Source organism: Lactobacillus kullabergensis (assembly GCF_003151025.1).
Classification (GTDB): domain Bacteria; phylum Bacillota; class Bacilli; order Lactobacillales; family Lactobacillaceae; genus Lactobacillus; species Lactobacillus kullabergensis.
Genome location: NZ_CP029477.1, coordinates 1,365,001 through 1,422,671, shown reverse-complemented (window position 1 = coordinate 1,422,671; position 57,671 = coordinate 1,365,001). Strand labels below are relative to the sequence as shown.

65 protein-coding genes, 1 other RNA gene and 1 other annotated feature (1 of these 67 running past the window's edge) are annotated in these 57,671 nt (G+C 35.8%); of the genes, 63 read left to right on the top strand and 3 right to left on the bottom strand.

What is annotated here, in order from left to right:
* The 19 genes from gltX to rplL form a co-directional block, all read left to right on the top strand.
* Positions 1–362, top strand: partial view of a glutamate--tRNA ligase gene (gene gltX, locus DKL58_RS06780; RefSeq protein ID WP_109586564.1) — the 3' end only. The gene continues 1,138 nt to the left of window position 1, outside the view; 362 of the gene's 1,500 nt are visible here — the last part of the coding sequence; its start codon lies off the left edge, out of view; its stop codon occupies positions 360–362.
* 175 nt (positions 363–537) lie between these two features.
* Positions 538–1,962, top strand: coding sequence for a cysteine--tRNA ligase (gene cysS, locus DKL58_RS06775; RefSeq protein WP_109586563.1), 1,425 nt, complete (start codon positions 538–540; stop codon positions 1,960–1,962).
* A 10-nt stretch (positions 1,963–1,972) separates the two neighbouring features.
* A complete protein-coding gene (locus DKL58_RS06770) occupies positions 1,973–2,398 on the top strand; it encodes a Mini-ribonuclease 3 (RefSeq protein WP_222711221.1) in 426 nt (141 codons plus the stop codon).
* Positions 2,385–3,140, top strand: a complete 756-nt coding sequence (rlmB, locus tag DKL58_RS06765; RefSeq protein WP_109586562.1) for a 23S rRNA (guanosine(2251)-2'-O)-methyltransferase RlmB — start codon at positions 2,385–2,387, stop codon at positions 3,138–3,140. Before DKL58_RS06770 ends, rlmB begins: the two co-directional genes overlap by 14 nt.
* A gap of 210 nt (positions 3,141–3,350) precedes the next feature.
* Positions 3,351–3,926 (top strand): sigma-70 RNA polymerase sigma factor region 4 domain-containing protein, encoded by a 576-nt coding sequence (locus DKL58_RS06760; RefSeq protein ID WP_045928408.1) that lies wholly within the window; start codon positions 3,351–3,353, stop codon positions 3,924–3,926.
* A gap of 72 nt (positions 3,927–3,998) precedes the next feature.
* Entirely contained in the window at positions 3,999–4,217 is a 219-nt protein-coding gene (locus DKL58_RS06755) for a P8 family protein (protein ID WP_034980340.1), read from the top strand.
* Positions 4,218–4,395: 178 nt separating this feature from the next.
* Positions 4,396–4,545, top strand: coding sequence for a 50S ribosomal protein L33 (rpmG, locus tag DKL58_RS06750; RefSeq protein WP_081945356.1), 150 nt, complete (start codon positions 4,396–4,398; stop codon positions 4,543–4,545).
* Positions 4,546–4,548: 3 nt separating this feature from the next.
* Positions 4,549–4,719 (top strand): preprotein translocase subunit SecE, encoded by a 171-nt coding sequence (secE, locus tag DKL58_RS06745; protein ID WP_045928406.1) that lies wholly within the window; start codon positions 4,549–4,551, stop codon positions 4,717–4,719.
* Between the two features lie 100 nt (positions 4,720–4,819).
* The gene (nusG, locus tag DKL58_RS06740; protein ID WP_109586561.1) at positions 4,820–5,368 is read left to right on the top strand and encodes a transcription termination/antitermination protein NusG; all 549 of its coding nucleotides are present in this window, start codon (positions 4,820–4,822) and stop codon (positions 5,366–5,368) included.
* A 126-nt stretch (positions 5,369–5,494) separates the two neighbouring features.
* Positions 5,495–5,920, top strand: a complete 426-nt coding sequence (gene rplK / locus DKL58_RS06735; RefSeq protein ID WP_034980336.1) for a 50S ribosomal protein L11 — start codon at positions 5,495–5,497, stop codon at positions 5,918–5,920.
* 70 nt (positions 5,921–5,990) lie between these two features.
* On the top strand, positions 5,991–6,683 hold the full coding sequence (gene rplA, locus DKL58_RS06730) for a 50S ribosomal protein L1 (RefSeq protein ID WP_045928405.1): 693 nt from the start codon (positions 5,991–5,993) through the stop codon (positions 6,681–6,683).
* Between the two features lie 140 nt (positions 6,684–6,823).
* Positions 6,824–7,690: a phosphate ABC transporter substrate-binding protein PstS family protein gene (locus DKL58_RS06725; RefSeq protein WP_109586560.1), complete on the top strand. Its 867-nt coding sequence runs from the start codon at positions 6,824–6,826 to the stop codon at positions 7,688–7,690.
* Between the two features lies 1 nt (position 7,691).
* On the top strand, positions 7,692–8,684 hold the full coding sequence (gene pstC, locus DKL58_RS06720) for a phosphate ABC transporter permease subunit PstC (RefSeq protein ID WP_034980330.1): 993 nt from the start codon (positions 7,692–7,694) through the stop codon (positions 8,682–8,684).
* A 7-nt stretch (positions 8,685–8,691) separates the two neighbouring features.
* Positions 8,692–9,585 (top strand): phosphate ABC transporter permease PstA, encoded by an 894-nt coding sequence (gene pstA, locus DKL58_RS06715; protein WP_109586559.1) that lies wholly within the window; start codon positions 8,692–8,694, stop codon positions 9,583–9,585.
* Between the two features lie 10 nt (positions 9,586–9,595).
* Positions 9,596–10,396, top strand: coding sequence for a phosphate ABC transporter ATP-binding protein PstB (gene pstB, locus DKL58_RS06710; RefSeq protein WP_109586558.1), 801 nt, complete (start codon positions 9,596–9,598; stop codon positions 10,394–10,396).
* A gap of 14 nt (positions 10,397–10,410) precedes the next feature.
* Positions 10,411–11,166, top strand: a complete 756-nt coding sequence (gene pstB / locus DKL58_RS06705; protein ID WP_045928401.1) for a phosphate ABC transporter ATP-binding protein PstB — start codon at positions 10,411–10,413, stop codon at positions 11,164–11,166.
* A gap of 15 nt (positions 11,167–11,181) precedes the next feature.
* Positions 11,182–11,850, top strand: a complete 669-nt coding sequence (gene phoU, locus DKL58_RS06700; protein ID WP_109586557.1) for a phosphate signaling complex protein PhoU — start codon at positions 11,182–11,184, stop codon at positions 11,848–11,850.
* Between the two features lie 33 nt (positions 11,851–11,883).
* Positions 11,884–12,007: a sequence feature (ribosomal protein L10 leader region), on the top strand.
* A 39-nt stretch (positions 12,008–12,046) separates the two neighbouring features.
* Positions 12,047–12,556, top strand: a complete 510-nt coding sequence (gene rplJ, locus DKL58_RS06695) for a 50S ribosomal protein L10 (protein ID WP_045928399.1) — start codon at positions 12,047–12,049, stop codon at positions 12,554–12,556.
* Positions 12,557–12,597: 41 nt separating this feature from the next.
* Positions 12,598–12,963: a 50S ribosomal protein L7/L12 gene (gene rplL, locus DKL58_RS06690; RefSeq protein ID WP_045928398.1), complete on the top strand. Its 366-nt coding sequence runs from the start codon at positions 12,598–12,600 to the stop codon at positions 12,961–12,963.
* A gap of 116 nt (positions 12,964–13,079) precedes the next feature.
* On the opposite strand, the gene DKL58_RS06685 is transcribed toward rplL, so the two are convergent.
* Positions 13,080–14,219, bottom strand: a complete 1,140-nt coding sequence (locus DKL58_RS06685; protein WP_109586556.1) for a C40 family peptidase — start codon at positions 14,217–14,219, stop codon at positions 13,080–13,082.
* A 128-nt stretch (positions 14,220–14,347) separates the two neighbouring features.
* On the opposite strand from DKL58_RS06685, the gene DKL58_RS06680 reads away from it, so the two are divergent.
* The 28 genes from DKL58_RS06680 to DKL58_RS06545 all read left to right on the top strand — a co-directional run bounded on the left by DKL58_RS06680 (position 14,348) and on the right by DKL58_RS06545 (position 36,717).
* Positions 14,348–15,370 carry a D-alanyl-D-alanine carboxypeptidase family protein gene (locus DKL58_RS06680; protein ID WP_109586555.1) on the top strand — a complete coding sequence of 341 codons (1,023 nt, stop codon included), beginning with the start codon at positions 14,348–14,350 and terminating at the stop codon, positions 15,368–15,370.
* 31 nt (positions 15,371–15,401) lie between these two features.
* On the top strand, positions 15,402–15,971 hold the full coding sequence (locus DKL58_RS06675; RefSeq protein WP_109586554.1) for a L,D-transpeptidase: 570 nt from the start codon (positions 15,402–15,404) through the stop codon (positions 15,969–15,971).
* An 11-nt stretch (positions 15,972–15,982) separates the two neighbouring features.
* The gene (locus tag DKL58_RS06670) at positions 15,983–16,930 is read left to right on the top strand and encodes an SLAP domain-containing protein (protein ID WP_109586553.1); all 948 of its coding nucleotides are present in this window, start codon (positions 15,983–15,985) and stop codon (positions 16,928–16,930) included.
* 133 nt (positions 16,931–17,063) lie between these two features.
* Complete coding sequence (locus tag DKL58_RS09615; protein WP_239386361.1) at positions 17,064–18,092, top strand: C39 family peptidase; 1,029 nt, start codon at positions 17,064–17,066, stop codon at positions 18,090–18,092.
* Between the two features lie 76 nt (positions 18,093–18,168).
* Complete coding sequence (locus tag DKL58_RS06660) at positions 18,169–19,266, top strand: C40 family peptidase (RefSeq protein ID WP_162542341.1); 1,098 nt, start codon at positions 18,169–18,171, stop codon at positions 19,264–19,266.
* A gap of 282 nt (positions 19,267–19,548) precedes the next feature.
* Positions 19,549–20,511: an SLAP domain-containing protein gene (locus DKL58_RS06655; protein WP_109586551.1), complete on the top strand. Its 963-nt coding sequence runs from the start codon at positions 19,549–19,551 to the stop codon at positions 20,509–20,511.
* A gap of 30 nt (positions 20,512–20,541) precedes the next feature.
* Positions 20,542–21,180 carry a hypothetical protein gene (locus tag DKL58_RS06650; protein WP_109586550.1) on the top strand — a complete coding sequence of 213 codons (639 nt, stop codon included), beginning with the start codon at positions 20,542–20,544 and terminating at the stop codon, positions 21,178–21,180.
* Positions 21,181–21,182: 2 nt separating this feature from the next.
* Entirely contained in the window at positions 21,183–21,953 is a 771-nt protein-coding gene (locus DKL58_RS06645) for a hypothetical protein (RefSeq protein ID WP_109586549.1), read from the top strand.
* 118 nt (positions 21,954–22,071) lie between these two features.
* Positions 22,072–22,692: a class I SAM-dependent methyltransferase gene (locus DKL58_RS06640; protein ID WP_045928394.1), complete on the top strand. Its 621-nt coding sequence runs from the start codon at positions 22,072–22,074 to the stop codon at positions 22,690–22,692.
* Entirely contained in the window at positions 22,692–23,201 is a 510-nt protein-coding gene (tadA, locus tag DKL58_RS06635; protein ID WP_109586548.1) for a tRNA adenosine(34) deaminase TadA, read from the top strand. The genes DKL58_RS06640 and tadA overlap by 1 nt, the downstream gene beginning before the upstream one ends.
* A 28-nt stretch (positions 23,202–23,229) precedes the next feature.
* An RNA gene (gene ffs / locus DKL58_RS06630) (signal recognition particle sRNA small type) lies at positions 23,230–23,323 on the top strand.
* Between the two features lie 57 nt (positions 23,324–23,380).
* The gene (gene dnaX / locus DKL58_RS06625) at positions 23,381–25,186 is read left to right on the top strand and encodes a DNA polymerase III subunit gamma/tau (RefSeq protein WP_109586547.1); all 1,806 of its coding nucleotides are present in this window, start codon (positions 23,381–23,383) and stop codon (positions 25,184–25,186) included.
* A gap of 20 nt (positions 25,187–25,206) precedes the next feature.
* Positions 25,207–25,536, top strand: a complete 330-nt coding sequence (locus tag DKL58_RS06620) for a YbaB/EbfC family nucleoid-associated protein (protein WP_045928391.1) — start codon at positions 25,207–25,209, stop codon at positions 25,534–25,536.
* The gene (gene recR, locus DKL58_RS06615; RefSeq protein ID WP_109586546.1) at positions 25,537–26,136 is read left to right on the top strand and encodes a recombination mediator RecR; all 600 of its coding nucleotides are present in this window, start codon (positions 25,537–25,539) and stop codon (positions 26,134–26,136) included. It abuts the gene before it with no gap.
* Positions 26,136–26,366, top strand: a complete 231-nt coding sequence (locus tag DKL58_RS06610; RefSeq protein WP_045928390.1) for a YaaL family protein — start codon at positions 26,136–26,138, stop codon at positions 26,364–26,366. Before recR ends, DKL58_RS06610 begins: the two co-directional genes overlap by 1 nt.
* A 102-nt stretch (positions 26,367–26,468) precedes the next feature.
* Positions 26,469–27,116, top strand: a complete 648-nt coding sequence (tmk, locus tag DKL58_RS06605) for a dTMP kinase (RefSeq protein WP_109586545.1) — start codon at positions 26,469–26,471, stop codon at positions 27,114–27,116.
* A gap of 5 nt (positions 27,117–27,121) precedes the next feature.
* Positions 27,122–27,445, top strand: a complete 324-nt coding sequence (locus DKL58_RS06600) for a cyclic-di-AMP receptor (protein WP_046332402.1) — start codon at positions 27,122–27,124, stop codon at positions 27,443–27,445.
* The gene (locus DKL58_RS06595) at positions 27,445–28,305 is read left to right on the top strand and encodes a DNA polymerase III subunit delta (protein WP_109586544.1); all 861 of its coding nucleotides are present in this window, start codon (positions 27,445–27,447) and stop codon (positions 28,303–28,305) included. The genes DKL58_RS06600 and DKL58_RS06595 overlap by 1 nt, the downstream gene beginning before the upstream one ends.
* A gap of 9 nt (positions 28,306–28,314) precedes the next feature.
* Positions 28,315–28,650 (top strand): DNA replication initiation control protein YabA, encoded by a 336-nt coding sequence (yabA, locus tag DKL58_RS06590; RefSeq protein WP_109587019.1) that lies wholly within the window; start codon positions 28,315–28,317, stop codon positions 28,648–28,650.
* A gap of 12 nt (positions 28,651–28,662) precedes the next feature.
* The gene (gene rsmI / locus DKL58_RS06585; protein ID WP_109586543.1) at positions 28,663–29,517 is read left to right on the top strand and encodes a 16S rRNA (cytidine(1402)-2'-O)-methyltransferase; all 855 of its coding nucleotides are present in this window, start codon (positions 28,663–28,665) and stop codon (positions 29,515–29,517) included.
* A gap of 8 nt (positions 29,518–29,525) precedes the next feature.
* Positions 29,526–30,263, top strand: a complete 738-nt coding sequence (locus DKL58_RS06580) for an acyl-[acyl-carrier-protein] thioesterase (RefSeq protein WP_109586542.1) — start codon at positions 29,526–29,528, stop codon at positions 30,261–30,263.
* A 55-nt stretch (positions 30,264–30,318) separates the two neighbouring features.
* Entirely contained in the window at positions 30,319–30,837 is a 519-nt protein-coding gene (locus DKL58_RS06575) for a folate family ECF transporter S component (RefSeq protein WP_109586541.1), read from the top strand.
* Positions 30,838–30,865: 28 nt separating this feature from the next.
* Entirely contained in the window at positions 30,866–31,612 is a 747-nt protein-coding gene (gene tsaB / locus DKL58_RS06570; protein WP_109586540.1) for a tRNA (adenosine(37)-N6)-threonylcarbamoyltransferase complex dimerization subunit type 1 TsaB, read from the top strand.
* Positions 31,596–32,147, top strand: coding sequence for a ribosomal protein S18-alanine N-acetyltransferase (rimI, locus tag DKL58_RS06565; protein WP_162542340.1), 552 nt, complete (start codon positions 31,596–31,598; stop codon positions 32,145–32,147). Before tsaB ends, rimI begins: the two co-directional genes overlap by 17 nt.
* 16 nt (positions 32,148–32,163) lie before the next feature.
* Complete coding sequence (tsaD, locus tag DKL58_RS06560; RefSeq protein ID WP_109587018.1) at positions 32,164–33,213, top strand: tRNA (adenosine(37)-N6)-threonylcarbamoyltransferase complex transferase subunit TsaD; 1,050 nt, start codon at positions 32,164–32,166, stop codon at positions 33,211–33,213.
* A 545-nt stretch (positions 33,214–33,758) separates the two neighbouring features.
* Positions 33,759–34,379, top strand: a complete 621-nt coding sequence (locus tag DKL58_RS06555; protein WP_239386360.1) for an ABC transporter ATP-binding protein — start codon at positions 33,759–33,761, stop codon at positions 34,377–34,379.
* Positions 34,379–35,548 (top strand): hypothetical protein, encoded by a 1,170-nt coding sequence (locus DKL58_RS06550; protein ID WP_109586538.1) that lies wholly within the window; start codon positions 34,379–34,381, stop codon positions 35,546–35,548. Before DKL58_RS06555 ends, DKL58_RS06550 begins: the two co-directional genes overlap by 1 nt.
* Positions 35,548–36,717, top strand: coding sequence for a hypothetical protein (locus tag DKL58_RS06545; protein ID WP_109586537.1), 1,170 nt, complete (start codon positions 35,548–35,550; stop codon positions 36,715–36,717). The genes DKL58_RS06550 and DKL58_RS06545 overlap by 1 nt, the downstream gene beginning before the upstream one ends.
* Positions 36,718–36,857: 140 nt before the next feature.
* On the opposite strand, the gene DKL58_RS06540 is transcribed toward DKL58_RS06545, so the two are convergent.
* Both DKL58_RS06540 and DKL58_RS06535 read right to left on the bottom strand, forming a co-directional pair.
* The gene (locus tag DKL58_RS06540) at positions 36,858–37,262 is read right to left on the bottom strand and encodes a GNAT family N-acetyltransferase (protein WP_109586536.1); all 405 of its coding nucleotides are present in this window, start codon (positions 37,260–37,262) and stop codon (positions 36,858–36,860) included.
* Between the two features lie 298 nt (positions 37,263–37,560).
* Positions 37,561–39,483 (bottom strand): ABC-F family ATP-binding cassette domain-containing protein, encoded by a 1,923-nt coding sequence (locus DKL58_RS06535; RefSeq protein WP_109586535.1) that lies wholly within the window; start codon positions 39,481–39,483, stop codon positions 37,561–37,563.
* A gap of 277 nt (positions 39,484–39,760) precedes the next feature.
* Here DKL58_RS06535 and DKL58_RS06530 point away from each other — a divergent pair, with 277 nt between their 5' ends.
* From DKL58_RS06530 to DKL58_RS06455, 16 genes are all read left to right on the top strand, one after another.
* Positions 39,761–40,396 (top strand): redox-sensing transcriptional repressor Rex, encoded by a 636-nt coding sequence (locus tag DKL58_RS06530; RefSeq protein ID WP_045928377.1) that lies wholly within the window; start codon positions 39,761–39,763, stop codon positions 40,394–40,396.
* A gap of 161 nt (positions 40,397–40,557) precedes the next feature.
* The gene (groES, locus tag DKL58_RS06525; RefSeq protein WP_034980276.1) at positions 40,558–40,842 is read left to right on the top strand and encodes a co-chaperone GroES; all 285 of its coding nucleotides are present in this window, start codon (positions 40,558–40,560) and stop codon (positions 40,840–40,842) included.
* Between the two features lie 19 nt (positions 40,843–40,861).
* Entirely contained in the window at positions 40,862–42,490 is a 1,629-nt protein-coding gene (gene groL, locus DKL58_RS06520; protein WP_109586534.1) for a chaperonin GroEL, read from the top strand.
* Positions 42,491–42,616: 126 nt separating this feature from the next.
* Positions 42,617–43,285 (top strand): DUF969 domain-containing protein, encoded by a 669-nt coding sequence (locus tag DKL58_RS06515; protein ID WP_045928375.1) that lies wholly within the window; start codon positions 42,617–42,619, stop codon positions 43,283–43,285.
* A gap of 8 nt (positions 43,286–43,293) precedes the next feature.
* Positions 43,294–44,217, top strand: coding sequence for a DUF979 domain-containing protein (locus tag DKL58_RS06510; RefSeq protein WP_109586533.1), 924 nt, complete (start codon positions 43,294–43,296; stop codon positions 44,215–44,217).
* A 19-nt stretch (positions 44,218–44,236) separates the two neighbouring features.
* Positions 44,237–44,884, top strand: a complete 648-nt coding sequence (gene pcp / locus DKL58_RS06505; protein ID WP_109586532.1) for a pyroglutamyl-peptidase I — start codon at positions 44,237–44,239, stop codon at positions 44,882–44,884.
* A gap of 159 nt (positions 44,885–45,043) precedes the next feature.
* Positions 45,044–47,626: a DNA mismatch repair protein MutS gene (gene mutS / locus DKL58_RS06500; RefSeq protein ID WP_109587016.1), complete on the top strand. Its 2,583-nt coding sequence runs from the start codon at positions 45,044–45,046 to the stop codon at positions 47,624–47,626.
* A gap of 2 nt (positions 47,627–47,628) precedes the next feature.
* A complete protein-coding gene (mutL, locus tag DKL58_RS06495) occupies positions 47,629–49,509 on the top strand; it encodes a DNA mismatch repair endonuclease MutL (RefSeq protein ID WP_109586531.1) in 1,881 nt (626 codons plus the stop codon).
* A 5-nt stretch (positions 49,510–49,514) separates the two neighbouring features.
* Positions 49,515–50,099: a Holliday junction branch migration protein RuvA gene (gene ruvA / locus DKL58_RS06490; RefSeq protein WP_109586530.1), complete on the top strand. Its 585-nt coding sequence runs from the start codon at positions 49,515–49,517 to the stop codon at positions 50,097–50,099.
* A gap of 45 nt (positions 50,100–50,144) precedes the next feature.
* Complete coding sequence (gene ruvB, locus DKL58_RS06485; RefSeq protein WP_045928369.1) at positions 50,145–51,158, top strand: Holliday junction branch migration DNA helicase RuvB; 1,014 nt, start codon at positions 50,145–50,147, stop codon at positions 51,156–51,158.
* 71 nt (positions 51,159–51,229) lie between these two features.
* On the top strand, positions 51,230–51,694 hold the full coding sequence (gene yajC, locus DKL58_RS06480) for a preprotein translocase subunit YajC (protein WP_239386359.1): 465 nt from the start codon (positions 51,230–51,232) through the stop codon (positions 51,692–51,694).
* 144 nt (positions 51,695–51,838) lie between these two features.
* Positions 51,839–53,287 carry a glucose-6-phosphate dehydrogenase gene (zwf, locus tag DKL58_RS06475; RefSeq protein WP_109586528.1) on the top strand — a complete coding sequence of 483 codons (1,449 nt, stop codon included), beginning with the start codon at positions 51,839–51,841 and terminating at the stop codon, positions 53,285–53,287.
* Positions 53,280–54,416 (top strand): DNA polymerase IV, encoded by a 1,137-nt coding sequence (gene dinB, locus DKL58_RS06470; RefSeq protein ID WP_109586527.1) that lies wholly within the window; start codon positions 53,280–53,282, stop codon positions 54,414–54,416. Before zwf ends, dinB begins: the two co-directional genes overlap by 8 nt.
* A gap of 52 nt (positions 54,417–54,468) precedes the next feature.
* Positions 54,469–55,425 (top strand): DHH family phosphoesterase, encoded by a 957-nt coding sequence (locus DKL58_RS06465; protein WP_109586526.1) that lies wholly within the window; start codon positions 54,469–54,471, stop codon positions 55,423–55,425.
* Positions 55,418–56,779 (top strand): DEAD/DEAH box helicase, encoded by a 1,362-nt coding sequence (locus DKL58_RS06460; protein ID WP_109586525.1) that lies wholly within the window; start codon positions 55,418–55,420, stop codon positions 56,777–56,779. The genes DKL58_RS06465 and DKL58_RS06460 overlap by 8 nt, the downstream gene beginning before the upstream one ends.
* Positions 56,780–56,992: 213 nt before the next feature.
* The gene (locus DKL58_RS06455) at positions 56,993–57,511 is read left to right on the top strand and encodes a TetR/AcrR family transcriptional regulator (protein WP_109586524.1); all 519 of its coding nucleotides are present in this window, start codon (positions 56,993–56,995) and stop codon (positions 57,509–57,511) included.
* Positions 57,512–57,671: the final 160 nt, after the last annotated feature.

Genomic DNA, 57,671 nt, shown 5'->3' with positions numbered 1-57,671 from the left:
AAATGTCATATACAAAGCAGATCGTTGACCTAGCAAAATTTTTCTTTAATGCTCCTAAAGACTTAAGTGAAAAAGAAATTGAAGAAATTCGTAAAGATGACGCTAGACCGGTAATTGAAGAATTTAAGAAGCAAATTGATTTAATTCCACGGTTTACTGCTCCTCAAATAATGAATGCTGTACAAGCAACTCGTAAGGCAACAGGAATTAAAGGTAGACGTTTATTCATGCCAATTAGAATTGCTACTACCAGATCAATGGTGGGACCAGGAATTGGTGAAGCTATGGAGCTTTTAGGCAAAAAGCGTGTGTTAGAGCATTTAGATTTAACTCTCAAGCAAATGAGTGAAAACGGCTTATAGTTATCAAAACAGCGTATTATTCTATTATTAAATGAGAGTAATACGCTGTTTTAACTTGCAGTTAAACAAAATCAGATTATAGCAAAAAAGCAAGATAGTAAACTTTTAGTTAAAAAAATTGCTTACGATTTCTGGTAAAATAAGATTTAGAATGTAGAAAGGTCAGTTAGCCACAGTGAAAATTTACAACACTTTAACTAATACTAAAGAAGAATTTAAGCCGATAAACCCAGGTCAGGTAACAATGTATGTTTGTGGACCAACTGTATATAATTATATTCACATTGGTAATGCCAGGAGCGTTATTGCTTTCGACACCATTAGGCGCTATTTAGAATTTCGCGGTTTTAGGGTAAATTTTGTGTCCAATTTTACTGACGTAGACGATAAAATGATCGCTGAGGCTAAAGCTGAAAATGTTACTGTGCCTGAATTAGCTCAGCGCTACATTAAAGCATATCGTGAAGATATTGCAGCTTTAAACGTTAAGCCGGCAACACTTAATCCACGGGCAACTCACGAAGTCAACGAAATTATTAAATTTATCCAAAAGCTGATTTCTAAGGGTTATGCTTATGAGTCAGATGGTGATGTTTATTATCGTACCAGAAAATTTAAAAATTATGGTGCTCTTAGTAGCCAAAATATTGCAAAGCTTGAAGAGGGTGCTTCTGAGCATGTTAATGAAGAAGAACAAAAGCGTAAAGAAGACCCAATAGATTTCGCTTTATGGAAAAAACAAAAGGAACCTGATGAAATAGCTTGGGCTTCTCCTTGGGGTAAGGGCCGTCCCGGTTGGCATATCGAATGTTCAGTTATGGCTACAAAATATTTAGGCGAAACAATTGATATTCATGGTGGTGGTCAAGATTTGGAATTTCCTCATCATGAAAATGAAATTGCTCAAAGTGAAGCAGCAACTGGTAAAACCTTTGTCCATTACTGGATGCATAATGGTTTTGTTACAGTTGGAGCAGATGCAGAAAAAATGTCCAAGTCATTGCATAACTTTGTGACTGTACATGATTTATTGCAAAAAGTTGATCCACAAGTGTTGCGCTTCTTTATGGCCAGTGTTCAATATAGAAAACAAATTAATTATTCGACTGATAATTTAAAACAAGCGCAAATTATTTTGCAGAGGTTTAAAAATACTCTTAATAATCTTAAATATCGACTTAAGGATGGATCAACGAGCCAAAAGTCAGAAACTTTAGTCAATAAAATTCAAGACACTCAGCATAAATTTATTAATGCTATGGACGATGACTTTAATGTTCAGAATGCTTTAACTGCCATTTACGATTTATTACCGGAAATTAATGCTAATATTAATGCTGAAAATGCTGATAAAGATGCTCTTAAAAAAGCTGCTAAACTTTTGACAAGTTGGTTAGCTGTTTTCGGGATAGATGTACAGCGCTTAATTACCGCTGAAAATCAAAATGATGATGAGCAAGTTCAGAGACTAATTAAAAAACGTGAAGAAGCACGTAAAAGCAAAGATTGGGCACAAAGCGATGCGTTGCGGGACGAACTTAAACAAATGGGTGTTACAGTTGAAGATACACCACAAGGAACAAGGTGGCTACGTGAATAAAACTCTAAAAATGACAGAAAGTGATGTTAATCCGGATACTCTAAATGGTCAAACATTAGCTTATCTAGGTGATGCTGTTTATGAAATTTTTATCAGGCGACATTTAATTAAATGTGGCATTGTTAAACCCCAAGTCTTGCAAAGAAGAGCTACTCACTATGTGTCGGCCAAAGCGCAAGCAGCATTAATTACCAAACTTCAGGAAGAAGAGTTGCTTACTGAAGATGAAGTAGCAACTTTTCACCGCGGTCGCAATTCGAAAACCTATACTAAAGCAAAAAATACCAGTTTGGCTACTTATCAGTTATCTACAGGTTTTGAAGCTGTTTGGGGTTACTTAGAACTCTTAAACAAAAAAGATCGTATAGAGCAGCTGACTGAATGGTGTATTAAAACTATTGAGAATGGGGGCATAGAGGAATATGACTTCAAGTGACAAAGACTTTGTTTTTGGCAGGCATGCGGGACTGGATTATTTAAAAACTCAAGATGCTGATCATATTAACAAAATATTTTTACAGCAGGGGATTAAAGAAAGTTTTGCCAATCAAGTATTTACCTTGGCTAAGCAGAAGGGGTTAATTGTCCAAACGGTACCTAAAAACAAATTAGACAAATTGGTTCAAGGTGGAAATCATCAAGGAATAGTTTTAACGGTAGCTAGTTTTGAATATGCCAATCTGGATCAGCTGCTGGATAAATTTGACCACAGCAATCACGAACCGTTTCTACTGATGCTTGATTCAATTGAAGATCCCCATAATTTGGGTTCTATTTTGAGAACAGCAGATGCCACTGGAGTTGACGGCATTATTATTCCTAAAAGACGTGCTACCGGGTTAACTTCTGTTGTAGCTAAAACTTCAACTGGAGCAATTGATTATGTGCCAGTAGCAAGGGTAAATAATCTGGTGCAAACTGCAAAAATATTAAAAAAACGTGGCTATTGGCTTTTTGGTACTGATATGAAAGGTACAGATTATCGGCAGTGGGATAGTAATGGCAAAACTGTTTTGGTAATCGGCAATGAAGGTAAAGGAATTTCACGCCTTCTTAAAGAGCAGATGGACCAAATGCTGACATTGCCTATGGTCGGGCATGTGCAATCACTGAACGCCAGTGTTGCAACTGGTGTTTTGCTTTATCAGATGCTTAACAGCCGCAATCCTCTTAAATAGCTTTTCTAACACTCTGATCAATCAGAGTGTATTTTTGTGGCCAAATAAAGTAATATTCTCTTTTTTATTTAATGCGGTTTCAACAAATCTGGCTTTTTGTTGTTGCCGAACTGACAGTAAAAAATAGTTGCTGAATTTGAACTTAGGTTCGATTTTTGAGGTTCATTAGTTACTGTATTCTTCAATAAAAATTTAAATAGGAGAAGCGAAATGAAGAATACTGAAACAAATATTAAAAGTGAGGCGGAACTTATTAGGCAAATAAAAAATGGTGATGATGAAGCTTTATTGAATCTATGTTTTCTTTATAAGCCATTGATTAATAAGGTGAAAAGTTTGTATCATGTTCGCTATTATGACAGTCAGGATTGGGAACAGGATGCGATGATTATTTGTCACGATTCTGCAATAAGTTTTGACCTAAATAAAGGAAAATTCGGTAGCTATTTTAAAACACGACTGATCAATCATGCACGCTCACTTGTAAGATATGATAATGCCTATCGGAGGCAGGCTTTGAAACAATCAGTTTCATTAGAAACAGCCAAGAAAAACAATTTATTGCCTTTAGATAAATCATTTGTTTCTATACCAGAAATTCCTTTAAGTGAAAATATTGCTATTTTGACCAGTAAGTTGTCTCATTTGGAGACCAATGCGCTATTGGTGGGCTTGGGTGTGATAGAACAAAAAGAAGTTATCCAAAAACTAAAAATTAGTAAATTAACTTTATCAAGAGCGCGTTCACGTCTTGCACAGAAAATGCGTCAAACATTGCTTAATTAGTATTTTTATAGTTGATATCTGGAAATTGCGGTATAATTGTTTTTGTAGAATAAATTTTAGGAGGTAGTTAAGATGGCTGATGAAGTTATGAAGACCGCATTGTTAGATCGTCACATGAAAGAAGTTTTTGACTGGAGTGATTCAGATCTTCCAGTTAGAGATGCCCTTTGGGATTATTTTATGGAAAAGAATGGCAGAGATACCATTAAAACGGAAGAAGCTATGCTTCCATTCCTGAAAGACTCTGACGATAAAATCGAATCCTTCGTAAATGAAAATCTTAAGAAGTAAATCCGACTAATACAATGTTCTACGCACTGTGGTCACGCATTTGTTTGGCTACTACAAAGGCGGTTGCTTGAATGAGCAACTGCTTTTGTTTTGTAATAATTAAGTTTACAAGTAATTATTAAATTAATTGCTTAAGTTAGCCATTTTTGCTAAAATACAATAGTTTGGAAGTGAGATTATGGCAGTGAAAAAAGCATCATTAGCTTGCAGCATCTGTGGCTCTCGTAATTACTCAATCGCTGCAAGTAAGAATCGCACTCAGCGCCTTGAATTAAAAAAATTTTGTAAGCACTGCGGTAAAATGACGTTACATAAAGAAACGAGGTAAATTATGGTTAAATTCTTTAAGAGTGTTGTTGAGGAAATGAAATTGGTCACTTGGCCAACAGCAAAACAAAACCGTCACGACACCGCAATTGTTATTGTTTCTTCAATTTTGTTTGCTGCGTATTTAGGGTTACTCGATCTTTTGTTTACCAATGTTACGCAAATAGTTATGTAATAGCACAGTCTTTTTATTTGTGGTATAATTATATTAATTGGAAAGTCCTCCGGAGTAGAGGCTTTTTTGTTTGCCAAAAATATAAGGAGAATATGTAATAATGGTAGAAACTACTAAAAAGCAATGGTATGTGCTTCACACTTATTCAGGTTACGAAGACAAGGTCAAATCAGACTTATTGTCGCGAGCTCAAAGCATGGGGATGCAAGACTATATTTTTCGAGTAATGGTTCCTGAACAAGAAAAGATTGAAAAGGTAAACAACAAGAAAAAAGAAGTCGAAGAAAAGATTTTCCCTGGTTATGTTCTTGTTGAAATGGTAATGACAGATGAAAGTTGGTTTGTTGTGCGGAACACACCAAACGTAACAGGATTTGTCGGTTCTCATGGTGGTGGTTCTAAGCCATCCCCACTTTTAGAAGACGAAGTCAATAGGCTCTTACGTCAACAAGGTGAACCAGCTAAAAGACCCCAAATTGACTTTGAAGTTGGTGAAACAGTTACGATCATTGACGGCGCTTTTAATGGCGTTGAAGGTAAAATTACTGAAATTCAACCAGATAAGTACAAATTATTTGTTTCCGTTGATATGTTCGGCCGTGCTACAACCACTGAGCTTGATTATGATCAAGTAAAGAAAATTAGCTAGTAATAAGTCAATTATTGCAAAACTACTAAATAGATGATAATATATTAAAGTACTTTTATTATTGTGGGAGGAAAAGTAGGTAACTTTTCCATTTTAACCACGCACGGAATCAAGGAGGTTTTGACCGTGGCAAAGAAAGTTATAAATGTTGTTAAATTACAAATACCAGCTGGTGCTGCAACACCCGCTCCTCCAGTTGGTCCAGCTTTAGGTCAAGCTGGTATTAACATTGTTGGCTTTACTAAGGACTTCAATGCTAGAACTGCTGACCAAAAGGGCATGATTATTCCTGTAGTCATCACAGTATACGAAGATCGTTCATTTGAATTCGTTACTAAGACTCCACCAGCTCCAGTGCTTTTGAAGCAGGCTGCTAAGATTGACAAGGCATCCGGTGAACCTAATACTAAGAAAGTTGGTAAGGTAACCAAGGATCAAGTTAAGGAAATTGCTGAAACTAAGATGAAGGACCTTAACGCTGCTGATGTCGAAGCTGCTATGCGGATGATCGAAGGTACTGCTAGAAGCATGGGTATCGAAGTCGAAGACTAATCCTGTTATTTATAACAATTTAGGTGGGAGAGTTTTAGCTCGCTTGACCACATATTAAGGAGGAAATCACATGCCAAAGCATGGTAAAAAATATTTAGAAGCTGCTAAAAAAGTAGATTCAAAGAAATTATATTCAGTTGCTGAAGCAATGAAGTTAGTTAAAGAAACTTCATACGCAGGCTTTGATGCTTCAGTCGAAGTTTCATACAACTTGAGCGTTGACCCTAAACAAGCAGACCAACAAATTCGTGGCTCACTGGTTTTGCCGAATGGTACTGGTAAGACACAAAAGGTCATTGTTTTTGCTGAGGGTCCTCAAGCTGAACAAGCTAAGGCTGCTGGTGCTGATGAAGTTGGTTCTGACGACTTAGTTGAAAAAGTACAAAACGGTTACTTAGACTTTGATGTCGTGGTTGCTACACCAACAATGATGGCAAAAGTTGGTCGTTTAGGTCGTGTGCTTGGACCAAAAGGTTTGATGCCAAACCCTAAGACTGGTACCGTTACAATGGATATTGAAAAAGCCGTTAAGAATGTAAAAGCTGGTCAGGTTGAATATCGTGTTGACCGTCAAGCTGCTATTCACGCAGCAATTGGTAAAGTTTCATTTACTGATGAACAATTAATTGAAAACTTTGATGCATTGCGTGACGTTATTTTACGTGCGCGTCCATCTGCTGCTAAAGGTCAATACATTAAGAGTGTTGCTGTAGCTGCAACCTTTGGCCCCGGGATTAAACTTGATCCATTAAATCTGGACTAAACTTGAACAATTAATTAAAGCAACTTTGCGATTGAGCAGGTTGCTTTTTTTATCTATTTATGAGTATTTATGATTGGTCAAAGGTAAAAGTTTTGATAAACTAGAGCTAAATTTTATTTGTTTAATTGAGGGAATCTTATATGAAAAAAAGTAATTTAGGCAGACTGCTGACATTAATATTATTTATGTCCCTATTTTTGACAGGTTGCAGTCAAAACCGAGAAAAAATTACTATTGTTGGCTCCAGTGCCTTACAACCTTTAATAGAACAAGCTGGCAATGACTATCACCTAGCCCACATGAGCAGCAACATTGTAGTTCAAGGTGGTGGCTCCGGTACAGGACTAAGCCAAGTGCAAGCAGGGGCCGTTGAAGTTGGTACTTCAGATGTTTATGCTGAGACCCAAAAGGGTATTGATGCAAAAAAATTAGAAGATTATCCTGTGGCAGTAGTTGGTATTGTGCCAATTGCAAATAAGGGTGTCGGAGTTAAAAATTTATCTACTAAACAACTCTCTGATATTTTTACTGGTAAAATTAAAAATTGGCGTCAAGTAGGTGGTAAAAATCAGTCAATTATTGTGATCAACCGTTCTCGTGGAAGTGGTACGCGATCGACATTTGAGGACTTGGTTCTAAATGGAAAAGAAGCAATTAATTCTCAAGAACAGGATTCAAATGGAACTGTCAAAAAGATTGTTAATTCAACTCCGGGTACTATTTCTTATATTTCTTTTCCCTATGCTAATGACCAAAATATTCAAAAAATAAGTATAAATAATATTCAACCAGATAATAGAAACATACCCATGAACAAGTGGCCACTTTGGTCTTATGAGCATATGTATACAAAAGGTAAACCGAATAAGGCTACTGCAGCTTTTATTAAATACGTATTGAGTAAAAAAGTTCAAAAAGATTTAGTTCCTAAAATTGGCTATATAAGTGTACATGAAATGAAAGTTGCGCGTGATAGTCAAAATAAAATTACGAAGATAGGTAAATAAAATGGCAAAAAAAGAACAAGATTTACAACAAGTTGTTGAGAATGCTCTTGCCGAACAAAAAGTACCACATGTTAAGTTCAAAGGTATTGATCCCAAAAATATTGATGTTGATCGCTTAACTAAGCCATCAAAAGAAACACGACAAGAATGGTGGGGCAGAGGATTAACATTTTTGGCAATTATATTAATAGGAATATTAATAGTTGCAATCATTGGTTTTGTTGGCATGCATGGGTTAGCAACCTTTATTGATAATAAAGTGAACATTTTCCATTTTCTGTTTTCTACTGACTGGAATCCTAATGCTGGTAAAAACCATGTGGGTGCCGCTGCGATGATTGTAACTTCTTTTGCAGTAACACTTTTGGCAGCACTAATTGCAACACCATTTTCGATTGCCGTGGCACTATTTATGACAGAATATGAATCTGGTAAGAGAGTGCAGTTACTGCAATCCGTAATGGAGCTCTTAGTAGGTATTCCTTCTGTAGTTTATGGCTTTATTGGCTTAATGGTAGTTGTTCCAGCTGTCAGAACTATTTTTGGTGGAACGGGCTTTGGCATCTTGACTGCCACGTTAATACTTTTTGTAATGGTTCTGCCCACAATCACTTCTCTTACTGTTGATGCGTTTAAAGCTATTCCCAAAGATTTGCGAAAGTCTTCAGCAGCTCTTGGTGCTACGAAATGGCAGACTATATATCACGTTGTGCTGAGAGCAGCTCGCTCACGTATCATGACAGCCGTTATTTTCGGTATGGCTCGTGCTTTTGGTGAAGCTTTAGCTGTACAAATGGCAATCGGAAATGCAGTATTAATGCCATATAACTTGGTTAGCCCAGCAGCAACGTTAACTAGTCAGTTAACTAGTCAAATGGGCAATACTGTTATGGGTACCTTGCCTAACAATTCATTATGGTCTTTGGCACTTTTGTTATTAATTATGTCACTAGTATTTAATTTTTTAGTACATTTAATTGGAAAGAAGAGTTAGTAGTATTATGAACGCAAAAAAAACTAACCGAATTGCTACTGGCGTGATTTATTTCTTAGTTGGAATTGTTGTACTTCTTTTGGTTGGTATTCTTGGTAATATCTTAGTTTCGGGATTACCGCATTTATCGTGGCATTTCTTGAGTTCAGAATCGTCCTCTTTTGAAGCAGGCGGTGGAATTAGAGACCAATTATTTAATTCTATCTATCTTTTATTACTTACCTTACTAATTTCTATGCCAATTGCACTCGGTGCTGCCATTTATTTAGCCGAATATGCTCCTGATAACTGGTTCACTCAGTTAATCAGAACCACGATTGAAATTTTGAGCTCTTTACCTTCAATAGTTGTTGGTCTGTTTGGCTATCTTTTATTTGTGGTTCAGTTCGGATTTGGCTTTTCAATTCTCGCTGGCGCTTTAGCACTAACTTTTTTCAACTTGCCAACTCTTACTAGTAATATTGAAGAAGCCATTAAAGGTGTTCCTCAAACTCAAAGAGAAGCTGGCTGGGCTCTGGGTTTATCTAATTGGAAGACCATTCACGGCATTGTATTGCCAGCAGCCCTGCCAGGAATAATTACTGGTGTTATTTTGAGCGCTGGACGTGTTTTTGGTGAAGCTGCAGCTTTGATTTATACCGCAGGGCAAAGTGGTTCAACGGTTGATTATTCTAACTGGAATATGTTTAGTCCTACTAGTTTTTTGAATGTAATGCGTCCAGCAGAAACGCTAGCTGTACATATTTGGAAAGTAAATACTGAAGGGATAATTCCGGATGTGAATGTGGTTTCTGCTGGAACATCAGCTTTATTGGTAATTGTTGTCATTATCTTTAACTTCGGTGCTAGAGCACTAGGAAATTGGATCTATAAACGGCTTACTGCCGCAAGAATAAAGTAAAGGGGTTCTTATGGAAAATTGGCAAAAACAAAAAACCTACATTAAGACCTTTCCTGAAGATGACTGTGCAATTTCAACTACTGATTTGAGTGTTTTCTATGGTGGTACAGTTCAAAAGTTGTTTGATGTTAGCTTAGGCTTTAAGAAAAATACAATTACTGCATTAATAGGAGCATCTGGTTCAGGTAAATCAACATTTTTGCGCTCACTTAATCGTATGAATGACCGGGTAGCACGAGTTGACGGCAAAATTATGTTTCATGGCCTTAATGTTAATCAGAACAAAATTAATGTTTATGAATTGCGGAAGGCAATTGGAATGGTTTTTCAAAAGCCTAATCCTTTTCCGAAGTCAATTAGAGAAAATATCACTTATGCCTTAAAAGCAAACGGTCAGCAGAATAAAAAGAAACTGGATCAAATTGTAGAAGAAAGTCTCAGAGCTGCGGCTTTATGGGATGAGGTAAAGGATAAACTCGACCAAAGTGCATTGGCTCTATCAGGGGGTCAGCAGCAAAGACTATGCATTGCGCGAGCGATTGCTTTAAAACCCGAAATTTTACTTCTTGACGAGCCTGCTAGTGCTTTGGATCCTGTATCTACTGCTAAACTTGAAGATACTTTAAAGCAGTTGAGAAAGAAATATACCATGGTTATGGTAACGCATAATATGCAGCAGGCTTCAAGAATTAGTGAATATACAGCATTCTTTCACTTGGGACATGCGTTAGAATATGATACTACTACAAATATTTTCACCAACCCTCAAGGTGAAATTACTGAGAAGTACATTCAGGGTAGTTTTGGATAAAGGTGGCGTTATTGATGACAAATGTGATGGAGGCTAAAAATGTTAAACTTAAGTATGGCAGTTTTGAAGCTTTACATGGTATAAGTTTAGCTTTTCCCGCTCAAAAATTGACTGCCTTAATTGGACCATCTGGCTGCGGCAAATCTACCTTTTTGCGCTGTTTAAATCGTATGAATGATGATATTGACGATATTAATATTACTGGTGAGATACTTTTAGAAGGAAAAGATATTTATCATTCTCATATTGATTTAGTTGCTTTACGTAAGAAGGTGGGAATGGTGTTTCAACAGCCCACGCCGTTTCCGTTTTCCGTCTTTGATAATGTAGCTTATGGTTTACGCATAGCTGGTGTTAAAGATAAAGATTTGATTGAACAGCGTGTTGAAGAAAGTTTGAAGCAAGCTGCAATTTGGAATGAAACTAAAGACAGTTTGCAGCGTAATGCTCTTGCTTTTTCAGGAGGACAACAGCAACGTATTTGTATAGCTCGGGCTCTGGCAATCAGACCGGAAGTTGTTTTACTTGATGAGCCGACATCTGCTTTAGATCCAATATCAAGTTCAGAAATTGAAGAAACGTTAATGGCTTTGAAACAGAAATATACTTTTATTATGGTGACACACAACTTGCAACAGGCGAGTCGGGTTTCAGATCAGGTAGCTTTTTTAATGAATGGTGAATTGATTGAATCAGGTTCGACACAAGAAATGTTCTTGTCACCTAAAAAAGAAATGACAAACAATTATCTTAACGGCCGTTTTGGCTAATTTTGGAGGTGGATTATGCACGAAATATTTTTAGATGAACTGAAAAAGTTGAACGCTCAGTTTATGGAAATGGGAGTCTTGGTCAATGATTTGATTGACAAGGGTACGCGTTCATTCGTTGAACATGATAAAAAGACGGCGCAAGAAATGATTGCCGAAGACAAGGAAGTCGCAAAAGAAGCAGTTAAAATTGAAAAAAAGGCTTTGGAATTAATGGCATTGCAACAGCCGGTTGCGACAGATTTTCGCGTTGTTATTAGTATCTTAAAAGCTACAACGGACTTAGAAAGAATTGGCGAAAATGCAAACAGTATTGCCGTTGAAACTGTCAGAGTCAAAGGTAATCCACGTCTGCCAGAAGTTGAAAAAGTAATTTCCAACATGACCCATCAAGTGCGTGAAATGTTGGTACAAGTATTAACTGCTTATGTTCAAGAAGATGAGGAAAATGCCAGACAAATGGTACTTGGACATGCTAAGGTTTTTAAAGATTATAAGAATGCCAGACAAATGATTATAGATGGTGTAGAACAAGAACCTGATGCCGCTGTTGCTTCTGCCAGTTACTTTGTTATCATCAGATTACTAGAGAGAATAAGTGATCATATTGTGAACTTGGCCAGTTGGGTAATTTACAAAACTTCAGGTGAATTATTTGAGTTAATTAAACCTAAAAAGAAATAATTGACTTGCATTTAAAATATAATCCTGTTATATTTAATAAAGTAAATTCTACCTAAGACTCGGGTGGCATGACGCCTTAATTTCCCGCCGAGGCCAGAAGATATTGATGAGTTTAAAGCTCCATGTCTTTCTTGGCATGGAGTTTTTATTTGGGCCTGATGGAATTTATTATTAAATTTGATGGAGGTGAAATCGATTGAGTAAAGCTGCTATTGCTGAAAAAGAAAAGTTTGTTGATGCGTTTGCTGAAGAACTTAAAGCTGCTAAAGCAATCTTAATAATTAACTACTTGGGTTTAACTGTTGAAGAAGTTACTAACATGCGTAAGGAACTTCGTGAAAACGATGTTAACATGAAGGTTGTTAAGAATACTTACTTAAGACGTGCTGCTGCTAAGGCCGGTATAGAAGGTCTTGATGAGACTTTTGTAGGTCCTACTGCTGTAATTTATACTGATAATGCTGATGACATTACCGAACCAGCTCGTATCGTTTCAAAATACGAAGATGATTATGATGTTATCGACATTAAGGGTGGTATGTTAGAAGGTAAATTGACTTCTAAAGAAGAAATCAAGGAACTTGCTGCCATTCCTGGTCGCGAAGGCTTACTGTCAATGCTTGTTTCTGTATTACAAGCCCCTGTTCGCAATTTCGCATATGCTGTTAAGGCTGTTGCTGATTCAAAAGATGAATCTGCAGAATAAATAAAATAATTTATATCTAAAATTTCGGAGGATAAATAAGTATGGCTTTAGATACTGATAAGATTATTGAAGACTTGAAAGGTGCTTCAATTCTTGAATTAAATGACCTGGTAAAGGCTATTGAAGATGAATTTGGTGTTTCTGCTGCTGCTCCAGTTGCTGCTGCAGGTGCTGCTGGTGGCGAAGCTGCTGCTAAATCAACATTTGATGTTGAATTGACAGAAGCTGGCCAAGAAAAAGTTAAGGTTATTAAGGCAGTTCGTGATATTACCGGACTTGGTCTTAAGGACTCAAAAGATCTTGTTGATGGCGCTCCTAAGAACGTTAAGGAAGGCGTTTCTGAGGATGAAGCTAACGACATTAAATCTAAGCTTGAAGATGTTGGTGCTACAGTTACATTGAAATAATTGTAGTCCGATTGGACAAGTTAAAAAAAGGCGTATTTGCAATTTGCAAATACGTCTTTTTATTTTTCAAGAGATTTAATTAAAATTGGACTTAAGCTAAAGGCTTTTAATTATTTTTACATAATTCTTCTGACAATACCATCAGGATAGTGAACTGATAAATACTTTGAATTGCGTGAGTTCCAGAAATTGTCTTGCAGACTGGAAACTCCAACCCCACCGTTGTCAGTGTATGGACTATCATGTAAAAATAATCCTTTTCCGAGGTACATTCCAACATGGGCTAAATGACCATCGTCTTTATCATCGAAGAAAATGAGATCGCCACGTTTTTTGTTTTTATAATTAACGGGTTTGCCATTATAACATTGACTAAATGTGGTTGATCCTAGATGATGGCCTGCTTTAGTAAAAAGATAATTCATAAAACTAGAACAGTCAAAATGTCTTGATTTTTCGTCATATTTGGAATAACCAATCATTTTTTCACCGATTTTGATAATGCGTTCAAGCGACTTTTTGTTGCCTTCTAGAGCCTTTAAATTATATTTGATATTTTGGCCTAAAATCCAATAATTTTGTCCCCGATGTTTAAAACGATAATATACTGCATGCAAGTTAGTATGGGCAATCATATTTACATGAACCCATTTATTCTTCAAATGCAAATTTTTGCTAGTTCCTATTTTTCTGGCATCATTAGTGTGGGCAGGTAAGTTATACAAATTGGCATTTCTGACAATTTTCATTTTATAATTTATTTTATTTTTAGTTAATAAAAACTGATTGAAAGCTTTTTTATTCAGCCACCCATACTTGGTCTTAACAAAAGTTCCTTTATTAGTTTTCGCTATTTTGCTATAGCTAATTTGTTTTTTATACCAATTTTTAGCTGATCTTTTTTTACTGGCTAATGTTTTACTAAAGCGATAATGGGTTTGGTAAATTTTACCACTACCTTTTTTCTTAGAATAGACAACCTTTGGCACTTTTTTGTGCTTTTTATTTGTGTTAATTGCCCCGTTTGAACCAGGGTTATTATCGTTCGTATTAGAATCTTCTATCTGATTATTGTCAGAATTAGAATCATCACTAGTGTCAGAATTAGATTGAGTTTGCTCTTTTTGCTCATTGTTCTGCTGATCAACAATACTTGGTGTATTAGTAGTTGCAGCAGAAACTCTTTCATTAAAAATAAATGTGCTCATAAGCGATAAGCTGATAGCCACTAAAAATAATTTGGATTTGCTTAACATTTTAGCTCCAATCAATTTTAAAAAAATTTAACTACATTTACCATTTTATAATATAATGAAATTTATAGTTAATTAATTTTAAAATATCACTTGTAATTTTAAATTTGAAAATGTTTAGGGAGGTATAGGTGCAAGTCAAAAATAAGTTTATTTTTGGACTTTTTTCTATAGTAGCAGCTTTTTTTGTTAGCGCTTCTGTAGTTCAGGCTGATGAAACCATTCAAATTGACAGCAATAGTGCAAACAATAAAGTGGATCAAAAAACTAAAAAGAAAAAACATAAAAATACAGTTTATAGTCACAATCAAGACCAATCAGTTGGCAAATATACTAAGTATATCCATGGAAAAAAGCCTAAAACCAAAGCAAAAGCTTACCTAGTTTTGGATCGTAAGACTGGAGAAGTACTGTTGGCAAAAAATGCGAAGAAGTGCTATTTAACAGCATCTACTGGGAAACTAATGACAATTTATTTAGCTAGGCGCAAGCTTGCCCGTAATCCGCATGATTGGCAAAAAAAGCTCAAGTTTTCCAGCCCTTTGGTAAAAATGGCCAAGAATCCCAACCTTAACTGCTTCCATGTAAAAAAAGGAAAAAAGTATACTGTCAAAGAGATCATGTCTTCAGCAATAATTGATTCCGACAATAACTCTGCAATTCGATTGGGTCAATGGGTTGCAGGTTCAAATAAGAAATTCATCAAAATGATGAATAAACAAGCAAAGCTATGGCATCTTTCTGCAAATTTCGTATCAGCTTCAGGGCTTGAAAACAGTGATTTAGCACCTTATGGGTATTATGTTAAAGGTGCTTGGAGTTCAGGAAACTTATTGTCAGCAAAAGATCTAGCAATAATTGGTTATCATGTTGCTCATGATTATCCCAGTTTGATGAAATTTTTTGCCACACCTGAGATGTATGTGGCAGGTCAGAAATTACATAACTATAATGATACGTTACCTGGTCGTAAGTATAACGTTAAATCCTTAAAAACAGACGGTATGAAAACAGGTTGGACGCCACGCTCAGGCTATTGTTTTGTTGGTAGCTATAAAAAAGGCACTGGAAGAATTGTAGTTGTACTGCATGACAAAAATGAGTTTTCGGATGCCAATAAATTAGTAAAATTTACGTATAAGCATCGTAGTTAGTCGACATATTAAAGAAGGTGAGTAATAGATAGTGAAAATAAAAAAGAATAAATTTGTAATAGTTAGCTTTTTAATTATTATTGGCGGATTCATATTAAATTTTGGGCAAAAGAAAATCTTTGCAAAATCCGTTAGTGAAATTCCACAAGAATATATGCGTAAACCGATTAGTTATACTAAATCTTCTGAAATTAAACCATATCCTCAAGGGATGAGCGCTAAAAAAGATAAGATAGTAGTTTTATTAAAAAAGCAACGCGCGTATTTGATTCGTGGTCGCAAAACCAGATACGAATTTTATGTTTCAACTGGAGCACATAACTCAACACCTAAGGGACATTTTCGTATTAATACTTATCGGGCACCGTGGTTTTATTCTGCCAGTGAGAAAATGGGTGCAAGATTTGCAGTAGGTTGGCTACAAGGTGGTTTATATCTTTTTCATGAAAATCCGCGGAATATTCATCATAAATTAATTAAAAAGGTAGCTAACAAATTAGGTAAAAAGTCAACCTCTCATGGTTGTATTCATTTAAGCACAAGCGATGCAAATTGGTTCTATCAAAAAGCACCAACTGGACTAAGAGTTATTATTAAATAAAGGAGAAAGCAATGAAAAAATTTAATTATCGTAAAACTGTCGCAGTACTATTAACTTTTACAAGCATGGCAAGCGGTCTGTCTTTTGGCTCAACGACCACAGAAGCTAAGAAAGTTTCCAGCAGTGTGGTTTTGAAAGCACCAGCTGTTAAAAGGGTAAAAGTCAAAAAAAGCACCTATTACTATAATAAAAAAGGCAAGAAGTTAAAGAAAAAGATTTTAAAAAAGGGCAAGAAGCTAACAGTTGTTAAAAAAGCTAAGAAAATAAAAGGGAAAAAATTCTATCTTGTAACTAAAAATAGATTTGTTCTGGTAAAAGATGTTGCAAATATTAAGTCAAAGGTTAAAAAGCCACAAAAACAGCCTGTAAATCAACCTACTCAATCTAATCCAGGCAATTCTGCCAATCCAGTAGATACTAATAAACCAGCAAGTTCAGCTAATACAGGCACAACACAATCTGCTCAAAATAATTCCTCAATTGCTGATTTTTCAATCAGTGAATTTAGACAGGAATTCTTAAAAGAATTAAATAATGAAAGAACAAAACGGGGGTTAAATACAGTAACAGAAGATTCTCGTTTAGATGAAGTTGTACAGGAAAGAACCAAATTATTGCCTGATAATTTTTCCCATAATGATTCTGCCGGTAATTTTATTTTGAATGATTTTTTCAATAAAGCAGGTATCGTGCGTAAAACTACTGCTGAATGTCTAGCAATGTTTCCCTGGGGTGCAACCATAGATCGTTCAAATAACGAGCTGATTAATGCTAAAAATACTGCAAGCAGTGCTTTGGTTGCTGATAACATGCTTTATGAATATATTTATAATGATGCGCAGTCTAATTGGGGACATCGAGATATTTTGCTTGCTCCTAACGATAAAACAATTGGTCTTGGTGCGTTAGCAGATAAAAAGAGTGGCCAGATTTTTTCTTCAGTTGGCGTTATATATTAAAGACGTATTTTTAAAAGCTATCTAGTGGCAATGAATTAGTATTGTTCTAATAAGTTGTTTAATTAATAGTTCTAATATGTCCAACAAACTGAATATATCCGCAATATAACTCATATTATTAAAGGTAAATATAATGAAAAAAAGATATATTTTTTGGCTAGTATTTATTATTTCATTGTTTGAGACTCAGGCAGCAAATACCGTAAAAGCGGACTCCAGTGGCTATTCTGAAGATACTACAGTTAATGCTCAAAATAATAATACTAATGATAAAAACAAATCTGATAACAAAAATAATGATAATGCTGGTTCTAGTGCAAATGATAATAAAACCGTAGATAGTAATAGTGACCAAAATAAGCAGACTAATGATAATGAAACGCCGAAAAAAGAGCAAAATAAAAAGACTCCACAGGTAAAACCCAAAATTAAACAGGGTTGGATCAAAAGGGGAAAGAAAAAATATTTTTACAAAAATAACAAAAAAGTCAAAGGACTTGTAAAAATAAAAAAATACCATTATTTGTTTAATAAGCACGGTGTTTTACTAAGTGGACTAAGAAAGACACCACATAAATCTACCTACAGCTACTATATGACTAACGGTAAAAGAAGTGAGAAATCAGTATCTACCAAGAAAGCCTATTATTGGATTAAAAAGGGTGTAGTCAAGGGCATAAAAAACTATGCCAAATGTATTTGTCAAAGACCAGAATTACCAACCGGGTGCGAAATGACGGCAGCTACAATGATGATTAATTTTGCTGGTAAAAAAGTGTCTAAATTAAAAATTGCCAATGAAACTCCTCGCAGCAATAATCCCAACAAAGGTTTTATCGGTTCTCCTTACAAAGCTTATCCTGCAGGTTATTGGGTAGCACCCGGTGGGCTAAAGGGCGTTGTTAAAAGATATCTGGGTAAGGCTAAAATTATGACTAGTTGTAGGTTAAGTGCAATTAAAAATAAATTGCTACACTCTCACTTAGTAGTTGTCTGGGTTAACGGCATAGATGGTTTTTCGAACCATGCACTTACTTTGACTGGATATCATAATCAACAACTGTACTACAATGATCCGTGGACAGGGACCAAAGCTCAAATTAATAGTGCTGACTTCATCAGCTATTGGAGTCGAGATGGGTACAGAGCGCTGAGCTATTAAAATGTTTTAACGCTCTAATAATAGTTTTATGATATTATTATTTTGTATCTTATTTTTTAAAAAAAGAGGAAAGAATATGAAATATAAAAAGCAATTATTTTTGGGCATTGCTGCTATTACTCTAATTGCAAATTTTGGAACTACTTCAGTTGTTAGTGCACAAACTAGTGCATCACCAGTAACTGATGAATCACAAAATAATCAAGATAGTCAGTTAACTAATAATACCAATGAGACAAATAACGCTGACGAATCTAGTCAATCTGGTAACACAAGCGGTATTGAAAATTCAAATAAACCCACAGAAGAGCCTAAAGCACCTGAAAAAATTAAAACCAAATTTAACAAATTACATACAAGATTTAAATGGACAGCGGGCGATAAAATTACTGATCAAGTAGCATTAAATAGCCATGAAAAAAGATCAGTCAGTTTGCAAAAATGGAACGGCAAAAAATACGTTAATGTTCAAAAGTTTTCAACAAATAAAGAGGGAACCTTTAAAATAACTTATCCTTCATCTTGGTATCATCACAAACATTCAACCTGGAGACTTTATGCTCCTAAAACAAAAGATGCTACAGCAGCTAAGAGTAACAAAATTACTATAAATACTGTTAGGCGTTATCAAATACCAAAAAGGTATCGCCAATTACATATGAAGAGTTTGCATCTCAAGGGTTTCTATACCAGTCCACTTGATAAAAGCTTAAACTATGCTTCTACCAGAAATGATTATGTTAATGCTTTTATCAAGCGTGGTTACCAATATAAGAATGCTGGTACAGCTTGGGTTGATTTTACTACTAAAAAACCAGGAACCTCTGTAGATTGTTCTGGTTTAGTAATGCAATGTATGTATGCAACAGGAATTGATCCCTCTCCTGCTAACCCGAGATGGCATGCTACTCATGAATGGGGCTGTCGTTCATTTGTTCAAAGTCCGACTTTGCAAACGGTTAGCCTTAATAAATTAAAGCGGGGGGATTTAATTTTTTATGGTCAACCAAAGCCAACTTGTTATCACGTAGGGATTTATTTAGGCAATAATAAAGTCTTACATTCTTGGCCTAATGCTGGCGTAACAGTATGGAATGCCAATTTCCGCCCATACTATTATGCTAAACGTGTATTTCCAGTAACAAAAACTCAAAAGGTTCATCAAATGTCATAGAAAAAATTTAAGCTATTTTTTTCAGAATGCTTAAAATGAATTTTTAGCACTAGACTATTTATTAGTTTAGTGTTTTTTTGATTAATGTAGTACAGGCTTAGTACGAAAATTTTTGATAAAAATATGCTTAACTTATATATTTATTTTTGTATATACCAAAATAAATTGTTCTTAAAAAATTATAAAATTATAATGTAATTTATGTTGATTAATTAACACTTAAGAAATAGAATTTAAAGTGCAACTAGTTAATATAATTTTAGATGAAGGAGAACTTTAAAAATGAATTCTAATTATAATAAAAAGCATCAATTGAGTAGAAAATTAATAATAAATGCGACAATTTTAGGGCTGCTTGGGGGAACTGCCTTAACTATTTTACCAAAGCAGTCACAAAGCATTCAGACTGTTCAAGCAGCTTCAGCAAAAAAAGCTAAGTTGACAAAGAAGGCATATATCTATAATAAAAAAGGTCACCGCTTAGAATTAAAAGCTTACAAAAAGGGTAAACGAGTAAAAGTTTATGGCACAAAATATATTAAACATCGTAAATATTACAGAATAGGCAGTGGTTTATACATTGTCGCTGCAAATGCTAAATATATAAAGTCTAAGTTACCAAACAATGTTTCAAATTCTAAAGATAACAATAGTTCTACTAGTAAGCCCGTAGAAGACGATTCTTCATCAAATAAATTATATAAAGTGGGTGAATTTGGTGATTGTAACTTAACATATTCTCCAGCAACTAGGACCGTACACATTTCTGCATATGGCGAAAACAATACTCTTGGTAATTATGATGAGAGTATTGCGGATAAGATAAATGGAGCTAAGCTAAACAAGGGAAATAGCTTAAAAATTAGTGAAGTAGAACACATTAGTATAGATACAAATGTTTCTTTGAGTGAAAATTCTTCGGATTACCTTTTTGCTAACTTTGCTAATTTGCAAGATATTTCGGGACTAGAAAAAGTATACGCTGGGCAATGTACTGATTTTGACAGTATGTTTGCTAATGATCCTAAATTAGAAAAATTAGATCTAAGTAGTTGGGATTTATACGCTTTGGAACATGAAGATGATGTTACTACAAAAAATATGTTCTTTGGTGACAGCGGTTTAACTGAGCTCAACTTAACTGGATGGGATATTAGTAATGTAAGTGATGCTAAAGGCATGTTTGATGGTGTTAATCCTGCAGCTATCAAAGGCTTAATTCAAAAGGCGCCTAAACATAATTAAAGCAAACCATGAATTTATCGGGGGTATACATTGAAAATTTTTTTAAAATTACTTGCTAAATTTAGTAATAAATTTTTGCTAAGTCTTACCTTAATTGGAATTTTTGGCGGTAATCTGGTAGAAGCGGATTCTATTCATGTTGCTAAGGCGGCTACTGGAAATAAATATGGATTTGTAAAAAAATTTCAAGTTCCAAAAAAATGGCGAGGACAGTGGTATAAATATAATAACAAAAATGATTTTTATACGATGCGTTTATATGCTCATGGGCTAGTTGCTAAAAGTACTTATGATAACTATGTCCACAGTAAAGGTGTTTATAATCCGCTGTGGGTTATAGGCAAAATTAAGGGCAAAAATAAATATCCTTGGCAAATGCCATTGAAATGGGTTGGTAAAAATAATAAAGGCTACACAAATAATTATGCTGGCTATTGGGTAAAGCGGAGTAATAGAGAATGGATTGTAGAGACGTCTCCTCTTACAAAATTAGGTGAAATTTCAGACTATCGTTTTCTATCTTTACATTCTTTCAAAGTAAAAGATAAAAAATACTATGCCTTACTAGGGTCAGGTGAAGATACAGAAAAAGTTTACTTCGAAACTAAAAAATTAGCCAAAAAATTTAGCAACTATAATTTCAATAATATTAAACGTCCTTTGAGGTAAAAATGAAACATCTTAAACCTGCCAAAATTTTGGCTTACATAACTATAGGGTTAGTCTGTCTAGCCTTGCCGTTTACTGCAAAAAGTTCTGAAATAAAGGCTTCCTATAATGAATACAATTTTCATAGCCTTAAGCATCTAATTCCAAAAAAACATCCTAAAAAGTATGATTACTGCTATAAATTACAAAAAAAGGCCTCTAAAAAAGCCTATGCTAAGAATCCTTGGATTCATATGAATGGCTATGTTGTCACCGATCATAGTGGATATACCAAATACACTAAAAATATGAAACCAGTTAAATCTTCATATTATCCGAGATTTAAACAATTAAAGGCTCACGCGGTTAGTGCAGACTTTTCAAAAGGTAACTTCATCATGCACTATAAAACTAGGGATAATGCAATAATTCATGGCATAGCTTTTAAGAAAAAGCAGAATATCAAGGTCAAAAGAATTAAATTAACTCCTAACATTTTACTTAAAGCTTTTTATAAAGACTTTATTGATCCAAAAGGTGGTTTTAAATTAAAAAAGGGTAACGAAACAGATTTTCTTGCATCTAAAAAGCAAAAACACTTTTATCAGAATTGGAAGATTGATACCTCTGATACTATGAAAGATACCGTAGCTGATTTTATGGATACAGTTCGTTTTGGTGATGTTGAGATAAATGATCCCAGTTACGGCTATCATTATATATTCTTTAAAATAGATAAATTTAAAAAATATAAAAACTATGTGAAGTTTCGCATGCTTTACGGTATTTACTAAAACCAAGAAACTAATTATGTTGAAAAACATCTTTTAAACATAATTAGTTTTTTTATATTTGCAAAAATTTAGATGTCCGCTAAAATTATCTGGATAAGGTTTTAGAAATGAGCGAATTATGACTGAAAAACAAAACCAAATGTATTTTACTGAGAACCCCACTTCTCAGCATGATGAGCATATAATTGACTATCAAGTTAACGGCATTGATCTCAAATTTACCACTGATGCCGGAGTTTTTTCGAAATTACGCGTGGATTATGGTTCAGGTGTTTTAATTAAGAAAATGCTTGATGTTGATTTTCCTCAAAACAATATTTTAGATGTTGGCACCGGATATGGGCCAATTGGTCTTTTTGCGGCTAAATTTTGGCCAAAGCAAACAGTAGAAATGATAGACGTTAACCAGCGTGGATTAGATCTAGCAAAAAAGAATGCTGAGCTTAACCATATAGATAATGTTGCTATTTTTTCCTCTGATATTTATAGCAATATTTCATCAGCAAAGAAATATGGCTTAATTCTGACTAATCCACCGATTCGAGCTGGTAAAAAAGTTGTTTCCAATATTCTGTCTGGTGCGAAAAATCATTTGGTAAGTGATGGGGTTTTACTAGTAGTAATTCAGAAAAAACAGGGTGAGCCGAGTGCCCGTAAATTATTAACAAAAACTTTTGGCAATTGTACCATTTTAAAAAGAGATAAAGGTTACTATGTTTTGCAGGCGGTGAATAATTAATGCCATTTTCAAGTGCAGAAAAAAAAGACTTTATGCAATTAGCTTTTCAGCAAGCAAAAAAAGCCCAAGATTTAGGAGAAGTTCCAATTGGTGCGATTGTGGTAGCTCCTGATGGGCAAGTTATCGGGGAAGGCTTTAATCGGCGCGAATTGGACCAAGACGCGACTCAACATGCTGAAATGATTGCTATCAGGGAAGCTTGCAATAATCTTGGTACTTGGCGTTTAATAGACTGTAGTCTTTTTGTCACCCTAGAACCCTGTCCCATGTGTGCAGGTGCGATTATTAACTCTCGCCTTAAAAGTTTGTATTTTGGAGCACTTGACCCTAAAGCTGGTGCAGCTGGTAGCGTGGTTAACCTTTTTGATATCGAAAAGTTTAATCATCACCCTAACGTTATTCGGGGACTATACCGTGAAGAGTCAAGCCAGATGCTAAAAAACTTTTTTAAAGATATTAGACAAAAACAAAAAGCAGCAAAAGACTCCGGCAAAAATTTCGCAAATTAGTGGAAAAATACCTTAAAATACGTTAATATATCTTATGGGCAATGTTTGACCTCCAAAGCGTGTCAGGACCGGAAGGTAGCAGCACTAAGGTTGCTCGGGCATGTGCCTTTTATTAGACAATTACAAACTCTTAACTCTTGCGAAAGAGTTAAGAGTTTTTTACTAGGGAAGACTGATCAATGGCTTATCAAGCGTTATACCGCAAATGGAGACCCCGCACTTTCGATAGTGTGGTTGGTCAAGATGATATTACGGATACTTTGAAAAATGCAATTAAGCGAGGTACAATCTCCCATGCCTTTTTGTTTGCTGGTCCACGGGGAACTGGAAAAACTTCCTGTGCAAAAATTTTGGCTAAGGCATTGAATTGCAACAAGTTGCAAGATGGAGAGCCCTGTAATAAGTGCGCCAATTGTCTTGCAGCCGACAAGGGTGCAATGGCAGACATTATGGAGATCGATGCGGCTTCTAACAATGGCGTTGATGAAATACGTGATATTAGAGATAAAGTTAAGTATGCCCCAACTCAGGGCAAATATAAAGTTTATATCATAGATGAGGTCCACATGTTGTCTATGGGTGCTTTTAATGCTTTACTTAAAACATTAGAAGAACCGCCAGAGCATGTTGTTTTCATTCTGGCCACTACGGAATTGCAAAAAGTGCCAGCAACTATCATATCAAGGACTCAGCGTTATAATTTTAAACGTATAACCCAAGCTGACCTTGAAAAAAGAATGAAGTATATACTTGAGCAAGAAAAAATCAATTATGATGAAAAAGCCTTAGCCGTAATTGCTCAGGTAGCTGATGGTGGTATGAGGGATGCCTTAAGCATTTTAGATCAGCTTTTAAGTTTTGATAAAAATAAAGTTGAATATGATGCAGCTCTGGAAATAACAGGTTTTGCTGATAAAGAAAAGATCGAACAGATTTTATTAGCAATTTTAAATAATGATACAACTGAAGCATTGTCTTTGGCGCAGACAGAACTTGAAAATGGTGCCAGCTCAAAAAACATTTTAGATGAGCTCATTGAAATGGCGACTAATGCGTTAATGGTTGTCAAAACTAAAGATAATAGTCAGAAAAACTTTTTGAACGATGACTTTATAAAAAAAATACAAGATGTAAATTCTAACCGTTATTTTCAAGTGATTGCATCAGCGAATACTGCATTAAATGATTTACGCTATACTAATCAGCAACAGATTCCACTAGAAGTCTTTTTAGTTGAATGTGCTGGCAAACAAAATAGCAAAGTAGATTCTGAAAATGTTTTGGCTAGTTCAGAAAGTCAAAGGAATGCAAATACTGATTTGACTAGTGAATTAGAGGCATTAAAAAAGCAGGTTTCAAACTTAACTAAAAAAGTTTCTAGTTTAAGCAAAAAGCAAACTCAAAATAGCGATAAGATTTTTCATCTTGATAGTGCAGTTTCTGATCGAATCGATGAAAATAAAAGTAAAAATTCCAAAGCAAAAACTGCTTCCAAACCTAGAAAAACAATTAGAAGTAGAAAAAAGGCTAATGAACAAAATCGGAAACAAGTTTATCATGTCTTAGAAAATGCCACTAAGGATGATCTTGTGGCTATCAAAAATGTTTGGCCTGATCTGCAATCAGTTTTAGGCGTATCGCAACGAGCTTTGCTAGATGTGCTAGAACCTGTTGCAGCTAGTTCAGATCAGGTAGTAATGAAATGCAAATATACTCTTTGGTTTGAAAAAGCCAGCGAAGATGGTAATTTATTAATTGTATTGACAGATGAAATTGCTAAATTTACTAAGCATAGCTATGAAATAGTGCTGGTACCTGATGAAGACTGGTCTACTGTGCGGACAGAATTTTTGCAAAAGCATGGTAAAGAACTGCTTAACAAGCAAAAACAATCAGATTCAGGACCTGAACAACACGAGTCAAGCAACCAGGTTGTAGAAAAAGCTAAAGAGTTATTTGGTGACACAGTAAATGTTAAAGACTAAAATTTAAAGGAGAAATTAATATGAGTAAAAGACCTAATTTTGGGGCTATGGGCGGCATGAATATGCAACAAATGATGAAGCAGGCTAAGAAGTTGCAGGAGCAGATGGCTCAAGAACAACAAAATATTACTGCACAGGAATTTGTAGGCAAGTCAGCAGATGACTTGGTTGTAGCTACTTTTAGCGGAGATCGCAAATTGAAAAATATTACTATTGATAAAGATACGATTGACCCTGACGATCCTGACATGTTGCAAGATTTGATTATTGATGCGGTTAATAAAGGATTAGCAGAAATAGACCAAGCTACCCAGCAAAGTTTAGGCAAGTATACGAAGGGCATGATTTAATTGCAGTATCCAGCACCAATTGCGCATTTAATTGATTCTTACATGAAATTACCTGGTATTGGTGAAAAAACAGCTACAAGGCTTGCATTTTATACTTTAGATATGCCGGATGAAGATGTTCATAGTTTTAGTACTGCGTTGGCCGAGGTGAAAGAAAAACTTCACCGTTGCTCTATTTGCGGCAACATTACAGAAAAAGATCCGTGTACTATATGCAGTAATCCTGAACGTGATCAATCGACAATTATGGTAGTTGAGCAGCCTAAAGATGTGATGGCTTTTGAAGATATGGGTGAATATAATGGGCTATATCACGTTTTGCACGGGGTTTTATCACCAATGGATGGTATTGGCCCAGAAGAAATTAATATTAAGTCATTAATAGTTCGTCTGCAAAAGCAGGATCGCGTAAAAGAGGTTATTTTGGCATTAAATTCAACTCCAGAAGGAGAATCAACGGCTATGTATATCAGTAAGCTGATCAAGCCGTCCGGTATTAAAGTAACCAGGCTAGCTGCAGGTTTGGCCGTTGGGAGTGATATTGAATACGCTAATTCAATTACTTTGAAACGAGCAGTACAAGGGAGAACTTCAATCTAATGGCACGTAACAAAATTAAAAATATGGGTGATGAGTGGCTCATGACCACTATTGAAAACTTACAGGAACAGATTGCTGTTCAAAAAAATCTTGATCCGACAACGCTTGATATGTCTGAAGATAATGTAGTAACAGGTAAAATTTTAAGAGCCAAGTATTCATTTTTATATGATGAAGCACGACATCGTCATACAAGATTTAGTGGTTTTACCAATGCAATTTCAGAGTAAAGTCCTTTTCCAAAAGGGCTTTTTATTTTGATAAAAAATTAAAAGTACGTTGGGGTGTTCATATAAAGAGAACTCTTGTAAAATAGAAACATGGAGAGTTTTATGAAGAGTTATTTTATCAGTTTTGAAGGACCGGATGGATCTGGAAAAAGTACAGTTTTAAAGCAAGTTGTGGCAGAAATTGCGCCTAGACTTAAGACACAATATCTAGTGACTCGGGAGCCAGGGGGATCAAAAATTGCTGAGAAAATCCGCCAATTAATTTTAGACCCAGTTAATGAAGAAATGTCTGCGAAAACTGAAGCTTTACTTTATGCGGCTTCTCGTAGTCAGCATATGTTTGAAACGGTTATACCCGCACTTAAAGCAGGGAAAATAGTTTTTTCAGATCGTTTTGTTGATAGTTCATTGGCCTATCAAGGTGCAGGACGAGAATTAGGTATTGCTGCAGTAAAACAGATTAATGATTTTGCTACAAGTAAAGTTGAACCCGATCTAACTATTTTTCTGGATGTTAAACCCCAAGTTGGATTGAACAGAATTGCTAAAGAAAGAGCCGGTCAAGAAGATCGTTTGGAACAGGAAAAATTAAATTTTCATCAAAAAGTTTATCAGGGTTATCAAGAAGTAATTAAGGCTCATCCTGAAAGAATAAAGGTAGTTGATGCAAATAAACCCTTTAATTTAGTAGTAGAAGATTGTGTTAAAATAATTGCAAACCAATTACCAGCAGATTTATTAAAGGACTGATTAAAATGAAGTTAATAGTTGCAATTGTTCAAAAAGAAGATGCTAATAGGCTGCAGCGTACCTTTGTCAAGGAAAGCATTCGTGCGACTAAGCTTGCTACGACCGGAGGATTTTTAAGTGAGGGTAATACTACTTTTCTTATCGGTATAGATGATAAACATGTCAAGCAGGTTTTGCGCATCATTAAGGAAGAGTCTAAATCCCGTGAAGAATATATGAACCCTAATTTGGTGATGACAGGTTTTGAAATGAGTAGCCAACCAGTAAAAATTACGGTTGGGGGAGCCACTTGTTTTGTTTTGCCTGTTGAAGAATTCAAGCAATTCTGATGTCGGTCGATATTAGTAAAAGAGGCAAGAAACAGTCTGAACTTTTAGGTCAAGCTTTTGAGCAAAAAAAATTGGCTCATAGCTACTTATTTGTTGATGCTAATGAAGTTCAGGCATTAAATACAGCATATTGGTTAGCTTGTCTCTTTAATTGTAGTGGTAATGAAAAACCAGATGGTACGTGTCAGAATTGCAGGCAAATTATTTCAGGCAATCACCCTGATGTACTAATGGTAGAGCCTGAAGGCAAGCAAAATTTGGGAATTGATCAAGTCCGTGTTTTGAAGGAAGAACTAGCCAAAAGTCCGGTTCAAAGCAGTGTACGTTTCTTTTTTATTAATGAAGCGCAGAAGTTAACTTTGCCTGCTGCTAATGCTTTACTTAATTTATTAGAAGAACCTATTGCTCCTGTTGTTACTATTTTAATCACAAATAATACCGATCAAATTTTGCCAACTATTCGCTCACGTACTCAAATTATTAATTTCACGCTCAATCAAAAAAAACATGACAAGAGTGAAGAATTACTGGCAAATGGTTTTAGTCCGAGTGAAGTTGACTCACTGGAAGATACAGCTAAATTAGATAAAGAAACCAAATATTTTTACCAAGAAATGCTTGAGCATAACTCACTTTCACTTGTGAGTGCACATCAGTTAGCAGAAATGGCAAAAAGCAAAAATGAGCAAAATTATGTTCTCTTTTTACTTAAAAAATGGGCTCAAGCAGAATTAAAAAGCAATAATCAAAAAAACGGGGCAAGGATGCTAAAGTATTTGCTTGAAATTGACAAAATGCAATACAGCAATGTTAGTTTTCGCAATTTACTCGATTTTCTTGCTTTACAATGGAAGCGGTAGGTGTTCATGGTGGATTCTTATTCAAAGTTAGAGCAACTTCATGATTCGATGGTTAGCATGACCAAAACAATCGAAAGTTTGGAAAATAGTATTTTGGAAACATTAAAAGAAAATACTGAATTAAAAGTAGAGAATCAATTGCTGCGTGAAAAAATGGACAAAATGAATAGTGCCCATAATAGCACCGTTAAAACTCAGAGTGGTCTTGAATCTTTACGGCAAATTTACAGCTCAGGTTACCATATTTGCAATATGTACTATGGCTCTCACCGTGATCCTAATACTGACTGCATGTTTTGTTTGGATATTCTTGATAATTTTGGCGAGAAAAAGAAAAAACATTAAAGGATTGATTAAATGCAAAGGCAAAGTAGTTATGGCCAAGACAGCGGCAAACTTTATTTAGTGCCAACTCCTATTGGTAACCTTGAAGACATTACCCTTAGAGCAAAAAGAATTTTACAGGAAGCTGATTATATTGCTGCTGAAGATACTAGAACAAGTGGAATTCTGCTTGAAAAAATTGGGGTTCATAATCATATGCTTTCCTTTCACAAATATAATTCAAAAGAAAGGGCACCTGAATTAATTAAGCTAATGAAAGATGGTGCGGTTATTGCTGAAATTAGTGATGCGGGGATGCCTGTCATTTCAGATCCGGGATACATTTTAGTGCAAGAATGTATTAAAAATGATATTCCCGTAGTTCCTCTGCCTGGTGCCTCGGCATTTGCTACTGCCTTAATTGCTTCCGGCTTTGACGCCCAACCTTTTACATATTATGGCTTTTTACCTCGTAAAAAAAGTGAACAACAGCCTTTTTTTGAGCAAATGAAAAAAGCACATGCTACTTCTATTTTTTATGAAGCGCCGCACAGATTGACAAAAACTCTGAATAATTTATCTGAAATACTGAATTCTGAGCGTAAAATTGTTGTTGCCAGAGAGCTTACTAAAATTCACGAAGAATTTATTCGTGGTACAATCAGTGAGGTTACCGATTATTTTGAACAAAATGCTCCTAGAGGTGAATTCGTTGTTTTAATTTCTCCTAATGCCGCTCAAGAAACGCAATTGTCGTGGGCCGAATTAATTAAAGCGGTGAACCGGTTGGTTGACAAGGGAGAAAGTAAAAAATCGGCGATTAAGACAGTAGCTCAAGAAAATAATGTTTCAAAAAATGAGCTATATGAACGTTACCATCAAAAGTAGGTGAAAGTATGAAGTATAGTGAAAAACATATAGTAAATTATTATGAGTGTGATGAAAATAAAAATTTGAAATTGCCTGCAATGATTGACTTAATGATGAGCGTTTCAGAGCATCAATTGGACTCAGGCAATGGCAGTACAAGTGCGTTAACTAAAAGAGGATTAGGTTGGGTTGTAACGCAATACCATATTGAAGTGGCACGTCTGCCCAGACCAAATGAAGAAATTACGCTCACAACCGAACCATTCGGCTATAACCGTTTTTTAGAATATAGAAATTATGCTTTTACAGATCAAAATGGCAATGACCTGATAACTGCTAAGAGCGAATGGGTTTTATTTGATTTACAGACTCGTAAACTGGTGTCGACAGATAAGAAAATGATGGCTGAAATTGGCGTTCCACTTCTAAAAAAATTACCTCGTTTCCCTAGACTGCGAGTTCAGGATGAATATCAAAATGAGAGACAATATCGGGTACGTTATGATGATTTAGATACAAACCATCATATGACCAATGGCCACTATTTTAATTGGTTTATTGATACTTTGGATCGTGACTTTTTGAAAAATCATATTGTCAAGACTATTGATATTAAATTTAACCTTGAAGTGCGGTACGGGGAGACACCATATTCGCGCGTTAGTGTAATCAATGATGAGAATGGTGTTAAATCATATCACACAATTGCGGATGAGGACAAAAATGATAAAGCCGTTTGTGAACTAACTTGGCGCAAATTATAATATAATTATTTTTTGTGTTCTCACAAAAATTAACTGAAGAAAGAAAGTGCTGAAAATGACTATTAAAGAGATGCTTAAGGTCGAATTGCGTGATCTTGTCCTTTTAGGAATTATCGTGGCAATGAAAATTATTCTTAGTCGTTTTACAGTTGGAACAATAATTGTGCATGTTAGCCTCGGATTTATAGGCAGTGTAATGCTAGGTTATTTGTTTGGACCAGTATGGGGCAGCATTGGTGGTGGAATTAGTGATTTGGTTTCATCAGCTCTATTTGGCAATCAAGGAGGGTTTTTCCTTGGCTTTACATTGAGTGCAATGATAGGTCCCTTTATTTATGGCTTGGTTTTTTATCAAAAGCCAGTTAAAATATGGCGGATAATTCTTGCAACTCTATTAGTGACAGTTGTTGTTAATATTGGGCTAAATACTTTATGGGTGCACCTTTTATACGGGATGGACTTTCGCGTTGTCCTTATTCAACGAATACCTAAAGAAGCGATTACGCCGTGGTTAGAGATGATTATTAGTTACTTTGTTTTAAACGCCATTTCACGCGTTAAAATCAAAAGGTAATTTTCGAAAAGAGAATAAAAATTTTAGAATGAAAATTTTGAGTATGTCCACTGCGACAAAAAATCTTAGTGTGGCTTTAAATGACGACAGTAGAATTATTGCGGAAAAAAATGAGTATGATGCCCGCAATCATAGTGCACATCTAGATCCTTTAATTGACCAAATTTTAAAAGAACATAATCTGGAATTAGCTGAAATTGATCGCTTTGCCGTTGCGATAGGACCAGGTTCATATACAGGTTTGCGAATAGGTGTGACTACTGCTAAGGTATTTGCCAGCATATTAAATAAGGATGTAGTTGGTGTATCTACTTTGCAGGCTTTAGCTTCCAGTTGCAATGAACAAGCAACGTTAATAGTAGCAGGTATAGATGCTCGCAATAATAATTATTTTGCTGGTGCTTATATAAATAAGGAAAATGGTAATGTACCTGTCTGCGTGGTTCCCGATGGTCACTATCACATTGATACTCTTTTAAGTGCAATATCAGAGTATTATGCAGCTAACAATTTGGAAAAAGTGATTTATGTTGGGACTGGCTTTGAAAAGCAGGAAGACGCTATAAGAAAGACAAATATTCCCTTCAGTTTTGGCACGGAAAAACAGAATGTTGTTCATGCTGGTTTAATAGGTAAGCTGGCTCTGAATGCTAAACCTGATGACCCTGATCAATTATTGCCGAATTATTTGCGTCGCACGCAAGCTGAAATTGACTGGCATAAAAAGACAGGGGAAGCCTATAAACCAGATAGTAATTATGTGGAAGAAGTTTAAGCATTTTGGGTCTTTTTGGCTTTTAGCAAAAGAAAAAAAGTTTATTAAGTTTGTCCCAGAAAAGATCATTGTGAATCAATCTAGTCTGAGTATCAGGCAAGCCCAAGTTAAAGATATTTCTGCAATATTGTTGCTGGAGCAAAGTCTTTATCAGGGGAAACAACCGTGGAATTCAATGGCTTTTCATACTGAAATAAGTAGAAATGATTCACTGTATTTAGTTGTATTGCAAACTCAGTGTGTCATTGGCTTAATTGGTGTGCATTTTGACGTTAGTAGTGCACATATTACTAATCTGATGGTTGATTCGGCCTGGCAAAAAAATGGTATAGGTACTTATTTAATCAAAAAAGTGATTGAAATTGCTAAAAATAAAAACTGTAAAGAACTTAGTCTAGAAGTAAGAGTTGATAACTTGACTGCTCAAAATTTGTATTGCAAGTTAGGTTTTACAGTAAGTTTTGTGTGGCCTAATTATTACCAGAGTTCGCATCAAGATGCTTTTAACATGGTGCTTAAATTGACAAGTGACTAAAAGAAAGGAAAATAAATTGGTAAACAAAAAAGACATCCGTATTTTGGCTTTTGAAAGTTCGTGTGATGAGACTTCGACATCTGTTGTAAAAAATGGCAGGGAAGTGGAAAGTTTGATAGTAGCTACTCAAATTAAAAGCCATCAACGTTTTGGGGGTGTTGTTCCTGAGGTTGCTAGTCGTCATCATATTGAAGTTATTACACAAATAACCAATGAAGCACTGAAAGAAGCACACATAGCTTGGAAAGATATTGATGCAATTGCGGTAACCTATGGACCTGGTTTGGTAGGTGCCCTTTTAATTGGTGTTAGCGCGGCAAAAGCTGCTTCAATGGCTACGGGTATTCCTTTAATTGGCGTTGATCATATCATGGGTCACATTATGGCAGCTCAGTTAAAGGAAGAAATCTCTTATCCGGCTCTTGCTTTGCAAGTTTCTGGAGGTCATACAGAGATTGTATTGTTAAAAGATTCAACCCACTTTGAAATAGTTGGCGATACTAGGGATGACGCGGCTGGAGAAGCTTATGACAAGATTGGAAGAGTACTCGGTGTTAATTACCCCGCTGGTAAAACTATTGATGAATGGGCTCAGAAGGGAAAGGATACCTTTGATTTTCCGCGGGCAATGATTAAAGAAGATGATTATGATTTTTCTTTTTCTGGTTTAAAGAGTGCTTTTATTAATACCTATCATCATGCTGAACAAATTCATCAAGACCTGAATAAATATGATTTAGCTGCTAGTTTCCAAGCTGCAGTGATAGATGTCTTGGCTACTAAAACTATTAGGGCGATTAAGCAGTATCAGCCTCAAACCTTTATTATGGGTGGAGGGGTTGCCGCTAACCATGGTTTACGTGAAAGAATGAACCATGAAATAGCAAACCTGCCTCGGAATTTACAACCGAAAGTCATTTTGCCAGAGTTAAAGTTGTGTGGAGATAATGCTGCAATGATTGGTGCTGCGGCCTATAACTTGTACCAAGAAGGAAAATTCGCTGATCTTACTTTGGATGCTGATCCATCTTTAGAATTACCTTACGCATCCGAAATGTTGCAATAAAGGAGACTGGGGGAAAAGTAGGTCAGTGATCTTACTAAAAGAGCCGGCAAACCACTTTTTTTAGTGATTTGTCGGCTTTTAGTTTTATTAAGTTAAGGGGGTTAGCATTTTCCTAGACCTTTTTTTATCATTATATGTTTTAAGGTCAACCATTTTAAACATTAAATTTATGTATCAATTACTAAATGAGCGTGATCACTCCTTTGATTGAGAAGAAGCAGAAGTTCAATCAACTAATTAATGAAGCCTATTATCAAAACTCTGAAAAAGATTTGAATTTTATCTTGTTTAGTTAATTTAGTCATTTCAAAAATCATATATGACATTTTTTAATTTAGTTTTCCTACCAGATTATAATAAAGTCAAACAGGTATAGGAAATCAAAAAAATAAGTTCAAGAAATTCAAAATTTGCTAATCATTTTGATTATGAATTTTATAAAGATGAACTATTAATCAGAAAACAATGAAATTGATATAATTAAATGATATCCTGATATAGTATTCTATCATTTCAACTTAATTCACCACTCAAAAGAGGAGACTATGATGCTAACTGTACAAAACCTATCACTCAAAACCAGGCAGCCAATCCTGCATGATTTTTCTTATCAATTTGCACCCGGTCAATTTTATCAAATTGCTGCAGAGAACGGTTCTGGTAAAACAAGTTTCTTGCGTGCTGTTACGGATCTAATTCCAGCTTCTTCTGGTAAAGTCTTATTAGACGGAAAACCATATGCCCAAAATAAGCGTAAGCTTTTTTTCTTTGAAAGCAATGAATGGTTGAACGCCAATTTAACTAGCCTTGATTACTTAAAATTCGTGAAAAGCCAATGGCATTCTAATGTCGACCTTGATCAAGAACTTGATTTGCTGGGTGTACGTGAGTATGTCAAAGTCCCGATTAAAAAGTATTCGCTGGGAATGAAGCAAAAATTGATTGTGGCCATGTACTTAGTTAGTGACGCTGAATATTACTTGATGGACGAGATCACTAACGGTCTTGATGAAGAAAGTCGCACAGTTCTTTATGAAAGACTAAATGATGAGGTGACTCAGCGTAATAAATGTATTATTCTAACGTCTCACTATAGCAGCGAGATTAAAGTGAATAACTTACACCGGCTTGTTTTACACAAACAAATGATGCACGAGGTAGACTAATGATCTCATATTTTTCATTGCAACTAAAAAAAGTTACTAAACACAATCTATCAATTATTTCACTGGTTATTTTATTATTAATTTCTTTTTGCTTACTATACATGAAGTCTACGCAGCTCAGTGGTACTGGTTCTTTAAAAGGAGATGCTCAAGGTCAGATTGCCATGAAAAAGGAAGCCTTACAAGCGGATCGTCAAGCGCTCAAACGATATTCACCGCAAGGAAAATCATACAAGGCCACTGAAAAAGATATCAAACAAACTGAAAAGGAATTAAAAAAAGATCAAACCTTTGTTGATGATATTAATCACAATCACTGGAAGCAAGTTTATGAGACCAAATTAAAAAGGGAACAAAAAGGCAAATTGACTGATCTAAGTTCGGATGAAAAAGATAGACATAAAAGTGTAATACTGCGTTTAAAGTATCTCATAGCTCACCCTATGCCTTATGAAAGCGATAGCGCAGTCACTGGAATACAGTTTCTATTAGATTTGAATGAAAACTATTTGCCTGTCTTATTTAGTTTAGTAATGATTTTTGTTTTGACTTATTTATTTACTGGTTCTTATAAAAATGGTCTTGACATTTCGACTGTCTTGCCAATTAATCGCTTGCAAAGTACCCTGACTAATAATATTGTTGGGTTGGCAGTTGTCAGCTTTATTTTTCTTTTACTAAACTTATTAGTTTTCGGTGGAGCAGCGAGCATTTTTGGTACTGGTCGCAGTGACTATCCTTACATCATTCACCATCTGGTTAGCGACCACTTGGTGCCAGGAATTGTTCCGACCGCCAAATTGTTGCCCCAAGCAACTATACTGCAGCTCTTAAATTTCATATTTATGGTTTTGTTTGTGCAACTGGCTGCTAAAATCTTTCATAACCAGTTACCGACTCTGTTAGTTTCGCTATTGCTTTTATTAGGCGGTCATTTTATTACAATTTTTATCATTCCGTTGGAGAAGATTGCGCAGTGGCTTCCTGGTACTTATTTAGGAGCTTTAAATGTTGTATCAAACCAAACAGCCTATGCAATGGATAATTCCGCGATTAACTTTTCAAATGGTGTGCTTACCTTAATACTAAGTTCTATATTATTATTCTTGCTGGTACTTTTAATTGATCGCATTACAACTATTGCACATAGAAATGGGAGATTGGCATAATGTCCTATTTGGCTTTTCAGCTTAAAAAAGTATTTAAGAATAAGCTAACCCCAGTTTGCTTAGCAATTTTGCTCTTGTTAATGGGTATTGTCTTATTCATGAATATTCGTACTAATCCCCAATTTTCCTTGCAGGCGGGGGCTAAATCAGAGATTGCTTACCGCCAAAAAGAAATTAACCGGCAGCAAAGATTACTTAAACATGATAAACAAAAATCAAAAACTGAAGTTTACCATGATACTAAAGCTGCTATTAAGCAAAACCAAGATGCAGTTAAGCAAGATAAACAAGTTCAAAAAGCGGCAAATAAAGGCAACTGGCGCAAAGCCTACACGATTATGTGGCAACAAAAAAAGCAAGAACGAACTATTATATCAAATGGCCAAGATTCAACAGGCCTTAATTCAAGGACAAATGTAGAGAAAAAACTGCAATTCTTTAACTACTTACGCCATGAGCCTTTGCCTTATGAAAGTCAGGATATGCCAGTAACAGGCTGGCAATTCTTACTGCAATTAAATCAGCAATATTTGCCTTACGTATTTACTCTTGTTGCTCTGTTTTTATTAACTTTGTTTTTAACTGATTCTTACCATCAAAAGTTAGATACGGCGCAGTTATTACCGCTTGAAAAAAATAATTTAATGATTTCGAATACCATAGCAGGAATAGTCCTGACTCTTGGTAGTTTTTTAGGGATTAACTTAGTATTATTTATTGTAGCTTCCCTTATTTCTGGTACTGGTAGTTTATCCTTCCCTTATATCGTAGTTCAATATACAGTTAGTGGTCCCCTTATTAAATGTGTAACTACTGGCAGCTTTATTATCAAAGTAATTGTATTGCAGGCACTTACCTTGATCTTCGATGTTGTCTTAGTTCAGTTCCTTGCCCGAATTTTTCGTGATAAATTACCAGCATTACTTATCGCTATTTTACTTGTCCCAGGGCTCAACATTGCAACTATGATAGTTGATCCGCTGCGTAAGATTTGCGCCTGGTTGCCAATGACATACTTGAACGCAGTTGACATAGTATCTGGCAATTTAGGAATGAATTATCAAAATATGCAGTTGAACTATACGACAGGGATTTTAACACTGTGCTGTTCAATTTTAATAATTGCTATTTTGATTTTACTGTCCAGTCATATAAAATATAAAAAATAAAATTTTATATTTCTTAAATTAATATTTTTACTTCTAATTTAGTGTTATCATGACTTTAGATCGTTCATTTGTTTATTTAAATTATGCTTACTCAAAAGAGCCTGGGAAAAGATAGTTTTTTCCCAGACTCTTTATGTTTCTTAAAAATCTTTGTAGAAAGCAATCAAGTTGTATTTGTCACACGGATTAAAATTACAACTCTCATAAAACCTGCGCGTTTTAACGGTATTTTCTGTCAACAAAACTTTCTGTCTGACAGAATTGTATTTCTTTAGCACGCTGTTTATTAATTTCGTACCAATTCCTTGTCTTTGATAAGCAGGATTAACAAGTAAATCTTGGATATAAATGATGGTCAGACCATCACCAACTACTCTGATTAATCCCACTAACTGGTTTTGATCATAAGCGCCAATAGCAAAAAGCGAATTTACAACTGCATTTTGCAGCTGCCGAGGATTTTGCGTATAGTAACTCCAACCTACGCTTGTGTATAAATTTATAAGTTGTTCCATAGCGATATTTTTGTCAGCTATATATTTCATTTTTATCCCTCCTTAATTAATTAATAATTAAAGAGCAGTGCGTAATTTTTCCATGTGTACCTCTCAATTTATTTTTGATAGAGCCAGTAAAATTATTATCTTTAAGTTTAAACAACTACAATTTTAAAAGCAACAGTATAACGATCTTTTTTGCGTCTGATAATTATTACGTATTTATAAATAAAAAGAAAATTTTATTAATAGTTAGCGAGGTATTTTCTGCAAGTTAGAATATAGAAACATCAGATAAGAAAGCTAATTTATTCCTATTTTTATTGTGCTTACTTAATATATTATTTTAGTCAAAGCTATCCAGTTCAGTCAGTGCTTTTTCCCAAGCAACATTTGCATCGTCCAATTGTTTTTGCACCTCAGTGAGCTGTTCTTGCAATGGACCTAATTTGTCAAAATTAGTGGCAATTGCAGGATCAGCCATTTGAGATTGAATATCTTTTTGTCCCTTTTCAAGCTTGTCAATTTTATTTTCGGTATTTTCAACTTCTCTTTGTAATTTGCGCTTTTGTGAATCGCGCAACTTTTGCTCTTGATAAGAAAGCTTGTTTTTATTTTCGTCTACTTTTGCTGCCGTATCGTTTTCTGCCGACTCGTTCTCTAAAACAATATTTTGCTTGCTTTTTTCATCTAGATAATAACTATAATCACCTTCATATACTTGAGCAACACCGTTTTTAATTTCTACAATCTTGTTTGCTAACTGATTGATGAAATAGCGGTCGTGAGAAACGAAAAGTAAAGTACCATCATAGCTCTGTAGTGCCTGTTCTAAAACCTCCTTGGCTTCGAGATCCAAGTGGTTTGTGGGTTCATCCATCAATAAAAAATTATTATGCTCAAGCGACAAAACTGTTAGGGTTAATCGCGCTTTTTGACCACCAGAAAGTTGACCGACAGTTTTATCAATATCTTTTGCGGTAAACAAGAAACTGGCTAAAATCGACCGCACATCTTTTTCAGGCATTGTTTTGTGCCGGTCCCAAACTGTATCGATTACTGTTTTAGTTGGATCAAGTCCTTGCAGTTCTTGATCATAGTAGCCGATGTCTAACGAAGCTCCATATTTGATTGAACCTTTTTTCGGTTTTAACTCCTTCATCACGGTTTTAAGTAAAGTTGATTTACCAATACCATTTTGACCAATAACGGCCACGCGATCGCCCTTATTTATTTGCAGAGAAATATCGTGAACCATTGTTTTTGTGGGGTAGCCAATTGTTAAATCACGCAAAATTAATACTTCTTTACCTGAAGGCCTTTCGCTTTGGAAATTTATGCGCACTTTATTTTTGTGCTTTGGGGGAGTAATCCTATCCATTTTCTCCAATTGCTTGCGCCGACTTTGTGCTCTCTTGGTAGTTTTAGCTCTGACGATATTTTTTTGAATAAATTCTTCGTCTTTTTTGATTTTTTCTTGCTGCTTTTCGTATGCTTCTTCTTGTTGGCGGTCACGTAATTGACGTTCAGCGACGTAGGCAGAATAATTTCCTTTAAACACAGTTAATTTGCCAAATTGTAATTCAAAAATCTGCGTTGCTAAATTATCCAAAAAATATTGGTCGTGAGAAACTACCAAAATGGCACCAGAATAGTTTTTAAGGTAATTTTCAAGCCAGTCTAATGTGTCTAAATCAAGATAGTTGGTAGGTTCATCAAGTAATAATAACGGGGGTTTGCGTAATAATAACTTGACAAAAGAGAGCCGTGTTTTTTCTCCACCGGAAAGGCTGCCAACCTTTTTAGTCCAAGTTGCTTCAGGAAAATTAAAGCCATTTAAAACACTCTTGATATCGGCCTGGTAGGTGTATCCTCCCTGTTGTTCGAAGCTGTATTGCAATTGGTCATATTGTTTTAGCAGATCCTTTTTTTGCGGATTTGCAGACATTTCTTCTTGTAAATCCCTTATCTTTTTACCCATATTAATTAAAGGGGTAAAAACAGACAACATTTCATCCCAAATAGTTTTATTTTCATTTAAATCATTTTCTTGAGCAATATAGCCGACATCTATATTTTTATTGATGGTAAAGTCACCATGTGTGGCTTCTTCTTCGCCGGTCATAATTTTAAGCAGAGTCGTTTTACCGACACCATTTGGTCCAATGAGACCTATTCTTGCATTTGAGTCAATAGAAAAGTTGACATTTTTAAATAATGTGTTAGCACCGAATTGTTTTTTTAAATCGTGCCCTTGAGCAATTATCATAATTTTTCACCTAGAAACCATTTTAGCATACGTAGCAAAATTCTTGTGGGAGAGTTTGATTGATAAATATAGGAAATAAATGTAAAAAAGAAGCATTTTTTAATTAAAAGAGTAAAAAATTAAATTTCTATTATCAAACCTGTTACTATTATGCTAAAATTTGATAGATTGTGAAAAAAATGTTTGCAAATGGCGCAAATTTATAGATAAAATAGTAGTAATTGCTGAAAAATTCACAAAACAAAATATATTCTTAATCAAGTTGGAGGCTTTTTAAATGGAAAAAATCAAAATACCCACGGCTACGGCTAAAAGATTGCCGCTATATTACCGCTACCTGATAATTTTAAATGAGGCTGGTAAAGAAAAGGTATCCTCAACTGAATTATCTGAGGCTGTTCAAGTAGATAGTGCTTCAATCAGACGTGATTTTTCATACTTTGGTGCATTGGGAAAACGTGGTTATGGTTATGATGTAAAAAGTTTGCTTTCCTTTTTTAAAAAGATTTTAAATCAAGATACCTTAACAAATGTTGCCCTGGTTGGCGTTGGTAATTTAGGCCATGCGTTATTAAACTATAATTTCAAACGTACAAACAATATTCGTATTTCATGTGCTTTTGATATAGATGATAAAATTACAGGCAAGATTCTCAGTGGCGTGCCTGTTTATGACATGAGTGAACTAAAAAAACAGCTTAGTGACCAACAGATTTCTATTGCAATTTTGACTGTTCCTTCCACGACAGCACAAAAGACAGCTGATGATATGGTTGAAGCCGGTATTCGAGGAATTATGAATTTCACGCCAATTCGTTTGTCTGCTCCAAGTGGTATTAGAATCCAGAACGTTGATTTGGCAACGGAATTACAAACTCTAATTTACTTTCTGGACTCAGACAAGAAAAAGTAGGTCTAAAAATAGAATTAGCACTTTTTTACTCAAAGTGCTAATTTTTTCTTGCATTTTTTATGAAAAGGGGTTATTATCATAAATGTAAGTTAGCACTTGATGAATAGGAGTGCTAATGACACGTAAAATAGATTAATAATTTAATTTTAGGAGGGACAAACGTGTTACAACCAATTGGTGATCGCGTGATCGTTAAAGTTAAAGAAGAAGAAGAGAAAACTGTAGGCGGAATCGTCCTGGCTTCTAATGCTAAACAAAAGCCAACAGAAGGTGAAGTTGTTGCTGTTGGTGAGGGCAGTTATGCTGAGAACGGCAGTAAAATTCCTATGACTGTTAAAAAAGGTGACGTTGTTTTATACGACAAGTATTCAGGCACAGATGTCAAGTATGATGACGAAAAGTATTTAGTCCTTCACGAAAAAGATATTTTAGCAATTGTTAAGTAATTAAGGAGCGCAGAAAAATATGGCAAAGGAAATTAAATTTTCAGAAAAAGCAAGACGTTCCCTGTTAAAGGGCGTTGACAAATTAGCTGATACTGTTAAGGCAACTATTGGTCCTAAGGGCAGAAATGTTGTTTTGGAGCAATCATACGGCAACCCGGACATTACTAATGATGGTGTGACAATTGCAAAGGCAATTGAATTAAAAGACCACTATGAGAATATGGGTGCTAAGTTAGTTGCCGAAGCAGCACAAAAAACCAATGACATAGCTGGTGACGGTACAACTACTGCTGTTGTTTTAACTCAAGCAATTATTCGTGAAGGTATGAAGAATGTTACTGCTGGTGCTAACCCTGTAGGTGTTCGCCGCGGTATTGAAAAAGCTACTAAAGCTGTAGTTAACGAATTACATAAAATTAGTCATACTGTTTCTTCAAAAGACCAAATTGCTCAAGTAGCTTCTGTATCTTCAGCATCAAAAGAAGTTGGTGACCTAATCGCTGACGCCATGGAAAAAGTTGGTAATGATGGTGTTATCACTATTGAAGACTCACGTGGTATCGAAACTGAATTATCAGTAGTTGAAGGTATGCAATTTGACCGTGGCTACCTTTCACAATACATGGTAACTGATAATGACAAGATGGAAGCAGATCTTGACAACCCATACATCTTAATCACTGATAAGAAGATTTCTAACATTCAGGACATTTTGCCATTGTTACAAGAAATTGTGCAACAAGGTAAATCATTGCTGATTATTGCTGATGATGTTTCTGGTGAAGCATTACCAACTTTAGTTTTGAACAAGATTCGTGGTACCTTTAACGTTGTTGCTGTTAAAGCTCCTGGCTTTGGCGACCGTCGTAAAGAACAACTGCAAGATATTGCTGCTTTAACTGGTGGTACAGTTATTACTGAGGACTTAGGTCTTGAGTTAAAGGACACTAAGATTGATCAATTAGGTCAAGCTCGTCGCATAACTGTAACTAAGGATTCAACTACCATTGTTGATGGTTCTGGTTCTGATGAAGCTATTAAAGATCGTGAAGATTCAATTAGAAAACAAATTGCAGAGACTACTTCTGACTTTGATAAGAAGAAATTACAAGAGCGTCTAGCTAAATTAACTGGTGGTGTTGCCGTTATTCATGTTGGTGCTGCTACTGAAACTGAATTGAAAGAACGCAGATACCGCATTGAAGACGCTTTGAACTCCACTCGTGCAGCGGTTGACGAAGGTTATGTTGCTGGTGGTGGTACAGCATTAGTAGACGTTAAGGATGCCGTTAAAGGCCTTAAGGGCGACAATGCTGATGAACAAACTGGTATCAACATTGTCTTAGAAGCTTTAACTGCACCAGTTCGTCAAATCGCTGACAATGCTGGTGAAGACGGCTCAGTTATCTTGAACAAACTTGAAGGTCAAGATAACGAAGTTGGTTATAACGCAGCTAATGGCAAATGGGAAAACATGGTTAAAGCCGGGATTATTGACCCAACCAAGGTAACCCGTACTGCTTTACAAAATGCTGCTTCAATTGCCGCTTTGCTCCTAACTACTGAAGCAGTTGTTGCCGAGATACCAGAAGATAAACCTGCTGCTGATCCAAATGCTGCAGGTGCTGGCAATCCAGGTGTGATGTAATTTAGTTTTTATTAGTTAATTAATAAATCCTACTAGCAATCCTGTGGAGCTTGCTAGTGGGATTTTTTTGTTACAATTCATTTTTAGTTTATCTTGGTTAAGATTTTTCACTGGAAAGGAACATTAGTGGAATATTTAAGTTTGTTGGGTATTGTTGTTATAGTGTTAGGGTTTGCCTTGGGGCTTGATACAATAGCTGTAGTCGTAATTTCTGCTTTAGTTACGGCATTAGTTTCAGGAATAGATTTTACCTCATTTTTGACAATTCTAGGTAAAGGATTTATGGATAACAGAATGGTTTCTCTTTTCTTTCTCACTTTACCAACTATTGGAATTTTAGAAAGACATGGTTTAAAACAAGCTGCTGTTAATTTGATTAAAAAAATGAAGAAACTGACTCCAGGTCGTATCTTCGATATTTACCAAGCCATTCGTGAAATTGCCGGTGCCTTTGGTATTTCATTACAAGGACACGTCCAGTTTATTGCGCCATTGATTAATCCAATGGCGCAAGCGGCCGGTAAGGTTAATAGCGAATTGACGCCTCTTGAAGTAGACCAAATCAAAGGTAGAGCTGCTGCAACAGAAAATTTTGGTAATTTCTTTGCCCAAAACCTGTTTGTTGCTTCCTCGAGTGTTTTACTTATTGCAAGTACGATGAAATCGCTGGGTCATCCTGTAGATCCATCTGGAATAGTTTTATATACTTTCCCAGTCGCAATTATCAGCTATATTTTATGCTTGTTCTACAATCACGCATTTGACCAAAAGCTAATGAAGAATAAAGAAAAATAGGAGAAATAATGGAAACTATAATTAATAACATTTTACTGGCATTCTATATTTTAATTGGCCTTTTTTTCCTCGCTGCTGCTATTGAATCTTGGCGTGATCAATCTAATCCAGTCCGCTGGGGTACTGGATTATTTTGGCTCTTATTTGCAATACTTTTCTGCACTGGACAATGGTTGCCAAATGCAATTAATGGTGGCATTATTCTGATCATTGCTTTATTATCTTTATTTAAACAAGTGCGTGTAGGACACATAAAGCATTTAAATGAAAAAGTTGCCCAAAAAACGGTTAAACGCATTGGCAACTGGATTTTCTTACCAAGTATCCTGCTGGCAGTTTTAGCTTTGGTCATAGCCCAATTTACTAATTTAGGTGGTCAAGTAGGTATCGGTGTAGCAGCTATTGTTTCACTTGTTGTTGCACAAATTTTGACTAAATCAAATACCAAAATAGTCTACGAAGATACACAAAGAATGGTGCGTTCTGTCGGCTCTGCCGGAATTTTGCCACAATTACTCGCTACTTTGGGTGTGGTATTTACAGCTTCAGGTGTGGGACAAGTGACTGCCAAGGCGATTTCTGGTCTTTTTCCTATTGGAAACCACTTATTAGGAGTTGCACTTTACTGTATTGCTATGGCATTATTTACAGCAATTATGGGTAATGCATTTGCTGCTTTTGCTGTTATTACAGCAGGGATTGGTATACCATTCGTTGTGGCTCAAGGTGGTTCACCGATTGTAGTTGCGGCATTAGGAATGACATCTGGGTATTGTGGCACATTGCTTACTTCAATGGCAGCCAATTTCAATACTTTGCCAGTTGCATTAATGGAAATGAAAGATCAATTAGGTGTGATCAAGCAACAATTTCCGATTGCAATTAGCATGTTGCTCATTCAAATTATTCTAATGTACTTTTTAGCATTTTAGATAGTGAGGAGAGAAGATAATGAAAATTCTTGTAACAGGTTTTGATCCCTTTGGTGAAGATGAAATTAATCCTGCAATTGAAGCAGTTAAACGGCTGGATGATGAGATTGCTGGTGCAAAGATCGTTAAACTCGAAATACCAACAGTTTTTGGCGACTGTGCAGAAGTAGTTCATGAAGCTATTCTTAAGGAAAAACCAGATTATGTTTTAAATATCGGTCAAGCTGGTGGTCGTTATGCTTTGACTCCAGAACGAGTAGCTATTAATTTTGATGATGGCCGTATTGCTGATAACAAAGGCTATCAACCTATTGCTAGTCCTATTCATGGAGATGGTCAAAACGCATATTTTACACAACTTCCTGTTAAGGCCATGGCACGAGCAATTCGTGAAATTGGATTGCCAAGCTCTGTTTCAACAACTGCAGGAACTTTTGTCTGCAATCATATTATGTATCAAGTGCAGTATATGATTGATAAGGAATTTCATGATTTAAAAGCTGGATTTATGCATATTCCATATTTACCTGAGCAAGTTGTTGATAAACCTGAAACTCCATGTCTTAATTTAACAGATGATGTTAGAGGCATTACTGCTGCAATTACCGCTATTGTGAAAATGGATGGCAAAAAGGATTTACAGAGTATTGAAGGTCACATTGCTTAAATTTTTTAAAAAGAAAGCAATCACTGCGGCAAAAAAACATATTGTGAAAAGAGATCGTTTTACTTGCGGTCTTTTTTCTTTTAATAAGAACTTTAGCGTATAATAATAACAGTAATGCAGAAAAGAAGGGGAATAATGGCGCAAACAAACCTGACTCCGATGATGGAGCAATATCACGAAATTAAAAAGCAATATCCCGATGCTTTCCTTTTTTATCGGGTGGGCGATTTTTATGAATTATTTGAAGATGATGCAGTCAAAGGTGCTCAAATTTTAGAATTAACTTTGACTCACAGATCTAATAAAGCTGAAAACCCTGTTCCAATGGCAGGAGTTCCGCATGTAGCAGTCCAATCCTATGTAGATACTTTGGTTGAAAAAGGCTACAAAGTAGCCTTGTGTGAACAACTTGAAGATCCTAAAAAAGCTAAAGGAATGGTTAAACGGGGCATAATTCAACTTGTGACCCCGGGAACTTTAATGAATGACAAGCCCAGTGAAGCTAAAGAATCGAATTATCTTACATCTGTTGTAACTACCAAAAGCTCCTTTGGACTTGCATACAGTGACTTATCTACCGGCGAAATTTATGCCACACATTTAAAGAGTTTTGCTGCTGTGTCTAATGAATTACTTTCGCTGCGTACACGCGAAGTCGTTTTTAATGGTCACTTAAGTGATAAGGATAGTGATTTTCTTCATAAAGCTAATATTACAGTGTCAGAGCCCGTAGAATTAACTGGCAAACATGCAGAGATTTCTTTTGCTGAGCAGGATTTGACTAATTCTGCTGAAAAAGCTGCTGTAAAACAACTTGTAGGTTATTTATTGCAGACCCAGCGCCGCAGTTTAGCCCATTTACAGGTAGCAAAAAGTTATGAAGTCAATCAATATTTGCAAATGTCTCATACTGTACGGGATAATTTAGAGTTAACAGCATCTGCGAAAACCGGCAAAAAAATGGGTTCACTTTTTTGGGTACTTGATAAAACGCATACTGCAATGGGTGGACGATTGTTAAAACAATGGCTGGCTCGGCCACTCTTATCTGTTGAGCAGCTAAATAAAAGGCAGGAAATGGTGCAGGCATTAATTGATGAATATTTTACGCGGGAAAATATTAATGATGCTCTTAAAGGGGTTTATGACCTAGAACGTTTAACTGGGCGAATTGCTTTTGGCAATGTCAATGCCCGCGAGTTATTGCAATTGGCTCATTCTCTCAATGCCGTACCAACGATTTTGACAGCAATCCAAAAAACTGATAATAAAAATCTGCAAAATTTTGCCAGACAAATTGATCCGTTAAAAGGAATTGCCAAATTAATTACAGATACCATTGTTGATCAGCCTCCAGTTCTGACAACTGAGGGAGGGCTAATCAAAGATGGCGTTGATAGTCAATTAGATCGCTACCGGGATGCCATGAATAATGGTAAAAAATGGCTGACCGAAATGGAACAGGATGAACGGGCCAAAACAGGAATTGAAAATTTAAAAGTAGGTTACAACAAGGTCTTTGGCTATTATATTCAGGTTACAAACTCGAATAAGGGCAAAGTACCTTCAGATCGTTATACCCGTAAGCAAACTTTGACCAATGCTGAACGATATATTACACCTGAACTTAAAGAGCATGAAAATCTGATTTTAGAAGCACAGACCAAATCAACGGATTTGGAATATGATTTGTTTGTGAAATTAAGAGAAGAAGTTAAGAAATATATTCCTGCCTTGCAAAAGTTGGCTGGACAAGTGGCAGAGCTCGATGTTTTCTGCTCTTTTGCTCAAGTTGCCGAGGATAATAATTACTGCAGACCACAATTTCATACTGATAATCAGGATGTTAAAGTTATCATGGGCCGTCACCCTGTAGTTGAACAGGTGATGAAGGCAGGCTCTTTTATTCCTAACGATGTAAAATTAACAGAAAATACAGACATTTTTCTGATAACTGGTCCTAATATGTCCGGAAAAAGCACTTATATGAGGCAGATGGCACTTATTGCCGTGATGGCTCAAATTGGTTCGTTTGTGCCAGCAGATAGTGCTGATTTGCCTATTTTTGACCAAATTTTTACCAGAATTGGTGCAGCAGACGATTTAATTTCCGGACAAAGTACCTTTATGGTCGAAATGACCGAAGCTAACGATGCATTACAGCATGCGACTAAGAGGAGCCTGGTGTTATTTGATGAAATTGGCCGGGGAACGGCAACCTATGATGGTATGGCACTCGCTGGTGCTATTGTCCAGTATCTACATGATGAGGTTGGGGCTAAAGTGTTGTTTGCGACTCACTTCCATGAGCTAACGGCGATGGAACAGACACTGCCTCATTTAAAGAATATTCACGTTGGAGCAACCGAAGAAAACGGTAAATTGATCTTTCTTCATAAAATTTTACCTGGACCTGCTGATCAAAGTTATGGCATTCACGTTGCTCAACTTGCCGGATTACCGAGAAAAGTTTTACGAAAAGCTACCAAGTTGCTTAATAGGCTTGAAGCTCAAGGAAGTAATTTGGGCCCAGCTTCCACGCAGCTGGATTTGTTTAGTTCAGTTAGTGAAACAGAAGAAGCTGTTCCTGTTGAAACACCATTAGATTCCAAGGATGAATTAACTGATAAAGAAAAAGATATCTTAGATGAAATTTCTAATCTTTATTTAGCTGATCAAACGCCTTTGCAAGTAATGCAGCTAGTTGAAAACTGGCAGGAAGATTTAAAGGATGAGAACTAGTCATGGCTAAAATACATGAGCTTTCGGTCAACCTCTCTAATCAGATAGCAGCTGGAGAAGTAATTGAAAGACCTGCCAGCGTGGTAAAGGAGCTGGTTGAAAATGCAATTGACGCAGGTAGCAGCAGAATTAGAATTGAATTCACTGATGCCGGTTTAAAGCAAATTGTAGTTCAGGATAACGGCTCCGGAATTGATAGTGATCAGATTGATCTTGCTTTTACCAGGTATGCGACCAGTAAGATTGCAAATGAGCATGACTTATTTAATGTCAATACATTAGGTTTTAGAGGCGAAGCCTTAGCCTCAATTGCTGCAGTCAGTCACGTCGAAATTTTAACTAATTCTGCTAATGAAATAGGTACGCGCGCCGAGTTTGCGGGCGGAGTTAAGAAAACACAGGAAAATGCTGCTGCCAGAAAGGGTACACAGATTACTGTTAAAGACTTATTTTATAACACACCGGCGCGATTAAAATATTTACGTAGTCCGAGAACTGAAATTATGAAAATCGTGGATATTGTTAATCGGATTGCGTTAGGTTATCCTGAAATTGCATTTACATTGATGAACGAAGGTCGAATATTATTAAGAACTGCTGGCAACAATAATTTACGGCAAACGGTTTCTAGCGTTTATGGCAGAAATATTGCGGAAAAAATGTTGTCTTTTAAAAGCAGTGATAATGATTTTGAGATAAGTGGCTTAATTTCTAACCCTGAACTTACCAGATCTACGCGTAATTTTATTTCCATTTTACTTAATGGTCGGTACATTAGAAATTTTAAATTAGCTAGTGCAGTGATGGCTGGTTATGGTAATAACCTTGCTGCTAAACATTATCCGATAGCTGTGGTTAAGATAAAAACTGATCCACTTTTGGTAGATGTTAACGTGCACCCCACAAAAAGGGAGGTACGTTTATCCAAAGAAACTGAATTAAGTCGTTTAATAACAAATGCAATCAGCACTGTGCTCTTGAAGAATGAAACAAAATCTGATGCTATCAGCAATTTAAATAACGCTACAGAAGATACTTTAGTTGATCAGTTAAAATTTAATTTAAATAAAAACGTGGTTGAAACTAACAGACCTGAAACTCAAACTGACCAAATTAATGAAACGGTACCTGAAAAAATCCAGCATATTCAACATACACAGTATGTAGATTTAGATACCCCGCGAGATGATGATCGTTATCTGATTACCGCAACTTGGACGGAGAACGTTAAAAAACAATGTCAGTTGACGCCTTTCACCAGTAAGCAGTCTAGTAGCGGAGTGATTTCTACCGGGGATGAATTACTGGCAAGTAGTTTACCCGAATTAAGTTTTGTAGGTCAAACTAAAATATATATTATTGCTGCAAGTAATGATGACTTATATTTAATTGATCAGGTTGCTGCCAGAAGACTGCTTTCTTTTAAAAAGATTATGCTCGAATTGTCTAGTTCTAAAATCAGCCAGCAAGGTTTATTGAGTCCTTTAATTTTAGAATTTGGCAATTTAGATTTTCTACAAATAAAAGATAAGTTGGCAGACATTCAAAAAATTGGCATTTTTTTAGAAGACTTTGGGCAAGATACCTTTATCTTGAGGTCTTATCCCACTTGGTTAGGCAAAGAAGTCGAACATTCTGTGCGTACAATTTTAGACACGTTTTTAAACATAGATGACAGTGATTCTCAAAATTTAATTAAAAGAATAGCAGCAGACCAAGCTCAAAGGGAAGTTGCAGGGCGCAAAAAATTGACATCTGCAGATTGTGGCGAAATTTTGACAAATTTAAGGCAAGTTTCTGATCCATATCATGATGCAAAGGGCAATTTGGTAATTGTGCGCCTAAGAAAAAATGATTTACGCAAAATGTTTAAGAAAGACTAATAAAAATGTATGAATATTTAAAAGGTAATATTACAATAGTTAAGCCAGATTTTATAGTAGTTGACGTAAATGGGGTTGGCTATAAGGTTTTTAGTCCCTCACCATACGCATACCAAGAGGGACAAAAAGTGCGAATTTTTATTGAACAAATCGTGCGAGATACTGGAGTAACCTTATATGGGTTTCAAACAGAAGATGATAAAGGACTGTTTTTAAAACTTTTAAGTGTTAGTGGTATCGGACCAAAGTCTGCCTTAGCAATTATGGCTGCTGAAGACAGTAATTCTCTAGCAGAAGCAATTGAACAGGGTGAGGTGAAATACTTAACTCGTTTTCCAGGTGTAGGCAAAAAAACAGCTTCACAAATTGTCCTTGATTTAAAAGGTAAATTAGGAGACTATGTCAAGAAGGCAAATAAAGAAGCTTTAGCGGAAGTAACACCAGAATTAAATGATGCTTTGTTAGCTTTACTGGCACTAGGTTATACTAAAAAAGAAGTAGACAGAATTACACCGGCTTTAATAGAAGAGGAAAAGACAACGGCAGATCAGTACATCAAAAAGGGATTGTCTCTTCTCTTAAAGAAGTAAATCTTGCTATAATGAAAATAACGATTTAAAAAGGAAGTGAGACAGTTGGCAGAAAATAAAAATGAGATAGTTTCTGGTGAAGTTCAGGGCTCAGAAGAAGAACAAGCCGAATTTTCACTGCGTCCCCAAACACTAGATGAATATTTGGGACAAAAACGGGTAAAAAAAGAGATGGCAGTTTATATAAAGGCTGCCAAAAAAAGAGACGAAGCACTGGATCACGTTCTATTATATGGTCCGCCTGGATTGGGAAAAACAACGTTAGCATTTGTAATAGCTAATGAGCTTGGTGTCCACCTAAAAAGTACCAGTGGACCTGCAATTGAAAAGGCTGGTGATTTAGTTGCCTTGCTAACTGATCTTAATCCTGGTGATATTTTATTTATTGATGAAATTCACCGTTTGGCCAAGCCAATTGAAGAAGTACTTTATTCCGCAATGGAAGACTATTATGTTGATATCGTGATTGGTGAAGGGCAGACTACTCACGCGGTTCATGTCCCCTTGCCACCTTTCACTTTAGTTGGCGCAACTACTTTAGCCGGTCAACTTTCTGCTCCTTTACGCGGACGATTTGGTATCGTGGAACACTTGCAGTACTATACTGTTGATGAACTGGAAAAAATTATTTGTCGTTCAAGCAAAGTTTTTAATATTGATATTGAACCTCAAGCAGCACACGAATTAGCACGCAGATCTAGGGGCACGCCCCGTGTGGCTAACAGGTTATTACGAAGAGTGCGTGATTTTGCTCAGGTCAAAGGAGAAGAAGTTATTTCTTTTGCGACTACCAAAAGCTCATTGCAACAATTGCAAGTTGACGATGAAGGGCTTAATCAGACTGATCGCAAAATTTTGCGTGTGATTATTGAAAATTATCGTGGTGGTCCGGTAGGAATCAGGACTTTAGCGGCAAATTCAGGAGAAGACGTTGAAACTATCCAGTCACTGTACGAACCATATTTAATGCAAAATGGCTTTTTATTAATGACTCCAAGAGGAAGAATGGTCACTGAGAAAGCTTACGTTCATTTAGGCCTGCCCTTGCCAAACAAATAATGCAATTGTTCGTTATTTTTTGTATAATTAATATTTAGACAATGAGTAATTTTAATTTGAGGAGTGTAACATTGAATAATTTATTTTTAGCTAATGCTAATAATGGAAGCGGAAGTTTGTGGACGATCATTATCTTTGTTGTTTTGATCGCTTTGATGTATTTTACTATGATCAAACCCCAAAAAAAGCAACAGCAAAAGAAAATGGAAATGATGAATCAATTGAAGAAAGGTGACAGCGTCATCATGATCGACGGTCTTCACGGTAAAATTGATTCTGTTAATACTAAAGACAAAACTGTGGTGCTTGATGCAGATGGGATTTATTTAACTTTTAGTAGAATGGCGGTACAGCAAATTCTGCCAGGCAATGCAACCAATGCTGAACCAGCTGCTACTTCTGAAAGTGCTGACAAAACTGAAGAAGCAGAGCAAAGTGAACCGACTACTGATCAAAAGCCGGATCAGCCTGCTGAAAAACCAGCTGAAGAAAAACCAGCTAGTTCATCTGCTGAAACACCGGACAAGTCAAAATAAAGTGGTTAAAAAGTGCCTTTAAGGCACTTTTTTGTTACCAAAATTAATAAACAAAAAATAGCAAATATTGCTCAAAGCGCGAGTTTACCGGCAAAATAGTATAAAATAAAGCTAGTGTAAAAAGATAACAGAAAGGATTTTTTCATGAATAATATTCCGGTAATTATGATTATCTTTGGTGGTAGTGGAGATTTAGCACATAGGAAGCTATACCCAGCACTGTTTAATTTATTTGAACAAGGTTTAATTCACGATAATTTTGCTGTAATTGGCACGGCTCGTCGTCCCTGGTCACATGAATATTTGCGCGACCAAGTGAGTGACGCTGTGCACGAAACACATAATGAAGTGGATGAAAATGATTTAGCTGCGTTTGCCAGTCATTTTTACTATCAGTCTCATGATGTGACAAATGTGGAACACTATGAAACCTTGAAAAATTTGGCGCAAGATCTTGACGATCGATATAGTGCACAGGGAAATCGTATTTTCTACATGGCGATGGCTCCTAAATTCTTTGGTACTATTGCTGAACATATTAATGATCAACATTTAACTAGTTCGGGTTTTAACCGCATTGTTGTTGAAAAGCCTTTTGGTCGTGATCTTGCCACGGCAGAAGAGTTGAACAAGCAAATAACTGCATCTTTTGCTGAAGATGATATCTTTCGGATTGATCATTATTTAGGCAAGGAAATGATTCAGAACATTTTACCAATGAGGCTTACTAATCCATTGATTAAAAATATTTGGAATAATCATAATATTAAAAACGTTCAGGTCACTTTGGCTGAGCAACTTGGAGTTGAGGCTCGAGGTGGCTATTACGAAACAGCAGGAGCTTTGCGCGATATGGTACAGAACCATATTTTTCAGATAATTACGTTGCTCGCAATGCCGGAACCTAAAGATCTAACTTCGCAAAGTATCCACAAAGCAAAGCAAGAACTTCTTGATAGTATGGTAATTCCCACAGAAGATGAAATTGAGCGGCATTTTGTGAGGGGGCAATATCTTGGAAGCGATGTTACCTTTGGCTATCGTCAAGAGCCTAATGTTGCTGAGGATTCTCATACGGAAACCTATGTAGCAGGTGAAGTAAAGTTTAAAAAGGGGCCACTGGCAGATTTACCAATTTATTTTAGAACTGGTAAAGAAATGAGAGAAAAGAAAAATAGGATTGACATTGTTTTAAAGCATATGTCGAATCAGTATGGCATGGCTCACTCAAATAATATTTCAATCATTATAGATCCGCAGATGCAGATTTTTATTACTATTAACGGTAAAAAAATCAATGAATCTGGCATTAGACGAGAGAATTTGAGTTACGGACTTTCAAGTGATGAGCAAAAACAGGTGCCAGATGGTTATGAACGTTTGCTGCATGATGTTTTTGTAAATGATTCAACTAATTTTACTCACTGGAGTGAACTAAAAAACTATTGGAAATTTATTGACCATGTTGAAGAAGCTTGGCAAAAAGAAAACGAACAGGGTCAAGAACCTGAACAATATTTGCCATACAGAATGGGTCCTAAATCAGCTGCTAAAATTTTTGAGTCACCGACAGAGCGTTGGATTTATGAGTAATTTTGACGATGGCCTTTTGCCTAAAAATGATACACATAGAAAAATTATTCATCTTGATATGGATGCTTTTTATGCATCTGTAGAAACACGCGATAATCCTGAATTAAAAAATAAAGCACTGGTAATTGGTCAAGATCCTAGAAATTATCACGGTCATGGTGTGGTTGCAACAGCTAATTATATTGCTCGTCAATACGGTGTGCACTCTGCTATGCCATCGATTAAGGCATTAAGACTGATACCGAAAAATAAATTGGTATTTTTGAGCCCAAATTTTACCAAATATCATAGTGTTTCTGCAGAAATACATCAGTTGATGCATGAAATTACTGATAACGTCCAATCTATCGCGCTTGATGAAGCGTATTTGGATGTAACTGAAAACAAATTAGGGATAACCTCTGCGTTGCAGATTGCAATTAATCTTCAGAAGAAAATAAAAAAAGAAGTTGGTCTTAACTGTTCTTTTGGCGTCACATATAACAAATTTTTAGCAAAAATGGGTTCTGAGTATTCGAAGCCATTCGGGCGCACTGTTATTTTGCCAGATGAAGCCAAAGAATTTTTAGCAACACAAAAAATTGCTCAGTTTCATGGTATCGGTCCAAAAACTCAAGCAAAATTAGCAGAAATGGGTGTATTTACAGGACGTGGCTTGCAAAAAATGCATGTTCGTGATTTAATAAAACATTTCAACCGTATGGGTTATTTAATGGCAGAGCACGCAAATGGTATTGATTTATCCCGGGTAATTCCCGACGATGAGCGTAATCGCAAATCTATTAGTATTGAACGATCCTATGAACCCAGCGTTTACAGTGAGCAAACCGCACTGACAAATTTGCGTAATTACGTTAATGATCTGGCCGATAAGCTAATTGAACGTAATTTTTATGCTAATACGGTTGTCTTAAAAATTCGCAACAGTGATTTTAAGACTGTTACTAAAAGACGTAAACTTGATCATGCTACAAATAATCCGTTAGAATTATATGATGTTGCTAAAGATCTTTTTGATCCTATTTCCAGTTCATTTTTAAATGATGGTATTAGGCTTTTAGGTGTGACAGCTACGGATTTTACCGAAGCAGACTATGAAAATATGGATTTGGATTTGTTTATTCAATAAGAAAGTTATTATTAAGCTAAATTCTATAATTAAGTAATAAGGGAGTTAAGATATGAATACTTTTACCGAAATATATCAAAAAATCACACAATATGACACCATTATTTTACATAGACACACTAGTCCAGACCCAGACGCTTTAGGTTCACAGGCTGGACTTGCACGTTCTTTAAAGCTGCAGTTTCCCAATAAGCGTATTTTATGTGCGGGTGAAAATGATGAAGGCGATCTAGCATGGATCAATCATATGGATCAAGTGACTGAACAGGATTATGAAGGAGCTCTTGTAATCACAACAGATACCGGAAATGCAGCCCGTATTTCTAATAAACTATATAGCAAAGGTGATTTCTTAATAAAAATTGATCATCATCCCGATGTTGAACCATATGCTGATATGAGTTTTGTTGATGATCAGGCTCCTGCTGCTTCACAAATTGTAGCAGACTTTATTATTACTGAAAAAATGCCACTTACTGCAGAAGTTGCCTATCCACTTTATGCTGGAATAGTGGGTGATACCGGTAGATTTATGTATCCTGAAACAACAGATCATACTTTTAAAATTGCGGCTAAATTGGCAGCGACCGGAATTAATATTAATGAAATTGCGCGTAATATCAGTGATGTTACCTTCGAACAGGCAAAATTACAGGCCGAAGTTTTGGAGTATATGAAAGTCGATGCTAGTGGTGCAGCCTATGCAATTTTAACTCAAGATACTTTGCATAAATTGGGTGTAGATTCAGAACAAGCTTCATGTACTGTTTCTACTCCCGGTCGAATTAAGGATATCATTGCCTGGAATGTTTTTGTTGAAAAACCAGATGGTACATTCAGAGTCCATTATCGTTCAAAGGGACCAGTAATTAACGAATTAGCAGCAAAACATGATGGAGGCGGTCACGCTTTAGCAAGTGGAGCTAACGCAAAAGACATGGCGGAAGTGAAACAAATTTTCGCAGAACTAGTTCAGGTAACCAAGGAATATCAAGAGGAACATGAATAATATTTTTGAAAATGAACAGATAAATCCAGCAATTAGACAGGGATTAAAAAAGATTAACTTTGTTAAACCCACTGAAGTGCAGGAAAAAGTGATCCCTGTTTTAATGGCACGCAAAAATGCTGTAGTGCAAGCAGTTACCGGTTCAGGTAAAACTCACGCCTTTTTGATTCCTGTTATGAATGAAATTGACGAGAATCTTCAATTTCCTCAGGCAATCTTGACTACGCCTAGTCGTGAACTTGCCCAGCAATTGTATCAAGTAGCCCGTCAGTTAAGGGATGCTTCCAATCTAAACCTGTCTATTGCGTTATTAGCAGGTGGTACCGATCGTGAGCGGCAAATTGAAAGTATTAGCAGACATAAACCGCAAATTATCATTGCTACTCCCGGTAGACTACATGATTTTGTTGAAAAAAAGATTTTGCCACTAGATTATGTCAAAAACTTTGTCATTGATGAGGCTGATATGACTCTGGACATGGGATTTTTAAGTGAAATCGATTTTATTGCACAAAGATTGCCCCAAAACTGTGTTTTGACTGCTTTTTCAGCCACAATTCCGGTTAAGTTGGCTAACTTTTTACGTAAATACATGGCAAAGCCTGAAACTATTATCATAGATAATCCTACCGTTATCTCTCCAACAGTGAAAAACGATTTGCTTGATATTGGCTCAAAAAATCGCAAAAAAATACTCTATCAATTATTAACAATTGGCCAGCCGTATTTAGCACTAATTTTTGCTAACACAAAGCAAACTGTTGATGAACTAGCAGATTTTCTCATTAATCAAGGCTTAAAAGTGGCCAAAATTCATGGTGGAATTACTGAGCGCGAACGTAAAAGAACAATGCGTGAAGTAGAAGCCGGACAATACCAGTATGTAGTGGCAACTGATTTAGCTGCACGCGGCATTGATATTGAAGGTGTCAGCTTAGTTATTAATTATGAAATTCCCCGTGAATTAGAATTTGTGATTCATCGTATTGGTAGAACCGGCCGAAATGGGATGAGCGGTCATGCCATCACGTTAATTCGTGAAGAAGAAATGAATCAAATTCTTAAGCTGGAAAAAATGGGAATTCATTTTGATTTTGTCGAAATTAAAGATAGTTCTCTGGTACCGCGAACGCATTATCATAACCGCAAATTAAGACAATCAACTTCTCAAGGCCTTGATAATAAGGTAAGAGGGATGGTAAAAAAAGCGCAGAAAAAACGTAAACCTGGCTATAAGAAAAAGATTAAAAGAGCTATTAAGCAAGATAGAGCGCAAAAAAATAGAATTGAACAACGCAGTAAAATTCGAAAAGCTAAACGACAAAGAAAAAATAGGCGTGATAGTCAAGACTAACTTAAAATAAAAATTATATTTAAATTATTCCTAGAAAGCCAACACACGATTTCACTTAGATGTTGGCTTTTTATTTTGCATACAAATTAAAGAATCTTGTCGTTTTAAGTTCTTTTTAGCATTTTAAAAATAAAATCATTTTTTTCCAAGATAATATTGCTTGTCGTTACTATTATTGATATACTTATAGCATTATAAGTAGGAGCATTTAATATGAGTTTAACAAAGAATGAACAAGTTCTCGTGTTAGAGCTATCAAAATATAATGTCTATAAGTACACAGTCACTAAATTTTGTAAGAAATTGAATATTAACCGTGGAGTTTTTTATAGAAAATACCGTAATATTTGTGATTTGTTTACTTCAGTTTTAGCTTTACAAACTAGACGGGCATTACGAAGTATTGACGGTGAAACGATGGATCGCATGTTTTACAGGATGCTGTCGAAAATAAAAGAAAATAAGACTTTCTATATTAACCTCAATAGAATTGCGCAAAACCCACAAGAATTTTATCGTGTTTTACGAAAAGAATATGCTATAGCCATAGAGAAGTATATGCGACCTAGAGGATCATTTTCGGTTCGTAAAGTTGAATTAGTAGCAAACGGAATTTATGCTATTGTTTACAATTGGGTTGTAGATGAGTGTCAACTTGATATAAGGGACGTATACCAAAGTATCCATTTATTATTGGTTCATATTGAGCAATCTATAAAAAAATCTGAGTGAACTTAAATTTTTTGTAAAAAAGACTTGCAAAAGGCAAAAATAATTGCTAGTATTAATAACTGTCGTCGGGCAATGAGCCGCAAGGCAAGAGGCCTAAGAGGCAGCACAAAAAATCGAGCAAAAGCAGTTGACAAAAGCGAGCTGCTTTAGTAAGATAATA

Excerpts from the sequence above, each read along its gene's own strand:
- DKL58_RS06770 (WP_222711221.1), top strand. The coding sequence starts at position 1,973 with ATGACAGAAAGTGATGTTAATCCGGATACTCTAAATGGTCAAACATTA.
- rlmB (WP_109586562.1), top strand. The coding sequence starts at position 2,385 with ATGACTTCAAGTGACAAAGACTTTGTTTTTGGCAGGCATGCGGGACTG.
- DKL58_RS06760 (WP_045928408.1), top strand. The coding sequence starts at position 3,351 with ATGAAGAATACTGAAACAAATATTAAAAGTGAGGCGGAACTTATTAGG.
- DKL58_RS06755 (WP_034980340.1), top strand. The coding sequence starts at position 3,999 with ATGGCTGATGAAGTTATGAAGACCGCATTGTTAGATCGTCACATGAAA.
- rpmG (WP_081945356.1), top strand. The coding sequence starts at position 4,396 with ATGGCAGTGAAAAAAGCATCATTAGCTTGCAGCATCTGTGGCTCTCGT.
- secE (WP_045928406.1), top strand. The coding sequence starts at position 4,549 with ATGGTTAAATTCTTTAAGAGTGTTGTTGAGGAAATGAAATTGGTCACT.
- nusG (WP_109586561.1), top strand. The coding sequence starts at position 4,820 with ATGGTAGAAACTACTAAAAAGCAATGGTATGTGCTTCACACTTATTCA.
- rplA (WP_045928405.1), top strand. The coding sequence starts at position 5,991 with ATGCCAAAGCATGGTAAAAAATATTTAGAAGCTGCTAAAAAAGTAGAT.
- DKL58_RS06725 (WP_109586560.1), top strand. The coding sequence starts at position 6,824 with ATGAAAAAAAGTAATTTAGGCAGACTGCTGACATTAATATTATTTATG.
- pstC (WP_034980330.1), top strand. The coding sequence starts at position 7,692 with ATGGCAAAAAAAGAACAAGATTTACAACAAGTTGTTGAGAATGCTCTT.
- pstA (WP_109586559.1), top strand. The coding sequence starts at position 8,692 with ATGAACGCAAAAAAAACTAACCGAATTGCTACTGGCGTGATTTATTTC.
- pstB (WP_109586558.1), top strand. The coding sequence starts at position 9,596 with ATGGAAAATTGGCAAAAACAAAAAACCTACATTAAGACCTTTCCTGAA.
- pstB (WP_045928401.1), top strand. The coding sequence starts at position 10,411 with ATGACAAATGTGATGGAGGCTAAAAATGTTAAACTTAAGTATGGCAGT.
- phoU (WP_109586557.1), top strand. The coding sequence starts at position 11,182 with ATGCACGAAATATTTTTAGATGAACTGAAAAAGTTGAACGCTCAGTTT.
- rplL (WP_045928398.1), top strand. The coding sequence starts at position 12,598 with ATGGCTTTAGATACTGATAAGATTATTGAAGACTTGAAAGGTGCTTCA.
- DKL58_RS06685 (WP_109586556.1), bottom strand. The coding sequence starts at position 14,219 with ATGTTAAGCAAATCCAAATTATTTTTAGTGGCTATCAGCTTATCGCTT.
- DKL58_RS06670 (WP_109586553.1), top strand. The coding sequence starts at position 15,983 with ATGAAAAAATTTAATTATCGTAAAACTGTCGCAGTACTATTAACTTTT.
- DKL58_RS09615 (WP_239386361.1), top strand. The coding sequence starts at position 17,064 with ATGAAAAAAAGATATATTTTTTGGCTAGTATTTATTATTTCATTGTTT.
- DKL58_RS06660 (WP_162542341.1), top strand. The coding sequence starts at position 18,169 with ATGAAATATAAAAAGCAATTATTTTTGGGCATTGCTGCTATTACTCTA.
- DKL58_RS06655 (WP_109586551.1), top strand. The coding sequence starts at position 19,549 with ATGAATTCTAATTATAATAAAAAGCATCAATTGAGTAGAAAATTAATA.
- DKL58_RS06645 (WP_109586549.1), top strand. The coding sequence starts at position 21,183 with ATGAAACATCTTAAACCTGCCAAAATTTTGGCTTACATAACTATAGGG.
- DKL58_RS06640 (WP_045928394.1), top strand. The coding sequence starts at position 22,072 with ATGACTGAAAAACAAAACCAAATGTATTTTACTGAGAACCCCACTTCT.
- tadA (WP_109586548.1), top strand. The coding sequence starts at position 22,692 with ATGCCATTTTCAAGTGCAGAAAAAAAAGACTTTATGCAATTAGCTTTT.
- dnaX (WP_109586547.1), top strand. The coding sequence starts at position 23,381 with ATGGCTTATCAAGCGTTATACCGCAAATGGAGACCCCGCACTTTCGAT.
- DKL58_RS06620 (WP_045928391.1), top strand. The coding sequence starts at position 25,207 with ATGAGTAAAAGACCTAATTTTGGGGCTATGGGCGGCATGAATATGCAA.
- DKL58_RS06610 (WP_045928390.1), top strand. The coding sequence starts at position 26,136 with ATGGCACGTAACAAAATTAAAAATATGGGTGATGAGTGGCTCATGACC.
- tmk (WP_109586545.1), top strand. The coding sequence starts at position 26,469 with ATGAAGAGTTATTTTATCAGTTTTGAAGGACCGGATGGATCTGGAAAA.
- DKL58_RS06600 (WP_046332402.1), top strand. The coding sequence starts at position 27,122 with ATGAAGTTAATAGTTGCAATTGTTCAAAAAGAAGATGCTAATAGGCTG.
- DKL58_RS06595 (WP_109586544.1), top strand. The coding sequence starts at position 27,445 with ATGTCGGTCGATATTAGTAAAAGAGGCAAGAAACAGTCTGAACTTTTA.
- rsmI (WP_109586543.1), top strand. The coding sequence starts at position 28,663 with ATGCAAAGGCAAAGTAGTTATGGCCAAGACAGCGGCAAACTTTATTTA.
- DKL58_RS06580 (WP_109586542.1), top strand. The coding sequence starts at position 29,526 with ATGAAGTATAGTGAAAAACATATAGTAAATTATTATGAGTGTGATGAA.
- DKL58_RS06575 (WP_109586541.1), top strand. The coding sequence starts at position 30,319 with ATGACTATTAAAGAGATGCTTAAGGTCGAATTGCGTGATCTTGTCCTT.
- tsaB (WP_109586540.1), top strand. The coding sequence starts at position 30,866 with ATGAAAATTTTGAGTATGTCCACTGCGACAAAAAATCTTAGTGTGGCT.
- rimI (WP_162542340.1), top strand. The coding sequence starts at position 31,596 with ATGTGGAAGAAGTTTAAGCATTTTGGGTCTTTTTGGCTTTTAGCAAAA.
- DKL58_RS06555 (WP_239386360.1), top strand. The coding sequence starts at position 33,759 with ATGATGCTAACTGTACAAAACCTATCACTCAAAACCAGGCAGCCAATC.
- DKL58_RS06550 (WP_109586538.1), top strand. The coding sequence starts at position 34,379 with ATGATCTCATATTTTTCATTGCAACTAAAAAAAGTTACTAAACACAAT.
- DKL58_RS06545 (WP_109586537.1), top strand. The coding sequence starts at position 35,548 with ATGTCCTATTTGGCTTTTCAGCTTAAAAAAGTATTTAAGAATAAGCTA.
- DKL58_RS06540 (WP_109586536.1), bottom strand. The coding sequence starts at position 37,262 with ATGAAATATATAGCTGACAAAAATATCGCTATGGAACAACTTATAAAT.
- DKL58_RS06535 (WP_109586535.1), bottom strand. The coding sequence starts at position 39,483 with ATGATAATTGCTCAAGGGCACGATTTAAAAAAACAATTCGGTGCTAAC.
- DKL58_RS06530 (WP_045928377.1), top strand. The coding sequence starts at position 39,761 with ATGGAAAAAATCAAAATACCCACGGCTACGGCTAAAAGATTGCCGCTA.
- groL (WP_109586534.1), top strand. The coding sequence starts at position 40,862 with ATGGCAAAGGAAATTAAATTTTCAGAAAAAGCAAGACGTTCCCTGTTA.
- DKL58_RS06510 (WP_109586533.1), top strand. The coding sequence starts at position 43,294 with ATGGAAACTATAATTAATAACATTTTACTGGCATTCTATATTTTAATT.
- pcp (WP_109586532.1), top strand. The coding sequence starts at position 44,237 with ATGAAAATTCTTGTAACAGGTTTTGATCCCTTTGGTGAAGATGAAATT.
- mutS (WP_109587016.1), top strand. The coding sequence starts at position 45,044 with ATGATGGAGCAATATCACGAAATTAAAAAGCAATATCCCGATGCTTTC.
- mutL (WP_109586531.1), top strand. The coding sequence starts at position 47,629 with ATGGCTAAAATACATGAGCTTTCGGTCAACCTCTCTAATCAGATAGCA.
- ruvA (WP_109586530.1), top strand. The coding sequence starts at position 49,515 with ATGTATGAATATTTAAAAGGTAATATTACAATAGTTAAGCCAGATTTT.
- zwf (WP_109586528.1), top strand. The coding sequence starts at position 51,839 with ATGAATAATATTCCGGTAATTATGATTATCTTTGGTGGTAGTGGAGAT.
- dinB (WP_109586527.1), top strand. The coding sequence starts at position 53,280 with ATGAGTAATTTTGACGATGGCCTTTTGCCTAAAAATGATACACATAGA.
- DKL58_RS06465 (WP_109586526.1), top strand. The coding sequence starts at position 54,469 with ATGAATACTTTTACCGAAATATATCAAAAAATCACACAATATGACACC.
- DKL58_RS06460 (WP_109586525.1), top strand. The coding sequence starts at position 55,418 with ATGAATAATATTTTTGAAAATGAACAGATAAATCCAGCAATTAGACAG.
- DKL58_RS06455 (WP_109586524.1), top strand. The coding sequence starts at position 56,993 with ATGAGTTTAACAAAGAATGAACAAGTTCTCGTGTTAGAGCTATCAAAA.